Origin of the sequence: Zavarzinia aquatilis, from assembly GCF_003173035.1 — a bacterium.
Classification (GTDB): domain Bacteria; phylum Pseudomonadota; class Alphaproteobacteria; order Zavarziniales; family Zavarziniaceae; genus Zavarzinia; species Zavarzinia aquatilis.
The window spans coordinates 220,217-272,323 of record NZ_QGLE01000006.1 but is presented as its reverse complement, the minus strand read 5'-3'; the positions used below and the strand labels follow the sequence as shown (position 1 = coordinate 272,323).

The 52,107-nt window shown below is 68.9% G+C and carries 51 protein-coding genes (1 of these 51 running past the window's edge); 32 read left to right on the top strand and 19 right to left on the bottom strand.

Going from position 1 to position 52,107, the window contains the following annotated elements; translation table 11 throughout:
* Window positions 1-119: 119 nt before the first annotated feature.
* Genes DKG74_RS12600 through DKG74_RS12585 form a run of 4 tightly spaced genes read right to left on the bottom strand, consistent with a single transcriptional unit; the run spans window position 120 to window position 2,824 of the window.
* Entirely contained in the window at window positions 120-1,304 is a 1,185-nt protein-coding gene (locus tag DKG74_RS12600; RefSeq protein WP_243404116.1) for a CCA tRNA nucleotidyltransferase, read from the bottom strand.
* Window positions 1,301-1,576, bottom strand: a complete 276-nt coding sequence (locus tag DKG74_RS12595) for a DUF6111 family protein (RefSeq protein WP_109906268.1) — start codon at window positions 1,574-1,576, stop codon at window positions 1,301-1,303. Before DKG74_RS12595 ends, DKG74_RS12600 begins: the two co-directional genes overlap by 4 nt.
* Window position 1,577: 1 nt before the next feature.
* Complete coding sequence (locus DKG74_RS12590; RefSeq protein WP_109906266.1) at window positions 1,578-2,207, bottom strand: CoA pyrophosphatase; 630 nt, start codon at window positions 2,205-2,207, stop codon at window positions 1,578-1,580.
* A complete protein-coding gene (locus DKG74_RS12585) occupies window positions 2,204-2,824 on the bottom strand; it encodes a DUF1285 domain-containing protein (RefSeq protein WP_109906264.1) in 621 nt (206 codons plus the stop codon). Before DKG74_RS12585 ends, DKG74_RS12590 begins: the two co-directional genes overlap by 4 nt.
* 96 nt (window positions 2,825-2,920) lie before the next feature.
* On the opposite strand from DKG74_RS12585, the gene DKG74_RS12580 reads away from it, so the two are divergent.
* From DKG74_RS12580 to DKG74_RS12535, 10 genes are all read left to right on the top strand, one after another.
* Window positions 2,921-3,919, top strand: a complete 999-nt coding sequence (locus tag DKG74_RS12580) for an AAA family ATPase (protein ID WP_109906262.1) — start codon at window positions 2,921-2,923, stop codon at window positions 3,917-3,919.
* Window positions 3,920-3,934: 15 nt separating this feature from the next.
* Window positions 3,935-4,804 (top strand): DUF58 domain-containing protein, encoded by an 870-nt coding sequence (locus DKG74_RS12575; protein WP_109906260.1) that lies wholly within the window; start codon window positions 3,935-3,937, stop codon window positions 4,802-4,804.
* A gap of 1 nt (window position 4,805) precedes the next feature.
* Window positions 4,806-7,505: a DUF4159 domain-containing protein gene (locus DKG74_RS12570; protein ID WP_109906258.1), complete on the top strand. Its 2,700-nt coding sequence runs from the start codon at window positions 4,806-4,808 to the stop codon at window positions 7,503-7,505.
* Window positions 7,502-9,562: a hypothetical protein gene (locus DKG74_RS12565; RefSeq protein ID WP_109906256.1), complete on the top strand. Its 2,061-nt coding sequence runs from the start codon at window positions 7,502-7,504 to the stop codon at window positions 9,560-9,562. Before DKG74_RS12570 ends, DKG74_RS12565 begins: the two co-directional genes overlap by 4 nt.
* Before the next feature lie 82 nt (window positions 9,563-9,644).
* On the top strand, window positions 9,645-10,787 hold the full coding sequence (locus DKG74_RS12560; protein ID WP_109906254.1) for an acyl-CoA dehydrogenase family protein: 1,143 nt from the start codon (window positions 9,645-9,647) through the stop codon (window positions 10,785-10,787).
* Between the two features lie 145 nt (window positions 10,788-10,932).
* Window positions 10,933-12,066, top strand: coding sequence for a Fic family protein (locus DKG74_RS12555; RefSeq protein WP_109906252.1), 1,134 nt, complete (start codon window positions 10,933-10,935; stop codon window positions 12,064-12,066).
* A 28-nt stretch (window positions 12,067-12,094) separates the two neighbouring features.
* Window positions 12,095-12,745 (top strand): trimeric intracellular cation channel family protein, encoded by a 651-nt coding sequence (locus DKG74_RS12550; protein WP_109906250.1) that lies wholly within the window; start codon window positions 12,095-12,097, stop codon window positions 12,743-12,745.
* A gap of 80 nt (window positions 12,746-12,825) precedes the next feature.
* Window positions 12,826-13,629 (top strand): hypothetical protein, encoded by an 804-nt coding sequence (locus DKG74_RS12545; protein WP_109906248.1) that lies wholly within the window; start codon window positions 12,826-12,828, stop codon window positions 13,627-13,629.
* A 113-nt stretch (window positions 13,630-13,742) separates the two neighbouring features.
* Window positions 13,743-14,627 carry an SDR family oxidoreductase gene (locus tag DKG74_RS12540; protein WP_109906246.1) on the top strand — a complete coding sequence of 295 codons (885 nt, stop codon included), beginning with the start codon at window positions 13,743-13,745 and terminating at the stop codon, window positions 14,625-14,627.
* A gap of 112 nt (window positions 14,628-14,739) precedes the next feature.
* Window positions 14,740-15,597 (top strand): class I SAM-dependent methyltransferase, encoded by an 858-nt coding sequence (locus DKG74_RS12535; RefSeq protein WP_109906244.1) that lies wholly within the window; start codon window positions 14,740-14,742, stop codon window positions 15,595-15,597.
* On the opposite strand, the gene DKG74_RS12530 is transcribed toward DKG74_RS12535, so the two are convergent.
* Window positions 15,585-17,099, bottom strand: a complete 1,515-nt coding sequence (locus tag DKG74_RS12530; RefSeq protein ID WP_109906242.1) for a malonate--CoA ligase — start codon at window positions 17,097-17,099, stop codon at window positions 15,585-15,587. The two genes, DKG74_RS12535 and DKG74_RS12530, sit on opposite strands and share 13 nt — an antisense overlap.
* Complete coding sequence (locus tag DKG74_RS12525) at window positions 17,099-18,562, bottom strand: malonyl-CoA decarboxylase (RefSeq protein WP_109906240.1); 1,464 nt, start codon at window positions 18,560-18,562, stop codon at window positions 17,099-17,101. The genes DKG74_RS12530 and DKG74_RS12525 overlap by 1 nt, the downstream gene beginning before the upstream one ends.
* A 168-nt stretch (window positions 18,563-18,730) precedes the next feature.
* Here DKG74_RS12525 and DKG74_RS12520 point away from each other — a divergent pair, with 168 nt between their 5' ends.
* The 8 genes from DKG74_RS12520 to DKG74_RS12485 all read left to right on the top strand — a co-directional run bounded on the left by DKG74_RS12520 (window position 18,731) and on the right by DKG74_RS12485 (window position 27,497).
* Window positions 18,731-19,387: a LolA family protein gene (locus DKG74_RS12520; RefSeq protein WP_165837661.1), complete on the top strand. Its 657-nt coding sequence runs from the start codon at window positions 18,731-18,733 to the stop codon at window positions 19,385-19,387.
* Between the two features lie 174 nt (window positions 19,388-19,561).
* The gene (locus tag DKG74_RS12515; RefSeq protein WP_109906236.1) at window positions 19,562-20,347 is read left to right on the top strand and encodes a gamma-glutamyl-gamma-aminobutyrate hydrolase family protein; all 786 of its coding nucleotides are present in this window, start codon (window positions 19,562-19,564) and stop codon (window positions 20,345-20,347) included.
* Window positions 20,334-21,674: a glutamine synthetase family protein gene (locus tag DKG74_RS12510; protein WP_109906234.1), complete on the top strand. Its 1,341-nt coding sequence runs from the start codon at window positions 20,334-20,336 to the stop codon at window positions 21,672-21,674. Before DKG74_RS12515 ends, DKG74_RS12510 begins: the two co-directional genes overlap by 14 nt.
* A 5-nt stretch (window positions 21,675-21,679) precedes the next feature.
* Window positions 21,680-22,402 carry an orotidine-5'-phosphate decarboxylase gene (gene pyrF, locus DKG74_RS12505; RefSeq protein ID WP_109906232.1) on the top strand — a complete coding sequence of 241 codons (723 nt, stop codon included), beginning with the start codon at window positions 21,680-21,682 and terminating at the stop codon, window positions 22,400-22,402.
* Between the two features lie 90 nt (window positions 22,403-22,492).
* The gene (locus DKG74_RS12500) at window positions 22,493-22,708 is read left to right on the top strand and encodes a hypothetical protein (RefSeq protein WP_109906230.1); all 216 of its coding nucleotides are present in this window, start codon (window positions 22,493-22,495) and stop codon (window positions 22,706-22,708) included.
* Window positions 22,709-22,830: 122 nt separating this feature from the next.
* Complete coding sequence (locus tag DKG74_RS12495; protein WP_165837660.1) at window positions 22,831-24,597, top strand: type I secretion system permease/ATPase; 1,767 nt, start codon at window positions 22,831-22,833, stop codon at window positions 24,595-24,597.
* A gap of 1 nt (window position 24,598) precedes the next feature.
* On the top strand, window positions 24,599-25,927 hold the full coding sequence (locus tag DKG74_RS12490; RefSeq protein ID WP_109906225.1) for an HlyD family type I secretion periplasmic adaptor subunit: 1,329 nt from the start codon (window positions 24,599-24,601) through the stop codon (window positions 25,925-25,927).
* A gap of 4 nt (window positions 25,928-25,931) precedes the next feature.
* A complete protein-coding gene (locus DKG74_RS12485) occupies window positions 25,932-27,497 on the top strand; it encodes a TolC family outer membrane protein (RefSeq protein WP_109906223.1) in 1,566 nt (521 codons plus the stop codon).
* A 103-nt stretch (window positions 27,498-27,600) separates the two neighbouring features.
* Here the strand turns inward: DKG74_RS12485 and DKG74_RS12480 are convergent, their stop codons facing one another.
* Together DKG74_RS12480 and DKG74_RS12475 are read right to left on the bottom strand one after the other, a co-directional pair.
* A complete protein-coding gene (locus DKG74_RS12480) occupies window positions 27,601-30,138 on the bottom strand; it encodes an ABC transporter permease (protein WP_109906221.1) in 2,538 nt (845 codons plus the stop codon).
* Window positions 30,138-30,821, bottom strand: coding sequence for an ABC transporter ATP-binding protein (locus DKG74_RS12475; protein ID WP_243404115.1), 684 nt, complete (start codon window positions 30,819-30,821; stop codon window positions 30,138-30,140). The genes DKG74_RS12480 and DKG74_RS12475 overlap by 1 nt, the downstream gene beginning before the upstream one ends.
* Window positions 30,822-30,868: 47 nt before the next feature.
* Between DKG74_RS12475 and DKG74_RS12470 the strand changes: the two genes are divergently transcribed.
* Genes DKG74_RS12470 through dmeF form a run of 7 tightly spaced genes read left to right on the top strand, consistent with a single transcriptional unit; the run spans window position 30,869 to window position 36,192 of the window.
* Window positions 30,869-31,507: an arylesterase gene (locus DKG74_RS12470; protein ID WP_109906219.1), complete on the top strand. Its 639-nt coding sequence runs from the start codon at window positions 30,869-30,871 to the stop codon at window positions 31,505-31,507.
* Window positions 31,504-32,544, top strand: coding sequence for an NADP(H)-dependent aldo-keto reductase (locus DKG74_RS12465; protein WP_109906217.1), 1,041 nt, complete (start codon window positions 31,504-31,506; stop codon window positions 32,542-32,544). Before DKG74_RS12470 ends, DKG74_RS12465 begins: the two co-directional genes overlap by 4 nt.
* Before the next feature lie 21 nt (window positions 32,545-32,565).
* The gene (thpR, locus tag DKG74_RS12460) at window positions 32,566-33,138 is read left to right on the top strand and encodes an RNA 2',3'-cyclic phosphodiesterase (protein ID WP_109906215.1); all 573 of its coding nucleotides are present in this window, start codon (window positions 32,566-32,568) and stop codon (window positions 33,136-33,138) included.
* Window positions 33,129-33,848: an NAD-dependent deacylase gene (locus DKG74_RS12455; protein ID WP_109906213.1), complete on the top strand. Its 720-nt coding sequence runs from the start codon at window positions 33,129-33,131 to the stop codon at window positions 33,846-33,848. Before thpR ends, DKG74_RS12455 begins: the two co-directional genes overlap by 10 nt.
* A 2-nt stretch (window positions 33,849-33,850) precedes the next feature.
* Window positions 33,851-34,273, top strand: coding sequence for a VOC family protein (locus tag DKG74_RS12450; protein ID WP_109906211.1), 423 nt, complete (start codon window positions 33,851-33,853; stop codon window positions 34,271-34,273).
* Window positions 34,274-34,283: 10 nt separating this feature from the next.
* A complete protein-coding gene (locus tag DKG74_RS12445) occupies window positions 34,284-35,201 on the top strand; it encodes a 2-hydroxyacid dehydrogenase (RefSeq protein WP_109906209.1) in 918 nt (305 codons plus the stop codon).
* A gap of 40 nt (window positions 35,202-35,241) precedes the next feature.
* Complete coding sequence (gene dmeF / locus DKG74_RS12440; protein WP_109906207.1) at window positions 35,242-36,192, top strand: CDF family Co(II)/Ni(II) efflux transporter DmeF; 951 nt, start codon at window positions 35,242-35,244, stop codon at window positions 36,190-36,192.
* A 17-nt stretch (window positions 36,193-36,209) separates the two neighbouring features.
* On the opposite strand, the gene DKG74_RS12435 is transcribed toward dmeF, so the two are convergent.
* Both DKG74_RS12435 and DKG74_RS12430 read right to left on the bottom strand, forming a co-directional pair.
* Window positions 36,210-37,997: a hypothetical protein gene (locus DKG74_RS12435; protein WP_133251578.1), complete on the bottom strand. Its 1,788-nt coding sequence runs from the start codon at window positions 37,995-37,997 to the stop codon at window positions 36,210-36,212.
* A 363-nt stretch (window positions 37,998-38,360) separates the two neighbouring features.
* Entirely contained in the window at window positions 38,361-38,762 is a 402-nt protein-coding gene (locus tag DKG74_RS12430; protein WP_109906203.1) for a metallopeptidase family protein, read from the bottom strand.
* 80 nt (window positions 38,763-38,842) lie between these two features.
* Here DKG74_RS12430 and DKG74_RS12425 point away from each other — a divergent pair, with 80 nt between their 5' ends.
* Window positions 38,843-39,151: a 4a-hydroxytetrahydrobiopterin dehydratase gene (locus tag DKG74_RS12425; RefSeq protein ID WP_109906201.1), complete on the top strand. Its 309-nt coding sequence runs from the start codon at window positions 38,843-38,845 to the stop codon at window positions 39,149-39,151.
* On the opposite strand, the gene DKG74_RS12420 is transcribed toward DKG74_RS12425, so the two are convergent.
* Complete coding sequence (locus DKG74_RS12420) at window positions 39,148-40,422, bottom strand: DUF2336 domain-containing protein (RefSeq protein WP_109906199.1); 1,275 nt, start codon at window positions 40,420-40,422, stop codon at window positions 39,148-39,150. The genes DKG74_RS12425 and DKG74_RS12420 overlap by 4 nt on opposite strands.
* Window positions 40,422-42,089, bottom strand: a complete 1,668-nt coding sequence (locus DKG74_RS12415) for a sensor domain-containing diguanylate cyclase (RefSeq protein WP_165837658.1) — start codon at window positions 42,087-42,089, stop codon at window positions 40,422-40,424. The genes DKG74_RS12420 and DKG74_RS12415 overlap by 1 nt, the downstream gene beginning before the upstream one ends.
* Window positions 42,090-42,216: 127 nt before the next feature.
* Here DKG74_RS12415 and DKG74_RS12410 point away from each other — a divergent pair, with 127 nt between their 5' ends.
* The 4 genes from DKG74_RS12410 (at window position 42,217) to DKG74_RS12395 (ending at window position 46,554) form a co-directional block, all read left to right on the top strand.
* A complete protein-coding gene (locus DKG74_RS12410; RefSeq protein WP_109906195.1) occupies window positions 42,217-42,876 on the top strand; it encodes a pyrimidine 5'-nucleotidase in 660 nt (219 codons plus the stop codon).
* A 91-nt stretch (window positions 42,877-42,967) separates the two neighbouring features.
* Complete coding sequence (dapD, locus tag DKG74_RS12405) at window positions 42,968-43,801, top strand: 2,3,4,5-tetrahydropyridine-2,6-dicarboxylate N-succinyltransferase (RefSeq protein ID WP_109906193.1); 834 nt, start codon at window positions 42,968-42,970, stop codon at window positions 43,799-43,801.
* A gap of 5 nt (window positions 43,802-43,806) precedes the next feature.
* Complete coding sequence (gene dapE, locus DKG74_RS12400) at window positions 43,807-44,979, top strand: succinyl-diaminopimelate desuccinylase (RefSeq protein ID WP_109906191.1); 1,173 nt, start codon at window positions 43,807-43,809, stop codon at window positions 44,977-44,979.
* 177 nt (window positions 44,980-45,156) lie between these two features.
* Window positions 45,157-46,554, top strand: coding sequence for a multicopper oxidase family protein (locus DKG74_RS12395; RefSeq protein WP_109906189.1), 1,398 nt, complete (start codon window positions 45,157-45,159; stop codon window positions 46,552-46,554).
* A 149-nt stretch (window positions 46,555-46,703) separates the two neighbouring features.
* Here DKG74_RS12395 and DKG74_RS12390 read toward each other — a convergent pair whose 3' ends face one another.
* The 6 genes from DKG74_RS12390 to def form a co-directional block, all read right to left on the bottom strand.
* Window positions 46,704-47,225, bottom strand: coding sequence for a hypothetical protein (locus DKG74_RS12390; protein WP_109906187.1), 522 nt, complete (start codon window positions 47,223-47,225; stop codon window positions 46,704-46,706).
* A 76-nt stretch (window positions 47,226-47,301) separates the two neighbouring features.
* Window positions 47,302-47,733, bottom strand: coding sequence for a hypothetical protein (locus DKG74_RS12385; RefSeq protein ID WP_109906316.1), 432 nt, complete (start codon window positions 47,731-47,733; stop codon window positions 47,302-47,304).
* 108 nt (window positions 47,734-47,841) lie between these two features.
* Complete coding sequence (locus DKG74_RS12380; RefSeq protein ID WP_165837657.1) at window positions 47,842-48,351, bottom strand: RcnB family protein; 510 nt, start codon at window positions 48,349-48,351, stop codon at window positions 47,842-47,844.
* A 97-nt stretch (window positions 48,352-48,448) separates the two neighbouring features.
* Window positions 48,449-49,198 carry a tRNA pseudouridine(38-40) synthase TruA gene (truA, locus tag DKG74_RS12375; RefSeq protein ID WP_109906183.1) on the bottom strand — a complete coding sequence of 250 codons (750 nt, stop codon included), beginning with the start codon at window positions 49,196-49,198 and terminating at the stop codon, window positions 48,449-48,451.
* Between the two features lie 8 nt (window positions 49,199-49,206).
* Complete coding sequence (gene fmt, locus DKG74_RS12370; protein WP_109906314.1) at window positions 49,207-50,115, bottom strand: methionyl-tRNA formyltransferase; 909 nt, start codon at window positions 50,113-50,115, stop codon at window positions 49,207-49,209.
* A gap of 23 nt (window positions 50,116-50,138) precedes the next feature.
* Window positions 50,139-50,663 (bottom strand): peptide deformylase, encoded by a 525-nt coding sequence (gene def / locus DKG74_RS12365; protein ID WP_109906181.1) that lies wholly within the window; start codon window positions 50,661-50,663, stop codon window positions 50,139-50,141.
* A 185-nt stretch (window positions 50,664-50,848) separates the two neighbouring features.
* Between def and panD the strand changes: the two genes are divergently transcribed.
* Together panD and greB are read left to right on the top strand one after the other, a co-directional pair.
* Window positions 50,849-51,259, top strand: coding sequence for an aspartate 1-decarboxylase (gene panD / locus DKG74_RS12360; protein WP_109906179.1), 411 nt, complete (start codon window positions 50,849-50,851; stop codon window positions 51,257-51,259).
* Between the two features lie 9 nt (window positions 51,260-51,268).
* A complete protein-coding gene (gene greB / locus DKG74_RS12355) occupies window positions 51,269-51,754 on the top strand; it encodes a transcription elongation factor GreB (protein WP_109906177.1) in 486 nt (161 codons plus the stop codon).
* Here greB and DKG74_RS12350 read toward each other — a convergent pair.
* Window positions 51,748-52,107, bottom strand: partial view of a YifB family Mg chelatase-like AAA ATPase gene (locus tag DKG74_RS12350; protein WP_109906175.1) — the 3' end only. The gene runs 1,149 nt beyond the window's last position; the window shows 360 of its 1,509 coding nt (coding positions 1,150-1,509); its start codon lies off the right edge, out of view; the stop codon is at window positions 51,748-51,750. The two genes, greB and DKG74_RS12350, sit on opposite strands and share 7 nt — an antisense overlap.

Below are 52,107 nucleotides of genomic sequence, written 5' to 3'. Positions count from 1 at the left end.
GCTATAATCGACCATTCCTTGTCCGACAGATCGAAGCGGGCCATGAGCGAACTCCCTTGTATCAGGAAGTTTGAATCACGGCTCCGCTTCTTTGGGAATCCCGTTTATGGGTACAGAACCTAGACGCCGAGCCGGCGCCTCGCCTCCAACAGGCAGGCCTCGCGAAGGGGCGGCGGGTCCTGCGCCAGCCACCAGTCCAGCAGCACCTTCATCAGGGCGCTGACCGCGGGGCCGGGCGCCAGCCCGAGCGCGAGCAGATCGCCGCCCTTCAGGGGGAAGTCCGGCACGTCGAGGGCAGCGATCCGCGCCGCCAGCACAGGGTCGCCCGCCAGCAGGGCCCGGTCCTCCGCCGCCTGCCGGCCGTGCAGGGCGATCAGCCGGCGAAGACCCGCCGCATCGTCCGGCAGGGCCTCCGCCACCAGCGCCGCCGACAGCCGCGCTTTCTGCGCGTTGGACAGGCGCAACCGGCCGGCGACCTCGGCCCCGACCAGTGGCAAGCCGGGCAGCAGCGCGGCAAGGCGGAGCAAGGGGTCGCCCGACAGGGGCAGCAACCGGGCCAGCCGGGCGCCATCCGCCGCCTCGGGCAGCAGCACCGCGAGCACGCCGCAGTCCGCCATCAGGCCGACAGCCTCCGCCGCCCGGGGCAGGGCCAGGGTCTTCAGCAGCTCCGCCGCCACCCGTTCGGCCGACAGGCGGGTCAGTTCGGCCCGCGCCGCGGCGATGGCACCGAGCGCGGCGGCATCGGCCGGACATTGCGCGAAACGGGCATGGAAGCGGAAGAAGCGCAGTGCCCGCAGATAATCCTCGGCGAGGCGCGCCTTCGCGTCGCCAATGAAGCGCACCCGCCCGGCGGCCAGATCGGCGAGTCCGCCGACGGGATCGAACAGCGCGCCGTCCGGATCGGCATAAAGCGCGTTGATGGTGAAATCGCGCCGCGCCGCGTCCTCGCGCCAGTCACCGGTATAGGCGACGGTCGCGTGGCGGCCGTCGGTCTCGACATCGCGGCGCAGGGTCGTCACCTCGACCGGGACATGGTCCGCGATCACCGTGACCGTCCCGTGGTCGATGCCGGTCGGCACCGCCTTGAGGCCGGCGGCCCGTGCCCGGGCCATGACCGCCTTCGGCTCGAGCGGGGTGGCGATGTCGATATCCGCCGGCACCTCGCCCAGCAGCGCGTCGCGCACGCAGCCGCCGACGAAACGACAGCACGCGCCCCCGGCCGAGAGCGCGGCGACGACCGCGGCGACCGGAGCCGACTGGCGCCAGCCGCCGGGGGGCAGCCGCGCGGGCAGCGCCCTCGTCACGGGGGGCCGGCCTCGATCCGGCCGGGAACCAGCTTTCCGTCCTGCATATGGGCTGGAATATACCGGCCGCCCGCCGGCTCCCCGCCGAGGAAGGCAAGGCCAAGGGTGACCATGATGGCGAGCATCAGCGCGATGGCGACCAGCGGCACCCAGGGCAGCGGCCGTTTCTCGGGCGGCAGGCGCTCGCGCCAGCGCTCGAACCGCAGCCACATGAGGTAGGAGACGAAGGGCAGGGCGAAGGCCGCCAGATAAAGCAGGATGATGCGGCCCATGTCAGACCTTCCCCAGGCGGGTTGCCAGATTGACCAGCATCCCCGCGGTCGCGCCCCAGATGTAATGTTCGCCATAGGGCATGGCATAGAAATAGCGTTGCACGCCGTTGTATTCCCGGCTCTGCCGCTGGCGGTTGGCCGGATCCATCAGGAAGTCCAGCGGCACCTCGAAGATCTGCGCCACCTCGCCCGGATCGGGCCTCAGGCTGAAGCCGGGGGTGAGGAAGCCCACCACCGGCGTGACATGAAACCCGGTCGAGGTCTCATAGGCATCGAGAAACCCGGCGACCGAGACGTAATCCGGGCCGAGGCCAATTTCCTCGGTGGCCTCGCGCAGGGCGGCGGCGACCGGGTCGCGGTCGCCCGGCTCGATCCGGCCGCCGGGAAAGCTGATCTGGCCGGCATGGTTCTTCAGGTGATCGGTCCGCCGGGTCAGCAGGACGGTCAGGCCGGAAGGGTGCTCGACCAGCGGCACCAGGACGGCGGCCGGGCGCAGGATGCGGCCCGCCGGCACGATTGTGCGCATATCAGGATTGAGGTCGAAATCGCCGATCCGCGGCACCGACACCGGGCCGTAGTCGGCGGGATCGAGCTGATGGCGCAGGCGCGCCGCGATATCGACCGGGGTCATGCCGCGTCCCCCGCCGCCGTGCCGTCCAGCCGGCCCAGCGACCAGAAGCGCCCCGCCGACCAGACGCCGAGTTCGCCCACCGCCCCCTCGACCGCGGCATTGACCAGTTCGTAGAACACCGCCCGGTTGATCAGCGCGTCCAGCCGGTCGCGCACCCGGACATAAGGGGAAGGCTCGCCGGTGACAGGGTCGATCTCGACCCGCAGGGGGTGATCGGCGTCGAGGGTGAATTCATCCTCGACATTGGTGCGGAAACGAATCACCTGCGCCTCGCCCTCCCCCTCGATCTCGGCCGCGACGACGAGGAAGGGGGCGTCGACCACCCGGATTCGCACCTTCTCGACCGGGGTCACCAGGTAATAATCATCATCCGCGTCGCGCAGCAGGATGGTCGAGAACAGCCGCACGAGGGGCGCCCGGCCGATGGGCGATTTCATGTAGTGCCAGCTGCCGTCGCGCCGGATTTCGATGTCCATGTCGCCGCAAAACGGCGGATTCCACAGGTGAATGGGCGGCAGGCCGCGCTTGCCGCCCCCGGCCTCGCCGACGGCGGCCCGCGCCGCCGCGGCCAGCCCCTGGGCGTCCGGTAGTCTTCCCCTGTCGTCGCTCGCTGCCATGAGCCCCTGTTCCTGACACAATCATGCGGCCATCTGGTGGCGCTGCCCGTTTTCGGGTTAGCCTCGTTCCGGTCCTTCCTCAATATAGTGGGCACAATGGCGAACGTCAGCGATGGCCGCGAGGCTCTGGTTCAGGAAATCGACCGCCTGGGGGCGCGACTCGGCAGCCTGAGGAGCGCCATCGGCGAAATGGTCTTCGGTCAGGAGATCGTGATCGAACAGGCGCTGGTCACCCTGCTGGCGGGCGGCCACGGCCTGCTGGTCGGCGTGCCCGGCCTCGCCAAGACCCGCCTCGTCGAGACGCTGGGCACCGTGCTTGGCCTCGAAGAGCGGCGGGTGCAGTTCACCCCCGACCTGATGCCGGCCGACATCCTCGGCTCCGAAGTCCTGGAAGAGGGCGAGGACGGCCGCCGCGGCTTTCGCTTCGTGCGCGGCCCCGTGTTCTGCCAGCTGCTGATGGCGGACGAAATCAATCGCGCCAGCCCGCGCACCCAGTCCGCCCTTCTCCAGGCGATGCAGGAGGGCGAGGTTTCGATCGCCGGCCAGCGCCATCCGCTGCCCCGGCCGTTCCACGTCCTCGCCACCCAGAACCCGCTGGAGCAGGAGGGGACCTATCCCCTGCCGGAAGCCCAGCTCGACCGTTTCCTTCTCGAAATCAACGTCGACTATCCCGATCGCGCCGCTGAGCGGCAGATGCTGATCGCGACCACCGGGGCCGGCGGCGCCACCGCCCGCCGCGTGCTCGAGCCGGGGGAACTCGCGCAGGCGCAGGGTCTCGTGCGGCGGCTGCCGGTCGGCGAATCGGTGGTCGACGGCATTCTCGACCTCGTCCGCTCGGCCCGGCCGGGCGGCGAGGGGCGGGCCGACCTGACCCGGCTGATCGCCTGGGGCCCGGGCCCCCGCGCGGCGCAGGCGCTGATGCTGGCCTGCCGGGCGCGGGCGCTGATCGACGGCCGCTTCGCCCCCTCGAAAGACGATGTCGTCGCCCTGGCGGCGCCCATCCTGCGCCACCGCATGGCCCTGACCTTCGCGGCGCGCGCCGAGGGCGTCACCGTCGGCCATGTCATCGAGCGGCTGGTCGAGCCGCTGCGCTAGGGAGCATTCCGCAAGGTGCCCGTTTCCGCGCTTTCCGGCGAAGCCCTCGGGGCCAGCCTGCCGCCGCTCCTCGTCGAGGCGCAGCGGGTGGCGGCGACCGTCGAACAGGGTGTGCATGGCCGCCGCCGGGTCGGCATGGGCGACAGTTTCTGGCAGTTCCGCCCCTACCGCGCCGGCGACGAAATCCGCGACATCGACTGGCGCCAGTCGGCGCGCGGCGACCGCACCTTCGTCCGCGAGCGGGAATGGGAGGCGGCGCAGACCGTCTTCCTGTGGATCGACCGCTCGCCCTCGATGGATTTTTCCAGCGCCAAGGGCCTGCCGACCAAGGCCGACCGCGCCGCCCTGCTTGGCCTTGCCCTCGCCTCGCTGCTGCTGCGCGGCGGCGAGCGGGTCGGCCTGATCGGCCGGGGCAGCGCGGGCCATGCCGGGCGGCCCTGGCTGCTGAACCTCGCCGAAATCCTGTCCCGGCCCGAGCCGTCACCCGCCAGCCTGCCCCCTCTCGCCGATCTGCCGCGCGATTGCCGGGTGGTGATCATTGGCGACCTGCTGCGCCCCGAGGCCGAGGTCGAGGCCCTGATCGAGGGATTCGCCGCGCGCGGCGCCCGGGGCCATCTGGTACAGATCCTCGATCCGGCCGAAGCGGAATTCCCTTTCGCCGGGCGCAATCGCTTCATCGGCACCGAGGGCGAGGGCCAATTGCTGGTCGGCCGGGCCGAAACGTTGGCGGAGGCCTATCGCCGCCGCCTCGCCGCCCATTACGACGCCATCGAAAATACAGCGCGGCGCATCGGCTGGGGCGTGATGCGCCATCGGGTCGACCAGCCGCCGGCGGCGACCCTGCTCGCCCTCTTCCTCGCCCTCGCCGATCTCGGGCGGCGCTGACATGGCTGGTCTCGGCGCCCTCGGCTTTTCCGCCCCCTGGCTGCTGCTCGGTCTCGCCGCGCTGCCGGTCATCTGGTGGCTGGTGCGCCTCACCCCGCCCGCGCCGCGCCAGACCCGTTTTCCCGCCCTCGCCCTGCTGCTCGATCTGCCCCAGCGTCAGGAAACGCCGGAGCGGACGCCCTGGTGGCTGATCCTGCTGCGCCTCCTGCTCGCCGGGCTCGTCATCATCGGCCTCGCCGGGCCGGTGCTCGACCCATCGCGCGCCGCGGGTGGCAGCGGCCCCCTGCTGATCGTGATCGACGACGGCTGGGCCGCCGCCTCCCACTGGCGGGAGCGGATCGCCGCGCTGGAGCCGCGCATCCTGGCCGCCGAAAGCGCCGGGCGCCCGGTCCGCCTGCTGACCACCGCACCCGATGCCGCCGGCCCCCGCCCGGCCCCGGCCCTGACCTCTTACGCCGAGCTGAAGGGTGCCGTCGCCGCCCTGTCGCCCAAGCCCTGGCCGGTCGACCGCGCGGCGGCAGCGAGGACGCTGGAGACCCTGCCCGACGATGCCGTCGGCGAAAGCCTGTGGCTGGACGACGGCCTCGAGGACGGCCACGCCGAGACGCTGGCCGGGGCGCTTCGCCGTTTCGGCCCGGTCACCCGCCTGTCCCTCGGCCCCGGCCACGCCGCCTTCGCCCTCGATGCGCCGCGCCTCGTGGCGGAGGGACTGGCGGTCGACGTCGCCCGGGCGGAGGCCGACGGCCCGCGCCGCCTGACCCTGGTCGCGCGGAGCGACAGCGGTCAGGTGCTCGGCCGCGAGGTGACCGAGATCGGACCGGACGAAGCCGGCCACAGCGTGACCATCGACCTGCCGCCCGAGCTGCGCAACAAGGCCGTCCGCATCGACATCCCCGAGGAAGCCTCGGCCGCCGCCACCCGCCTGATGGACGGGCGCTGGCGCCGCCGCATCGTCGGTCTCGCCTTCGAGGGCGGGGACGAGGCCCTGCGCCCCCTGGTCTCGGAAGCCTATTTCCTCGAACGCGCGCTCTCGCCCTTCGCCGACGTGCGCCGGGCACCGCTGGCCCGCCTGCTCGAGGCGCCGCCCTCGGTGATCGTGCTGCCGGACATCGGTCATGTCCCGGCCGCCCAGCGCCCGGCGCTCGAAGCCTTTATCGACAAGGGCGGCGTGGTGCTGCGTTTCGCCGGGGCGCGTTTCGCCGCCTCGGCCGACGATCTGCTGCCGGTCGCGATCCGCTCCGGCGACCGGGCGCTGGGCGGCGCCCTGTCGTGGACCGAGCCTGCCAGCATCGCCCCCTTCGCCGCCGACAGTCCCTTTGCCGGCCTCGTGCCCAGCCCGGAGGTCAAGGTCTTCCGTCAGGTCCTGGCCGAGCCGTCGCTGGAGCTGGATGCCCGCACCTGGGCCCGGCTGACCGACGGCACGCCCCTGATCACCGGGGCGCGGCGGGGCGCCGGCCTCCTTGTCCTCGTCCATACCTCGGCCAATTCCGACTGGTCGAGCCTCGCCCTCTCTGGTCTCTTCGTCGACCTGCTGCGCCGGATCACCAGCCTCGCCGAGGGTGAGGGCGGCGCCATCGAGGGCAACCGCGCCCTGCCGCCCCTCGCCAGTCTCGACGGCTTTGGCCAACTGGGCGCCGTGGCGCAGGGGGCCGGCCCTGTCGCCGCCAACCGGATCGCCGAAACCCCGGCGGGACCGCAGAGCCCGCCCGGCTTCTACGGCGACCCCGCCGCCCGTCAGGCCCTGAACCTGTCGCCCGATCTCGACAGTCTCGCGCCGCTGCCCGACATGGCCGGCGTCACCGTTGCCCTGCCCGAGGTCGCGGCGGCCGTCGCTCTCGGCCCCTGGCTGATCCTCGCCGCTCTCGCCCTGCTCGCCTTCGACATTCTCGTCGCGCTGCGCCTGACGGGACGGCTGGTGCCCACCGCCCTCGGCGCCCTCGCCCTCGTGCTCGCCCAGCCGGTCGAACGGGCCCGGGCGATGGAGGCGGCGGAGGCGGCGGCGGACATCCACCTCGCCTATGTCGTCACCGGTGATGCCGCGACCGACGAGATGAGCGAGGCGGGCCTGCGCGGCCTGTCCGCCGCGCTGAAGGAACGGACCTCGGTCGAACCGGGGGCGCCGGTCGGCCTCGACCTCGGCACGGACGAACTCGCGCTCTATCCCCTGCTCTACTGGCCGATGGTGGCGGGCTTCGATCCGGGGCCGGAGGCGATCGCGCGGCTCGACGGTTTCATCAAGGCGGGCGGCGTCGTGCTGTTCGATACCCGCGACATCGCGCAAGGCACGGGCACCCTGCCCGGCGGCGCCGGCTCGGCCGGGGACGAGACCCTGCGCCTCGTCCTGTCGCGCCTGGACGTTCCGCCGCTGGTGCCCGTGCCGGCCGACCATGTGCTGACCAAATCCTTCTACCTGCTGCAGAATTTCCCCGGCCGCTACGAAGGCGGGCAGGTCTGGGTCGAGGCCAATGCCTCCCCCGCCAATGACGGGGTCTCGGGCTATGTCATCGGGCCGAACGACTGGGCCGCCGCCTGGGCCGCCGACGAGCAGGGCCGCCCCCTCGCCGCGCTGGAGCCGGGCGGCAGCCGCCAGCGCGAGATGGCGCTGCGCTTCGGCATCAACCTCGTGCTCTATGCCCTGACCGGCAATTACAAGGCCGATCAGGTCCATGTCCCCGCGCTTCTGGAAAGGCTGGGGCAATGAGCATCGGCATCGACGCTTCCCCCCTCGTGCCCCTGTGGCTGATCGCGGCCGCGGCCCTGCTGCTTGCCGTGCCGACGGGGCTGGCGCTGTGGCGGCGCGGGCGGGGCGCCTTCCTGCGCCTGTTGCTCGGCCTTGCCCTGCTCGCCGTGCTGGTCAACCCGATCGCCAGCGAGGAGAAGCGCCGCCCCCTCGACGATATCCTGCTGCTCGCCGTCGACCGCTCGCCCAGCCAGCAGATCGGCACCCGCCCGGCCGAGACCGAGGCCGCCCTGACCGCCCTGCGCCAGAAACTCGCCCGCCTGCAGGGCATCGAGCTGCGGGAGGTGAGCGTGGGCGCCGATCCCGTCGGCACCTTGCTGATGGGGGCGGTCGGCCAGGCGCTGGCCGATATTCCGCGCGACCGGCTGGCCGGGGTGATCGCCCTGTCCGACGGCCGCGCCACCGACGCCGAAAGCCCGCCGCCCGGCCTCGCCGCGCCCTTCCACCTGCTCGCGACCGGAAAGCCGGGGGAGCGCGACCGCAGGGTCACCATCCTGGAAGCGCCGTCCTATGCCGTCATCGACAAGGAAGTCTCCATTCGCCTGCGCGTCGACGATGCCGAAGCCGGCGAGCGCATCGCCGGCATTCCGGCCCGCGTCACCATCGCCGCCGACGGCCGCCCGCCGGTGACGCGCGAGGTGCCGGTGGGCACGCCGGTGACGATCGGGGTGACGCCGAAGAAGCGCGGCCCCAACATCTTCGAGATTGCCGTCGCCCCCGGCCCGGCCGAGCTGACGCCGGCCAACAACACCGCCATCGTCTCGATCAACGGCATCCGCGACCGCTTGCGCGTCCTGCTCGTCTCGGGCGAGCCGCATATGGGCGAGCGGGCCTGGCGCAACATCCTGAAGTCCGACCCGTCCGTCGACCTCGTCCATTTCACCATCCTGCGTCCGCCCCAGAAGCAGGATGCGACCCCGGTGAACGAACTCTCGCTGATCGCCTTCCCGACCCGCGAATTGTTCGAGGAGAAAATCTCGGATTTCGACCTCGTCATCTTCGACCGCTATCGCCAGCGCGGCATCCTGCCGTCCAACTATCTCGGCAATGTCGTCGATTATGTCCGCAACGGCGGCGCCCTGATGATCGCGGCGAGCCCCGACGCGGACGAACCCCTGAGCCTCTTCGCCGGCATCCTGTCCGACGTGCTGCCGGCCCGGCCGCGCGGCCCGGATATCGACGCCGCGTTCCGTCCCGCCCTGACCGCCGCCGGCCGCCGCCATCCGGTAACCGCCGATCTGCCCGGCGCGGGGCCGCCGGGCGGGGAGCCGGCCTGGGGCCGCTGGCTGCGCATGTCGGACCTCGAGGCGAGATCGGGCACCACGGTCATGACCGGGGCCGGCGACCGCCCCCTGCTGATCCTCGACCGGGTGGGCCGGGGCCGGGTCGCCCTGCTCGCCTCGGACGAGGCCTGGCTGTGGCAGCGCGGTTTCGAGGGCGGCGGGCCGCAGGCCGAATTGCTGCGCCGGATCGCCCATTGGTCGATGCAGGAACCCGACCTCGAGGAAGAAGACCTGCGGGCCCATGTCGCGGGCGACACCATCACGATCGAGCGGCGCAGCCTGACGCCGCAACCGCCCCCGGTCGATGTCGAGGCCCCGTCGGGCCGCAGCCGCAACATCCGCCTGACCGATCACGACGACGGCATCGCGACCGCCAGCGTCGCCGCCGACGAGGCCGGCCTGTGGCACATCTCGGACGGCACGCGGGTGGTCAGCGTCGCGGTCGGCGATACCGGCGGGCGCGAGATGGCGGATGTCCGCGCCACCATCGACACCCTCGCCCCCCTCGCCCGGGCGAGTGGCGGCAGCACCCGTTTCCTGTCGGAAGACGGCGTGCCCGAGCTGCGCCGGGTCGATCCCGACCGCCCCGCCGCTGGCGGTGGCTGGATCGGCCTGCGCCGCAACGGCGCCTATGAGGTGACGGCGGTGACGCAAGTCTCCCTCTTGCCGGCCGCCCTCGCGCTGCTGCTCGCCCTCGGGTTGCTGCTCGGCGCCTGGTGGCGCGAGGGGCGCTGACGGCCCCCGCATTCCAACTGGCCCGCCATTTCGGAAAGTGCTTCACTCCCCCGCCGACAAAAATGACACCGGAGGGGAAGGCATGGCGATCGACCGCGAGACGCGCGCCCAATTCATCGAAACCCTGGGCCGCTTCGTGCGCGAGCGCCTGCGCCCCAATGAAGCCCGGGTTTCCGACGATGACGCCGTGCCGGCCGACATTCTGGCCGAGATGCGCGACCTCGGCCTCTACGGTCTCTCGATTCCCGAGGAATACGGCGGCCTCGGCCTCGCCATGGCCGACGAGATCGAGGTCATGTTCACCTTCTGCCAGACCTCGCCCGCCTTCCGCTCCGCCTTCGGCACCAATGTCGGCATCGGCGCGCAAGGGTTGATCATCGACGGCACGGCGGCGCAGAAGGCGAAATATCTGCCGAAACTGGCCAGCGGCGAACTCACCTCGTCCTTCTGCCTGACCGAGCCCGACGCCGGCTCCGACGCCGCCTCGCTGAAGACCAGCGCCAGGCGCGACGGCGACAGTTACATCCTGAACGGCACCAAGCGTTACATCACCAATGCGCCCAGCGCCGGCCTGTTCACGGTGATGGCGCGCACCGATGCCGCGATCAAGGGCGCGGGCGGCATTTCCGCCTTCGTCGTCGAGGCGGGCACGCCCGGCATCCGCATCGGCAAGCCCGAGAAGAAGATGGGCCAGCAGGGCGCCAAGATCGCCGACGTGATCTTCGAGGATGCCCGCGTGCCGGCGGAAAACCTGATCGGCGGCGTCGAGGGCAAGGGCTTCAAGACCGCGATGAAAGTGCTCGACCGCGGCCGGCTGCACATTTCCTCGGTCTGTATCGGCGTCGCGTTGCGCCTGCTCGACGACAGCATCGCCTATGCGAGCGAGCGGAAACAATTCGGCCAGCGCATCGCCGATTTCCAGCTGGTGCAGGCCATGCTGGCCGACTGCAAGACCGAGATTTATGCCGCGCAATGCATGGTGCGCGACGCCGCCAGCCGCTTCGACGCGGGCGAGAGCGTCTCGACCGAAGCCGCCTGCTGCAAATATTTCGCCTCGGAAATGGTCGGCCGCGTCGCCGACCGCGCGGTGCAGATCTTCGGCGGCGCCGGCTATGTCGCCGATTACGGCATCGAGCGCTTCTACCGCGACGTCCGCATCTTCCGCATCTATGAAGGCACCAGCCAGATCCAGCAGATGGTCATCGCCCGCAGCCTGACGAAGTGAGCACCGGACGAACAGCCAAGGCTTGATGACAACACGCCGACATCAACGAATTTTGACAACAGAATGATCCACTATTTTGTCGTCAACATTCGTTGATGCGATTACGGTAGCATCAAGACAAGTTGATAACGGGATCGGCCCGGATATGGTCATCAAACCCTATGATTTTTCCGGGGCCGTGAACTACCACACCGGGGCCTTTCCCCCGGCCACGCTGGATTACGGGGCCCTCCTCGGCCCGCTCGAGGAAGCGGCGGCCTCCCTCGCGCGCTATGACACGCGAATGTCGGCCATGCCGAACGGCGACCTGCTGCTGGCCCCGCTGCGCCGTCAGGACGCGGTGAGTTCGTCGAGGATGGAAGGAACGATCTCGACCATCGAAGAACTCTATCGCCTTGAAGCGGAGGAAGATTCCGGCCACGCGGACCCTTACCGCGAAGCGCGCAACGATGCTGTCGAGACCTATCTCTACGCCCGCGCCCTGAGCATCGCGCAGCAATCCCTCGCCGACGGGATGCCGCTGGGCGAGCATCTGATCCGGATGGCGCATCAGCGTCTTCTGTCCTTCGGGCGCGGCGCGGGCCGCAGTCCCGGCAGCTATAAGGTCGAACAGAACTACGTCGGCGACGACCGCCGCGGGGAAATCTACTATGTGCCCATCGCGCCGGACCGATTGCCCCCGGCCATGGCCGAGCTGTTCCGCTTCATCAATGAGAGCCCCATGCCCTCGCTGATCCGAACGGCGATCGCCCATGTCGAATTCGAGGCGCTCCATCCATTCGAGGATGGCAACGGCCGCATCGGGCGGATGTTGATCACCCTGATGCTGTGGAAGCTGAACATCCTGTGCCAGCCGAATTTCTTCGTCTCGGGCTATTTCGAGACCCACAAGGACGAATACATCGAGCGGATGCGCGCGGTATCCGCCACCTCGGACTGGACCGGCTGGATCGTGTTCTTTCTGCGCGCCCTACACGAGCAGGCCGCCGCCAACATGCGGACGGCGGATGCCATCCTCGCGCTCTACACCTCGATGCGGGAGCGTTTCCGCGCCGTTCTGAACTCCCAGTTCCACGATCAGGCGCTCGATTTCGTCTTCGCCAGTCCGATTTTCCGCAACGACCGCTTCGTCAAGAAATCCGGCATCCCGGCGACCTCGGCCCGGGCCCTGTCGCGCCGGCTCGCCGACGCGGGCATCCTGCGGACGATGGTGCCAGCCTCGGGACGGCGTGCCGCCCTCTACGCCTTCGATCCGCTGCTCGACCTGCTGAAAGTCTGACCGACATGAGCCGAGGGAGGGACTGACCATGCACGCCCTGCCGCCGCTCGATCAGCCCGTGCAATGGCTGATCCTCGCCCTCGACGGGATCGGCATCTTCGTCTTCGCGATCAGCGGCGCCGCCCTTGCGCTGCGGGAGCGGCTGGATCTGTTCGGTGTCCTTCTGATGGCCTTTGTCACCGCGCTGTTCGGCGGCATCCTGCGCGACATCCTTTTGGGCGCGACCCCGCCCGAGACCCTGACGAGCTGGCACAATGCCGCCATCGCCCTGTCGGGCGGCGTCTTCACCATCGCCGCCGGGGGCTGGATCGGCCGGCTGGACAAGCCGGTGCGCCTGTTCGATGCCATCGGCCTTGGCCTGTTCACCGCGGCGGGGGCGGCCAAGGCGCTCGATTTCGGGGTTCATCCCCTGATGGCGCCCGCCGTCGGCATGGTGGTCGGCATCGGCGGCGGCATCCTGCGCGACATGCTGGTGACGCGGACACCCCTCGTCCTGCAGGCGGAAATCTATGCCGTCGCGGCCCTGGCCGGCGGTTTCGCCGTGGTCGGCTGCGATGTTCTCGGCCTGCCGGCCCAGCCCTCCATGCTCGCGGGCGCCCTGCTGTGCCTCACCTTGCGGCTGCTCGCGCTCTATCGTGGCTGGACCCTGTGGCACCCGCCGCGCCCGCCGGGATTGTGAGACGACGCGCCGATGTTGCGCGGACGAATACCACTCAGGATATAATTGGGCGTGTTTTTACAGCTTTGGGAGAAACCCCCATGCCCCTGTCCGTCACCTTGCCGTCCCGTCCGCTCAGGGTTCGCCCGCCGGGCCTTGGCCTGCGCAACATCGTTACATCGCTGTTCAGGGCGCTGCTGATATCCGGCCTCTTCCTCTTCGCCATCCACATGCTGGGCGCCGACCTGGTCGGCGACGCGCGGGTGCTCGATCGGGCGGTGCCGGCGCGGGAGGGCCGGCTGGTCGACGGGTCGTGCCGGAACAAGGCCGTCCTCATCAGCTGTTCGGCCCGGCTGTCGGCCCGGGCGCCGGACGGTACGTCCCTGACCCGGGAAGCCTCCTTCGTCTTCATCGCCTGGCCCCGGGACAGCTACCCGCTGACCGTGGTCGCGGATTCAGCGCAACCGTCCTATCTGACCACGGATCTGGCACTCGACAGGTTCGGCAACCGCGCGGTCACGCTCGCCGTCGCGCTGTCCGGGCTGTTGTTGCTCCTGTCCCGCGCCCTCGTCCGGTCTCTGACGACGTGGAGCAACGCACGAAGGTTGAAATCCGCCCTCGACGGCCGCCGCCTGATCGCCACTCCCCTGGAGTTGCAAAAGCGCGGCTCGCGGCAATGGCGGATCGTCAGCGGCGGCCTCGCCACTGGCCTCCGGCGCAGCATCTGGACCGTGCCGGCCGGCAGCCAGCCGCTGTACCTCGACCGGGGACGGGACCTGATCCTCGGCGTTTCGGCCGGCGGACCCGAGGTGATGCCGGTCGACGCGGAAGGCCGCTGGCTCGGCCTGACCGGGGCGGAGCGCGACGCCCTGCTGGCCAGCCTGCCGCCCCAGTTGCGCCGCTAGGCGCCGCCGGCTTGCCGCGGGGCACAATGCGCGCTTGACCTTCCGTCCGCCGTTCGCGATAGAACCCCCCGGGCCTGTATCTGCTTGCGAGACACAAAAAAGGGAGAGTTCGCATGTCCATTCGCTTTGACAATCGCGTCGCCATCGTCACCGGCGCCGGCGGCGGCCTTGGCCGCAGCCATGCGCTGGCCCTTGCCGCGCGCGGCGCCAAGGTCGTCGTCAACGATCTGGGCGGTGCCGTCGATGGCTCCGGCTCCTCGGCCGGCGCGGCGCAGCGCGTCGTCGACGAGATCAAGGCGCTGGGCGGCGAAGCCGTCGCCGACACCAATTCCGTCTCGACCCCCGAGACCGCCGAAGCCCTGGTGAAGACCGCCATCGACACCTACGGCAAGCTCGACATCGTCATCAACAACGCGGGCATCCTGCGCGACAAGAGCTTCTCCAAGGTCGAACTGGCCGACTTCAAGCTGGTCATCGAAGTGCACCTGATGGGCTCGGTCTATGTCACCAAGGCCGCCTGGCCGCACCTGCAGGCCAACAACTACGGCCGCGTGGTCATGACCTCCTCGGCCTCGGGCCTCTATGGCAACTTCGGTCAGGCCAACTACGGCTCGGCCAAGCTCGGCCTGGTCGGCCTGATGAACACGATCAAGCTGGAAGGCCAGAAGAACGACATCCGCGTGAACACGATCGCGCCGGTCGCCGCCACCCGCATGACCGAGAACCTGCTGCCGCCCGCCATCCTCGAGAGCCTGAAGCCGGAACTCGTCACCGCCGGTGTCCTGCACCTCGTGCAGGAAAACAGCCCGAACGGCGTCATCCTCGAGGCGGGCGCCGGCTACTACTCGCTCGTGCAGATCGTCGAGGGCGCGGGCGTGAAGCTGGGCGCCGAGGCGAGCGTCGATGACGTCGCCGCCGCCTGGGACAAGATCGCCGACATGAGCAAGGCGACCCCCGCCTTCTCGTCGAACGAAAAGCTCGCCACGATCTTTTCGTGATCTGACATCGGGCCTGAGAACGCGGCGGCGTTACCGCCGCGTTCTCCTGTCGCTCCCCCCCCCCTGAAATGTCCTGTAGTGCCGGCGCCGGCCCCTCGTTCGGAAAACACAAATGAAGGGTGCAACCCAGACACTGGACCCCATCCGCTACTACGCCTTCCTGCTGGATGCATTCGCCCGCTACCCCCGCGAGGGGATCGCGATTCATCCCTATTGGTGGCGATGGCGGCGCAGCGATCGCAAGCCCGCCAAACCGCTCCTGCGCCGGGCCGCCAGAATGCTGCGGAACGCGTCGCCGGGCGATGTGCTCGAATTTGGCGTGTGGAAGGGCAATACCATCAATCTCCTCGCCGGGCTGCTACCCGAGCGCGAACTTTACGGCTTCGACAGTTTCAGCGGCTTTCCGCCGGATGGCCGGAGTGACTGGAAGCTGGATTTCGCGCTGCCGCGGTTGCCTGCAGTAAAATCCAATGTCCGGCTGATTGCTGGCTATTTCGAGGACACCCTGCCGGATTTCGTGAAGCAGCGACCCCATGACCGTCGGGTCGGCCTGCTTCATGTCGATTGCGACATCTATTCGTCGGCGAACACAGTCTTCCGGCATATCGGTCCCTACCTCGATACCGAGACAGTCATCGTCTTCGACGAGCTGATCAACTACGCCTCGTTCGTCGAAAATGAATTTCTCGCCCTCTACGAATTCCTGGATGCACGCGATCTGGATTTCCGCTGGGCCATTAAGGTTGGGTCGGTGATCGACTTCGCCCACTTCTGCAGCACGCGTGACTGGGATAAGGGATTTGCCTGGTTCCGCCGGCAGGGCATCTATCAGAACGCCGCGATCCGCTTGGCCGTCGACCGCGGCCGTGAGGCCCGTATCGACCGCTACAGGGCCAAGGCGGAAAAGCTGCTCACGCTCAGGCCCATGGCCGTTCCCGGCGGCCAGCCCACGGACATTCAACCGGCATAGAGACCCTTGTAGGTCTCGCGCAGGATATTCTTCTGCACCTTGCCCATCGTGTTGCGCGGCAGATCGTCGACGAAGATCACCGCCTTGGGCTGCTTGAATTTCGCCAGCCGCTCGGCGAGGGCATCGAGCACCGCCGCCTCCGTCACATCCGCGCCCTTGCGCCGGACGACGACCGCCGTCACGCCTTCGCCGAAATCGGCATGGGGCAGGCCGATCACCGCGCTTTCGATCACGCCGGGCAGAGCGTCGATCTCGCCTTCGACTTCCTTCGGGTAGACATTGAAGCCGCCCGAAATCACCAGGTCCTTGCCCCGTCCGACAATGTGGACATAGCCCCGCTCGTCCACCCTTCCAAGATCGCCGGTGATGAAGAAGCCGTCCGGCCGGAATTCCGCCGCCGTCTTCTCGGGCATCTGCCAGTACCCCTTGAAGACATTGGGGCCCTTCACCTCGATCATGCCGATCGCGCCCGGCGCCATCGCCGCGCCACTCTCGGGATCGGCGATGCGCAAGGCGACACCCGGCAACGGAAAGCCGACGGTGCCCGGCACCCGTTCCCGGTCATAGGGGTTCGAGGTGTTCATGTTGGTCTCGGTCATGCCGTAACGCTCGAGGATGGCGTGACCGGTCCTGGCCGCGAAATCCCGGTGCGTCTCGGCCAGCAGCGGGGCGGAGCCGGAGATGAACAGGCGCATCCCCGAAACCGCCGCCCGGTCGAGGCCGGGATGATCGACGAGGCGGGTATAGAAGGTTGGCACCCCCATCAGGCAGGTCGCCCGGGGCATCAGCGACAGGACTTCGCCCGCGTCGAACCTCGCGAGGAAGATCATGGACGCCCCGGCGAGCAGGATCACATTGGTCGCGACGAAGAGCCCGTGGGTGTGGAAGATCGGCAGGGCGTGGATCAGCACGTCGCCGGCCGTGAAGCGCCAGTAATCGACCAGGGTTTCCGCGTTGGACGCCAGATTGGCGTGGGACAGCATCGCCCCCTTCGACCGCCCGGTGGTGCCCGAGGTATAGAGGATGGCGGCGAGGTCTTCGGCGCCCCGGGGCACGGTGGCGAAATCGTCCGGCGCCGCCTCGGCCGCGACCTGCAGGCTGCCGGTGCCCGCCGGGTCCAGCGTCTCGACCCGCGCGCCGTGGCGGGCCGCGATGTCCCGCGCCGCTGCCGCGCCACCGCTGCCGGTGACCAGCAGGCGGGGCCTCGCGTCGCCGACGAAATAATCGACCTCGGCCGGGGTATAGCCGGTGTTGAGCGGCAGGAACACCGCCCCCGCCCGCACGCAGGCGAGATAGAGCACGAGGGCATCGACCGATTTGTCGACCTGGACCGCGACCCGGTCGCCGGGCAGGACGCCGAGCCCGGCGAGAACATGGGCCAGACGCCCCGTGGCCCGCCGCAAGGCCCCGTAATCGAGCCCGGGGCCCGGCCCCGGCTGGATGAAGGGACGGTCCGGCGGCACCGCCGGCGAGAGCAGGCGGTCGAAGAGATAATTCGCCATTATTCCTCCGCGGCGACTTTCCGGCGGCGCGACAGGCGACGCAGGCGCTCGCCGACACTGCCGCCCGACAGCTCTTCCGAAGACGACGCCGGGGCCAGCAGGAGCTGAACCGCCGGGGCGGCGACGACTTCACCCCGCGTCACCAGGGCTTCGTGGTTGGCCTCGATGTCCTCGAGGCGGTAGAGGTAATTGACCATCAGGCCATGGGACTGGCGCATCCCGTTCATCGAACGGTCGCCCAGCGCGTTGACCCGCTCCAGCCGGGCGCCATTGCCGAGGTGGAAGCGCGCGACGGGGTCGATCACCCGCCCATCGGCGGTGCGGGCCTTCAGGAAGTAATGCGCGGCGCCCCGCAGCAGGACGGCATTCACCGCGATGGCGGTTTCATGCGACAGGGTCCAGTCCGGCCGGTCGAGGGCCTGCAGGACATCCCGCTCCGCCGCGGTCGGGAAGGCCGCCGGATCGACCGCGGCGCCGTCCTGCCCCCGCTCGCCGTCGCCGGCATGACGGCGCGCGTCCAGCCAGCGGGCGAAGCCCGGAATGGGCGAGAGGGTGACGAAAGTGTCGATCTGCGGCAGGTCGTGACGCAATTCCTCGACCACCTGCTTGATCAGGAAATTGCCGAAGGAAATCCCCTTCAGCCCTTCCTGACAGTTGGAGATGGAATAGAACACCGCCGTCGTCGCCCGGGCGGGGTCGATCGGCTCGCGCTTCTCGGCGAGGACGTCCTGGATGGTGCCCGGGATCGCCGGCTCCAGCGCCACCTCGACGAAGATCAGCGGATCGTCCACCAGCTGCGGATGGAAGAAGGCATAGAGCCGGCGGTCGGGCGGGGCAAGGCGGCGGCGCAATTCGTCCCAGCCATGGATCTGATGCACCGCCTCGTAGCGGATGATGCGCTCGAGCACATTGGCCGGGGTCGACCAGTCGATCTTCTTGAGGACGAGGAAGCCGCGGTTGAACCAGCTCGAGAACAGATGGATGAAATCCTCGTCGAGGGCAGGCAGCGTCGGATCCTGCGCCCGGATCGTCAGCAGGAAGCGGCGCATCTCGACCAGGCAGGAAATCCCCCCGGGCGCGAGGTTGAGGCGGCGCAGCACTTCCTGCCGGCGGGGTTCGGCCGCGCGCGACAGGGCGCTGATGGTCGAGGGGCCGGGATTGGCCTGATAGGCGTCGATGGCGGCATCGAGCCGGTCCAGTCGCGGGCCATAGACCCGGGCGAGCAGCAGCAGGAAATCGCGCTTACCGTCGTCGCTGGCGGCGGTCCACAGCTCGAGAATGCGCCGCGCGCGGGCCACGCCCGAGGCTTCGCCCCGGCCGGACAACAGTGCCTCCACCAGCGGGCCGAAATCGGGCCGGCCATTCGGGCCGAGGCCGGCCGGCCCCTTGCCGCGCTCGAACAGGGCGCGCCCCCGGTTGGAAATCGTGTCGAGCAGGCCGGAAATGAAACCCGATGTGCCCATGGATCGCTGGTCTCCCGCGCGCCGTCGGCGGCGCCCGGCCAGAATGCCGGCCCCGGCGCCGGGCTTCAAGGCCGGGCTTTCGGCGGAACACGCCCCGTTTGCCCGTGTTGATCTGCCATGCGCCTTCGGGCCTTGCTTTGGTCAAATTGCTGGATCACCTTCCCCGCCATGTCGACGATGTTCCTTTCCCCGAACCGCCGGGGTGTGCTTGGCCTCGCCCTCGGGCTTGTCGCGGCACCTTTGTTCGGCTCGGCGCGCGCCGCCGGCCTGTCCGACAAGGACAAGGGCGACGTCGCCCGGGTCGAAGGCCTGTTCAACAGCTTCCGCCGCCTCGAGGCGCGCTTTACCCAGGTCGATTCCAACGGCGGCATGGCCGAGGGCAAGCTGTACATGAGCCGCCCGGGCCGCCTGCGCTTCGAATATGATCCGCCGGTGCCCCTGCTGATCGTCGCCGACGGCACCTGGCTCGTCGTCTACGACAAGGAAATCAAGCAGGTCGACCGCTATCCGCTCGGCCGGACACCCATCGGCGTCCTCGTGCGCGAGAAGGTCGCGTTCGACGACGGGCTGGAAGTGACCGACGTCGTGCGCGATTCCCAGGCCTTCGGCGTCTCGATCATCTCGCCGGCCAACAAGGACGACGGCCGCCTGACCCTGATCTTCACCGAGAACCCCTTCGAGTTCCGCCAGTGGCAGGTTCTCGACTCCCAGGGCATCAACACCGTCGTCACCCTCGACGACGTGAAGCGCGACGGGGATTTCGATCCCAAGCTCTTCGTCTTCAACGACCCGCCCGGCGTCACCACCTCGCGCCACGACCGCTAGGGCCTTCCACTCTCGCCATCCCGGCCTGTGCCGGGGGCCTTCAGACCTTGCCCGGCAAAGGCCGGGCGTCTCGGACATTGCCCGGCAAAGGCCGGGCGTCTTCAGACATTGCCCGGCAAAGGCCGGGCGTCTCGGACGTTGCCCGGCAAAGGCCGGGCGTGGTAGCCCTAGGTCATGTACGATCCGTTGTTTCCCGTCATCGGCATTCCGGCCTGCACGCGGGCCATCGAAGGCCATCCGTTCAATATCGTCGGCGAGAAATATATCGCCGCGGTGGCCGAGGCGGCGCGCTGCCTGCCGCTGCTGATCCCCAGCCTCGACCCGCCGCTGCCGGTCGACGCCGTGCTGGGCACGCTCGACGGCCTGCTGTTCACCGGCAGCCCGTCCAACGTCCATCCCGCCCGCTATCAGGGCGAGGCCAGCCGCCCGGGCACGCTGCACGACGAACAGCGCGACGCCACCACCCTGCCGCTGATCGCCGCCGCCATCGCGCGGGGAATGCCGGTCTTCGCCATCTGCCGCGGCCATCAGGAACTGAACGTCGCGTTGGGCGGCAGCCTCTTCCAGCATGTCCAGGAACTGCCTGGCCGCCTCGATCACCGGGCGCCGGACGACCAGCCGATCGAGGTGAAATACGGCCCGGCCCACGAGGTCGCCGTCACCCCCGGCGGCTTGTTCGAGCGCCTGACCGGCGAGCGGGGCTTCACCGTCAATTCCCTGCACGGCCAGGCCATCGACCGGCTCGCGCCGACGCTGCGCATCGAGGCGATGGCACCCGACGGCACCGTCGAGGCCGTGACCGCGCCCGACGCGCCCGGCCTTGTCATATCGGTGCAGTGGCATCCAGAATGGAAGGCCTTGGACAATCCGGTGTCCATGCGCCTGTTCGAGGCCTTCGGGGCCGCCGCCCGCCAGTATGCGGCACAACGCAAAGGGAATGGGGCCCATGTCGCAGCTTGATACCTGGCTTCACGAAAGACACATCACCGAGGTCGAATGCCTCGTCCCCGATATCTCGGGCGTCGCGCGCGGCAAGATCCTGCCGACCTCGAAATTCCTGAAGAGCCAGACCGATTCCTCGCTCCGCCTGCCCGAGTCGATCTTCTCGCAGACGGTGACCGGCGAATTCATCGACTCGGAAGTGACCGACCCGACCGAGCCGGACGTCGTCCTGCGCCCGGACCCGGACACTTTGTCGCTGGTGCCCTGGTACGAGGATCCGACGGCGCAGGTGATCAACGACTGCGTCTATCGCGACGGAAGGCCGGTGCCCATCGCGCCCCGTCAGGTGCTGCGCCGGGTGATCGACCTTTACGCCGCCAAGGGCTGGAAGGCCATCGTCGCGCCCGAGCTGGAATTCTACCTCTGCGCCAAGAACGTCGACCCCGACTATCCGCTGCAGCCGCCGGTCGGCCGCTCCGGCCGGGCCGAGACCGGCAGCCAGTCCTATGGCATCGACGCGGTCAATGAATTCGATCCGATCTTCGAGGACGTCTATCAGTATTGCGAGGCGCAGGAACTCGACGTCGACACGCTGATCCACGAGGCCGGCCGCGCCCAGTGCGAGATCAACTTCAATCACGCCGATCCGATGTCGATGGCCGACCAGGCCTTCATGTTCAAGCGCACCGTGCGCCAGGCGGCGATGCGCCACGGCGTTTATGCGACCTTCATGGCCAAGCCCTATTCCGAGGAACCGGGCAGCGCCATGCACATCCACCAGTCGGTCGTGGACATCAAGACCGGGCGCAACCTGTTCTCGGACGCGGAAAGCAACGACACGCCGCTGTTCCGGTCCCATATCGCCGGCCTGCAGAAGTACCTGCCGGCGGCCATGCCGCTGATCGCGCCCAACGTGAATTCCTATCGCCGGCTGACCCGCTTCATGTCGGCGCCGATCAACCTGCACTGGGCGCGGGAAAACCGCACCGCCGGCCTTCGCGTGCCGGAATCGGGGCCGGAAGCCCGCCGGGTCGAGAACCGGGTGCCCGGCGCCGACGCGAATCCTTATCTTGTCATCGCAGCTTCTCTGGCCTGCGGCTACCTTGGCATGATAAATGAACTGGAGCCGACCGATCCGATCAGCGGCAGTGCGTACAGCCGGAAATTCGCGCTTCCCCGTTACCTCCCCGATGCCCTCAACAAACTGAAGGGCGCGAGCGAGCTGGGCGAGGTGCTGGGGGAAGAATTCGTCACGCTGCTCATGGAAGTGAAGCAGGCAGAACATGACGCCTATCAACAGGTGATCTCGGCATGGGAACGCGAACATCTACTGCTGAACGTCTGAGCCCGATGACCGCGTCGCGTCTCGACATGTCGCTGCGCGAGCGGCTGATCGTCGCCCTCGACGTACCCAACGTCATTCAGGCGCGCAACATCGTCGCGGCGCTGGGCGACACCGTCAGTTTCTACAAGCTGGGCCTGCAGCAGGTCTTCGGCGGCGGCCTCGGTCTCGCCGACGAATTGTTCCGGCTGGGCAAGAAGGTCTTCCTCGACGCCAAGCTGACCGACATTGCCGCGACCGTCGGCAATGCGACGACGAACATCGCCCGCACCGGCACCGAATTCCTGACCGTGACCGGCGATGCCCCCATCGTCCGCGCCGCGGTCGAGGCGAGGGCGAAGGCCGGCGCGCGCAAGCCGCTGATCCTCGCCGTCACCGTGCTGACCTCGCTCGACCAGAAGGATCTCGAGGACATGGGCTATACCATGCCGCTCGACGAACTCGTGGTGCACCGGGCGCTGAAGGCCAAGGAAGCGGGTGCCGACGGCGTCATCGCCTCGGGCTTCGAGGCGGCCAAGCTGCGCGCCCTGCTCGGCCCCGAAATGCGCATCGTCACCCCGGGCATCCGTTCGGCCGACAGCCCGAAGGACGACCAGAAGCGGGTGATGACCGCGGGCGAAGCCATCGCCGCCGGCGCCGACCATGTCGTCGTCGGCCGCGACATCCTGCGCGCCAGCGACCCGGCGGCCAAGGCCCGCGCCATCCTCGACGATATCGCCGCCGCTCTCTAGATCGGCGGCGCTCCCGCGCATAAGGGGTGAAATCCGGCGGCGGCATCCCCATATGACGACCATGTCCAGTCGTTACCGCCGGAGCTTGCCATGAACGACGCCCTGACCGGCCTGCTGCGGGCGATCGTCGCTGCCGCCGTGCTGTTCCTCATCCTCACCCTCGCCGCCGGGGTGCTCAGTGCTCTCGCCGTCATCATTCCGGTGCTGCTGGTGCTCGGCTTCATTTTTGGCCGGCCGGTGCTGCGTCGGCGCCGTCATCACATTGTCATCATCGACCACGAGCCCGATCCGCGTTTCCACCGCTGACGCACCGCCCGGATTCCGGCCCGAAAAGGGCGGTTTGCCTCTTCCCTCGGCGCGGGGGCCATGCTTATTAACAGCGGTGGGGACACCCTGGGGTGGGGTGTTTGCGCGTATCGGGGGAATATGTGAAAGCGCCGGGTAACTTTGCACTGGTCTGGCTCGTCGCGCGCCACGCGCCCGGGGCGACGGCGGCTGTCGTCTTTGCCAGCCTGTTCATCAATGTCCTGACCCTGGTCAGCCCGATGTACATGCTGCAGGTCTATGACCGCGTCCTGCCGGGCCGCAGCGAAGGCACCCTGCTGATGCTGACCATCGCCGTCTGCGGGTTGCTCGGCATCATGAGCCTGCTCGACCGGGCGCGCTCGCGCATCCTGAACGCGGTCGCCCTTCGGGTCACGGTCGAGATGTCGCGCCAGGGTTTCGACGCCGCCTTCCGCCGCAACCTGCGCAAGGCGACCAACAATGCCTCGACCCGGCTTTCCGGCGATGTCGAGCAGGTCCGGCAGTTCCTGTCGGGGCCGGGTGTGCCCGCCTTCATCGACCTGCCCTGGTCGCCGATCTTCGTCTTCGCCGCCTATCTGATGGCGCCGCTCATTGGCCATCTGACCCTGGGCGCCTGCATCGTCCTGCTGATCCTGACCGCGCTGTCCGAGCTCGCCTCGCGCAAGCCTTCGCAGGCCGGCTCCCAGTTCGGCGCCAAGGCGGCGAATTTCGCTGAAACCAGCCTGTCCAACGCCCAGACCATTTCGGCCATGGGCATGTTGCCGGCGATCCGCGCCCGCTGGTGGGATGCGTTCGAGACTGCCCTTGCCTATCAGATGCAGGCCGCCGGCCGGGCCGCCACCCTCAGCACCCTGTCGCGCTACATCCGCATCACGGTGCAAAGCCTGGTGCTGGGTGCCGGTGCCTATCTCGCCATCGAACAGCTGATCACCCCGGGTTCGATGATCGCCGGGTCCATCATCCTCGGCCGCGGCCTCGCCCCCATCGAACAGGTGGTCGGGGCCTGGCGCGGCTTCGTCAGCGCGCGCGGGGCCTATGGCCGGGTCGCCGCCCTGATCGCCGAGAATCCGCCGCCCAAGACCGACGGCGTCGCCCTGCCGGCACCGCGCGGCGCCATCGCCCTGAGCGGCGTGATGGCGGCGGCGCCCGACGACGGCCGCATCATCGTGAAGATCGGCGACCTGAACATTCCCGCCGGCACTTCGGTCGGCATCGTCGGCCCCAGTGGCGCCGGCAAATCCACCCTCGCGCGGCTGCTGGTCGGCGCCGTGCCCGCCGATCGCGGCACCGTGCGCATCGACGGCGCCGCCATGACCGACTGGCCGTCGGAAGTGCTGGGCGCCCGCATCGGCTATCTGCCGCAGGAAGTGGAACTGTTCGACGGCACGGTCGCGGAAAATATCGCCCGCTTCGGCACCCTCGATTCCGACAAGATCGTGAAGGCGGCCCAGCTCGCCGGGGTACACGACCTGATCCTGAAGCTGCCCCACGGCTACGAAACGCTGATCGGCAACGCCGGTCGCGCCCTGTCCGGCGGCCAGCGCCAGCGCATCGCCCTCGCCCGGGCGCTCTATGACGATCCGGTGCTGATCGTCCTCGACGAACCCAATGCCAATCTCGACACCGAGGGCGAGAATGCACTGATCCAGGCCCTGCGCGCGCTGCGCCAGCGCCGGGCGACCATCGTGCTGATCAGCCACCGGGTGTCCATGGTCGCCCTGATGGAGCAGATGATCGTCATGCGCGGCGGCAGCGTCGAAGCCCAGGGCCCGAGCGAGGACGTCATCGCCAAACTGCAGGGCCGCCCCGCCCCCGCCCCTGCCCCCGCGCAGGCGCAGGCATCGGCGGCCTTGCCCGCCCGTCCCGCCAGCGCCGCCGCGGGAGAGTGACATGAGCCAGACCACCGCGCCTGTGCCGGCCGCGCGACCGCCCCTGCACGGCAGTCTTCGCGGTCCCGTGCTGTCGATCTATCTCATCGTGGGCCTCGGCCTCGGCGGTTTCACCCTCTGGGCGGCCTCGGCCCCCCTGTCGGGCGGCGCCAGTATGCCCGGGCGCGTCGCCGTCGAATCCAACCGCCAGACCGTGCAGCATCTCGAAGGCGGTATCGTCAGCGAAATTCTGGTGAAGGACGGCGATGCCGTCGCCGCCGGACAGGTTCTGCTGCGCCTTAGCGATGTTCGCGTGCGCGCCAACCTCCAGGTGCTCAGCGACCGGCTCTACGCCTCGCTGGCCCAGCGCGCCCGCCTCGTCGCCGAACGCGACAACGCGACAGAGGTCACGTTCCCCGACCGGTTGCTGGCCGCCGCGGACAGTCCGGTGGTCGCCGAGCAGATCCGCGCCCAGCAGATTTCCTTCCGCAGCCGGCGCGACACCAAGCAAGGCCAGGTGGTGATCCTGCGCCAGCGTATCGAGCAGCTGAGCCGGCAGAAGGAAGGCCTGCTGGCCCAGCTTGAAGCGACCAGGATCCAGATCGGCACCATCGACCGCGAATTGGGTGGCCTGCGCCGGCTCTTCGCCGAAGGCCTCGCGCCCAAGACGCGCATTCTCGCCCTTGAGCGCAGCGCCGCCGATCTGAACGGCCGTCAGGGCCAGCTGTTGTCGGACATCGCCCGCAGCGAGGTCGCGGCCGGCGAAGCCCAGCTGCAGATCGAACAGGTCGACAACACTTTCCACAGCGATGTCGTCCAGGAACTCGAGAAGGTCGAGCGCGAGATCGCCGAACTGGAAGAACAGCGCACGGCGGCCCAGGACCAGATGGAACGCACCGAGATCCGCGCGCCCGTCGCCGGCATCGTCGTCGGCCTCGCCGCCCATACGGTGAACGGGGTCCTCGCGCCGGGCGCCCGCATTCTCGACCTCGTGCCGCAGGACCAGCCGCTGATCGTCGAAGCCTATGTCCGGCCCGAGGATATCGACAAGGTGCTGCCGGGCGAGACCGCCGAAGTGCGCTTCTCGGCCTTCAGCACGCGCACCACGCCCTCGGTCGATGGCCGCATCGACGTTGTCTCGGCCGACGTGCTGACCGACCCGCAGGGCAAGCAATCCTATTACCTCGCCCGGGTGGTGGTGGCGGACGACCAGATCGCGCGCCTCGGCAGCGCCCGCCTGGTGCCGGGAATGCCGGCCGAAGTCATCGTCAACACCGGCCATCGCACCGCGCTCGAATATCTCTTCAAGCCGGTGGTCGACATGTTCGCCCGGTCCTTCAAGGAAGACTGAGACCATGTCGCGTCCCGTCCGGCCGCTGCTGGCCGGCCTGCTGATGGCGGCCATCGCCGGGGTGCCGGCCAGCGCCGAGACCCTGACCGAGGCCCTCGTCTCGGCCTATGGCACCAATCCCCAGTTGGCCAGCGCGCGGGCGGCCCTCCGCGTGACCGACGAAGACCTCGCCCTCGCCCTCTCGGGCCTGCGCCTGCAGGTCGAGGCATCGGGCAGCATCGGCCGCGACAGCACCGAGTTTTCACGCCAGAACAACCGCTGGGGCAACCAGACCACCGGCCAGCTGCAGGTGATCCAGCCGGTGCTGCCCCTCGCCGCGCTGACCGCGCTCAACACGGCCGATGCCAGGGTGGAGCAGGGCCAGGCCCAACTCGCCGCGACCGAGCAGCAGGTGCTGCTGAACACGGTGCAGGCCTATGTCGACGTGCTGCGCGACCAGCAGGTTCTGGCGGTCACCGGGGAAATCGTCGCCAGCCTGACCCGCGAACTCGCCAGCAACCAGCGCCGGATGGATGAAGGCGACCTGTCGCGCACCGACATCGCCCTGACCCGCGCCCGCCTGACCCAGGTCCAGGCCGACCAGGTCACGGCCGAGGCGGCGCTGCGCCGGGCCCTCGCCGCCTATCAGGAGGTGGTCGGCCATCCGGCCATGGACCTCTCGGCGCCCGGTCTGCCGCCCGGCCTGCCCGACACGCTGGAGGCGGCGACCGATGCCGCCATGGCCGGCAATCCATCCCTGATGTTCGCGCGCAAGGCAGAAGAAGTCGCGCGGGCCGAGATCGCCCAGGCGGATGCCGGGCTGTTCCCGTCGCTCAACGTCGTCGGCTCCTCGTCCTACAGCGAGAACAGCGCGCTGTTCTCGGATATCGAGGAACAATATTCGCTGCAGCTCCAGCTGCGCATCCCGCTCTATGAGGGCGGCGCGACCCAGGCCCGCATCCGCAAGGCCAAAGAACAGTGGAGCCAGCGCCGGACCGAGATTCTGTCGTCGGAACGCTCGGTGGTGCGTCAGGTCAGCGATACGTTCGTCGGCCTGCGCAGCGCCCGCGCGGTGATCGAATACGCGCAGGAGGGGGTCGATGCCGCCGCCCTCGCCCTCGACGGCGTGCGCAAGGAAGCCTTGCAGGGCTTCCGCACCACGACCGACGTGCTGCAGAGCGAACAGAACCTGCTCGACGCCCGCCGCCGGCTGATCTCGGCCCAGCGCGACGAGATTCTGGCTGGCTGGCAGCTGCTCGCCGCCATGGGCGCCTTCGCCGCCGACAAGCTGGCCTTGCCGACCACGCCCTATGATCCGAAAGCCCACGCCGACGACGTGCGCGACGCCTGGTTCAGCACCTCGCCGGTGCCGGGCGATCCGGTCCCCGTGCCGACGCCGACCCTGACCCGGCAGCCCGCGGCGGCGGTCCCCGAAGCGGTAGCCGAGCCGACCCCCGTGGCCGTCACCGGAGAGGAAGCGCCAACGCCGGCAGCGAACCCGGAATCGCCGGACGACATCGACCTGTGGTCGGAACTCTTCGGCATCGACGACACCGACATCGCCGCCCCGACCACGCGCGACCGGCGCTAGGGCATCGGTGGCATGAGTGCCCTTCCGCCGATGCTCTAACCATTTGATTCGGCGCCTCCTCGGACGGCGGACCGGATTCCGCTCTGCCTGAAGATGCTTGTCTTTAGCCGGCCGCGAGATCGCGCAGCACCGGGGCGGGGCGGCTGATCAGCGCGCCCCAGGTCCCGGCGAGGCCGAGCAGCACGGCAAGGCCAACGCCGGCCGCCGCCGCCAGCAGGGCAACGGGCGCGTCGAAGACGAAATCTGCGTGCAGGATGCCGGTGACGAAGCCATAGGCCGCCAGCGTGCCGGCGCCAAGGGCGACCAGCGCCGTCGCCCCGCCCAAGATCGCGTATTCGAGGGCGAAGGCGCCCAGCACCTGCCGGCGCGAGGCGCCCAGGGTCTTCAGGATCACGGCATCGTAGAGCCGCTGGCGATGCCCGGCGGCCAGCGCCCCGGCGAGGACGAGCAACCCGGCGACCAGCGTGACCGAGGCGGTTACCGTGACTGCGAGGGAAAGCTGGCGCAGCAGGCCGTCCGCCGTCTCCAGCGCCTCCTTCACCCGGATAACCGAGATATTGGGGAAGCGGTCGGTGACGGCGCGGAACACGGCGGGTTCCGCCTCCGGGGTTGCCCGCACGGTGGCGAGATAGCCGTGGGGCGCGGCTTCGAGCAGCCCGGGCGAATAGACCATGGCGAAATTGATGCTCAGGGTCGTGTAGTCGATCTCGCGCAGGTTGGCGATCCGCGCCTCGAAATCGCGGCCGAGCAGGTTCACCGTCAGATTGTCGCCGACCTTGAGGTCCATCGCCTCGGCGAGGCGGGCATCGAAGGACAGGAGGGGCGGCCCCCGGTAATCCGCCGGCCACCACTCGCCCGCGACGATCCGGCTGCCCTCGGGCGGGGTCGCGGCATAGGTGACGCCCCGATCGCCGCGCAGGGCCCAGCGCCCGTCTGGCTTCACCGGATAATCGTCGGCCGGCACGCCCTTGATTTTCGAGATGCGCCCGCGCATCGACGGCACTTCGAGCAGGTCGGCGGTGCCGGCCTGCGCCGAGACGAGGCGGGTGAAATCGGCGATCTGGTCCTTCTGGATATCGACGAAGAAGAAGGAGGGCGCGGACGTCGGCAGGCGCCGCGCCACCTGATCCTCCATGTTGCGCTGGACGAGCGCGACGCCGACCAGCAGCGTGAGACCAAGGCCGAGCGACAGGACGACGGAAGCGGTGGCCGAACCCGGCCGGTGCAGATTGGCAAGGGCGAGGCGGGCACCCGGCGAGGCGGGCCGGGGCAGCCGGGCGGCGAGCGCGGCGACGCCTCGCCCCGCAAGGCGCAGCACGCCGAAGACGATCAGCGTGCCAAGGATGAACCACAGGCCGAAGCTGACCTCGGCCGAGGACAGCAGCGCAAGACCGACGAGGCCGGCGATCAGCAGCCCGCTCGCGATCAGATAGCGTTTGCGCAGCCGCACCCGGTCGGGCGCGATCTGGTCGCGGAACAGATGGGCCGCCGGAACCTCCTGCGCCCGGGCCAGCGGCCAGAGCGCGAAGAGTGTCGCCGTGATCAGCCCGAAACCGGCCGCGAACAGCAGCGGCAGCGGATAGAGACCGAGGCTGGCCGGCACCGGCAATTGCTCGGCCAGCAGGCCGCCCAGCGCGACCGGCACGCACAGACCGATGCCAAGACCGATGGCGATGCCCAGGGCCGCGATGGCCAGCACCTGGAACAGGAACATGCGGAAGATGAGCCCGGCGGGCGCGCCCAGCGATTTCAGGATGGCGATGGTCCGGGTGCGCGTCGCCATATGCGCGCGCACCGCGCTGCCGATGCCGACCCCGCCGACGACCAGCGTGGTCAGACCGATCAGGGTCAGGAACTGGCCCAGGCGGTCGACGAACTGGCGGATGCCCGGCGCCGCGTTGTCACGGTAGCGGATGCGCCAGCCGGCATCGGGAAATTCGGCCTCCAGCGCCTTGCCGATCTCGCGCGGCGAGCCCCCTGGGGCGACATTCAGGCGATAGGCGGTATTGACCAGGCTGCCCTGTTGCAGGAGGCCGGTCGAGGCCAGGGCATCGAGACCGATCATCACCCGGGGGCCGAGGGAGAAGGCTTCGGCCGCCCGGTCCGGCTCGTCAGCGATGACGGCGCGAAGGATGAAACGGGCATCGCCAACGGCGATCACGTCGCCGACCTTCGCCCCGATCCGCGTCAGCAGGGTCTCGTCCGCCGCCGCCCCCGGCAGCCCGTCGCGGATGGCGAAGGCGTCGGCCGGGGCTTGCGGCGGTTGCAGGCCGAGCCGACCGACCAGCGGATAAGCACCATCGACCGCCTTCAGCTCGACCAGGGTGCGGCCTTCCGCGCCACTGGTCAGCCGCGCCATGGCCCGCATCTGGCGGACGGTGGACAGCGTGCCGAGGTCACGCAGCCGGGCAAGCTCGGCGTCCCCCGCCTCACGCTGGACGAGACGGAGTTCCATGTCGCCGCCCAGCAGGGCGCGGCCGTTTTCCGCGAGGCCCTGTTCGATCGCCGCCGACAGGGTGCCGATGCCGGCGATGGCGGCAACACCGAGCACGAGGCAGGCGAGAAAGATGCGAAAACCCTTCAGGCCCGCGCGCAGCTCGCGCCGGGCAAGGCGGAGGGCGAGCGCGTTGCCGCCCGCCATCACGGGCGCTCGTCGGCGATGATGCGCCCGTCGGCGAGGCGCAGGCGCCGGTCGCAGCGCGCGGCCAGCGCCGGATCATGGGTGACGAGGACGAGGGTGGCGCCGGCGTCGCGGCCAAGGCCGAACAGCAGCTCGACGATGGTCTCGCCGGTATGGCTGTCGAGATTGCCCGTCGGCTCGTCGGCGAAGAGGATGCGCGGCCCGGCGATCACCGCCCGGGCGAGGGCGACGCGCTGCTGCTCCCCGCCCGAGAGCTGGGCTGGATAATGATCGAGCCGGTGAGCAAGGCCGACCCGGCCGAGTTCCGCCGCCGCCTTGTCCCGCGCCCCCGCGTCGCCTGCGAGTTCGAGCGGGATCGCGACGTTTTCCAGCGCGGTCATGGTCGGGATCAGGTGGAAAGACTGGAACACGATCCCCACATTGTCCCGGCGGAAGCGCGCCAGCCGGTCCTCGTCGAGGGTGTGAAGCGGCTGGCCGGCGACCGTGACCGTGCCCGAGGTCGGCTTCTCAAGTCCGGCCATGACCGCGAGCAGGGTCGATTTGCCAGAGCCTGAGGGGCCGATCAGCCCGATGCTCTGCCCCGCCTCGACGGACAGGTCGATGCCGCGCAGGATGTCGACCGGGCCGGCGGCGCTGCCGAGGCGAAGGGTCACGGCAGCGAGTTCGATGACGGGAGCAGCCAAGAATGACATCCGCGAGAACAGGAAAGGGTCTTCGGTCATATGGACCGATGGCCCTGGTTTTCAACCTCGTCCTGCTGATCGGCCTCGCCTTTTCGCCCGCGGCGGGATGGGCGGCCGGGGCGCGTATCCTCGCCTTCGGCGATTCCCTCACCCATGGCTATGGCCTCGACGGGCCGGATGTCTTTCCGGTCCGGCTGCAGAAGGCGCTGGCCGCCGCCGGCATCGCGGCCGAGGTGCAGAATGCCGGGGTCTCGGGCGATACCACGGCGGGGGGCCTTGCCCGGCTGGACTGGGCGCTGGGCGATCCCGCCGGCCTGCCCGATCTCGTCATCCTTGAGCTGGGCGCCAACGATGCCCTGCGCGGCACCGACCCTGCCGAGACCGAGGCCAATCTCGACGCCATCCTGAGCCGCCTCGGGGAACGCGGCGTCAAGGTGCTGCTGGTGGGGATGCGGGCGCCGCCCAATCTCGGCGGCGAATACGGGACCCGCTTCGACGGCATGTTTCCCCGGCTTGCGGAAAAGCATCGGGTGGCGTTCTATCCCTTCTTCCTCGACGGCGTCGCGGCCGATCCCGCCCTCAACCAGGCGGACGGGATGCATCCCAATCCCGCCGGTGTCGCGATCATCGTCGAGCGGATCACCCCTTTCGTGATCCGCGCCCTCGAGCAAAGGAATCCTGCATGAAGTACCGTCGTCTCGGCCGGACCGATCTCGATGTCAGCGTCATCTGCCTCGGCACCATGACCTGGGGCGAACAGAATACGGAAGCGGAAGCGCACGAACAGCTCGACTACGCCCTCGCGCAGGGGGTGAATTTCCTCGACGCGGCCGAAATGTATCCGGTGCCGCCCAAGCCCGAGACGCAAGGAAGGACCGAGGCCTATATCGGCAGCTGGCTGAAGGCGCGCAAGAACCGCGACAAGGTCATCATCGCGACCAAGGTCTCGGGCCGCGACGGCCCCGGCGCCCATATCCGGAAACCCACCACCCGCCTGAACAAGGCCCAGATCAACGAGGCGATCGACGGCAGCCTGAAGCGCCTCGGCACCGATTACGTCGACCTCTATCAGGTCCACTGGCCGGAGCGCATCACCAATGCCTTCGGCGTCGCCGACTACAAGCATTTCGAGCAGGACGACCTCATCCCCATCGAGGAGACGCTCGACGCCCTCGCCGGCCTCGTGAAGGCGGGCAAGGTCCGCCACCTCGGGGTGTCCAACGAAAGCCCCTGGGGCGTGATGCGTTACCTCGCCGCGGCCGACCGTCTGGGCCTGCCGCATATCGTCTCGATCCAGAACGCCTATAGTCTCCTGAACCGCCTGTTCGAGATCGGCCTCGCCGAGATCGCGCACCGCGAGGGCGTCGAGCTGCTGGCCTATTCGCCGCTCGCCATGGGGCTGCTGTCCGGCAAATATTATGGCGGGGTCAGGCCGGCCAATGCCCGGCTCACCCTGTTCTCGCGCTTCGTCCGCTATTCGACCCCGGGCGCCCAGCCGGCGGCGGATGCCTATGTCGACATCGCGCGTCGCCACGGGCTGGACCCGGCGCAGATGGCGCTGTCCTTCGTCAATACCCGGCCCTTCCTCGGCGCCAACATCATCGGCGCGACCACGATGGAGCAGCTGAAGGCCGATATCGGCTCGATCGACCTCGAATTGTCGGAAGAGGTCATGAAGGAAATCGAGGCGGTGCACCGCGCCAATCCCAACCCCTGCGCGTGACCTTCCGGCGGGGCGCGTGACATGATCCGTCTCTTCGTCGCCCTGCCGCTGCCGCCCCTCTTGCGCCAGACCCTGGCGCTGGCGGGCGGCGGCATTCCGGGCGCGCGCTGGAGCCCGGCCGACAACCTGCACATCACCCTGAAATTCATCGGCGAGGTCGACGAGCGGGTGGCGGACGATATCGTCTCCGCCCTCGACGGCGTCCATGCCCCGGCCTTCGAGGTGGCGCTCCGCGGCGTCGGCCTGTTCGAGAGCGGCAAGGGGCCGCGCCTCCTTTATGCCGCCGTCGTGCCCTCGCCCGCCCTCATCGACCTCGAGAAACGGGTGGAGGCGGCGCTCGCCCGGGTTCCCGGGCTCGATATCGACGACCGGCGCTTCGTGCCCCATGTCACCCTCGCCCGGCTGAAGGCGCCCGATGCCGGAAGGCTGCGCGCCTTCGTCGAAGGCAATGGCGGGTTGGCGCCGCCGCCCTGGCGGGCCGACCGCTTCGCGCTTTATTCCAGCGTGACCGGGGGCGAGCACCCGGTCTATACCCCGGAAGAATGGTTCGATCTCGAAGAGCAGGACGGGGGCGAGGACGGGGCATGGGTGTGAAGACCTATCGGCGGATCGTGATCCTGACCGGCGCCGGCATTTCGGCGGAATCGGGCCTCGGCACCTTCCGGGACAAGGACGGCCTGTGGACGAAATACGACCTGCGGGACGTGGCGACGCCCGAGGGCTTTGAGCGCAACCCCGCCTTCGTCCATGAATTCTACAACGCCCGCCGCCGCGGCCTTCTGACCGCGCAGCCCAATGCCGCCCACCATGCCCTCGCCCGGCTGGAAGCGGAACACGCGGGCGAGGTGCTGATTGTCACCCAGAATGTCGACGACCTGCACGAGCGGGCGGGCAGCCGCAACCTCATCCACATGCATGGCGAACTCGCCCGCATCCGCTGCGGCCGGTGCGAGACCGTGACCGAGCACCGGGGCGACATCGACACGGCGACGGTCTGCGGCCATTGCGGCCGGGCGGGCGCGATGCGGCCCCATGTCGTCTGGTTCGGCGAGATGCCCCTGCTGATGGACGAAATTCACGAGGCGCTGGAGGCCTGCGATCTCTTCGTCTCCATCGGCACTTCAGGCACGGTCTATCCGGCGGCGGGTTTCGTCGCCCAGGTGCGGCGCGGCCGGCGGGCGCTGACGGTCGAGCTGAACCTCGACCCGTCCGACGGCCATTCGCTGTTCGCCCAGCATCGCTATGGCAATGCCAGCGAGATCGTGCCCGTCTTCGTCGACGAACTGCTGCGTGGGGAGCCCTGATCATGCGCCCGTTCCATCTCGCCTTTCCGGTCAACGACCTTGCCGCCGCGCGTGCCTTCTACATCGGCACCCTCGGCTGCGCGGCGGGGCGCAGCGCGCCGACCTGGGTCGATTTCGAGCTGTTCGGCCATCAGCTCTCGGCCCATCTGCGCGCGGACTGGCAGGGCGCCGGCCGCGCCTGCGCCGGCGGGGTCGACGGCGACGCCGTGCCCATTCCCCATTTCGGCGTCGTGCTGACCATGGACCAGTGGCAGGCGCTGCGGGCACGGCTGGAAGCGGCGGAAGGCATCGACTGGGTGCTGAAGCCCAAGGTCCGCTTCGTGGGCCAGCCGGGGGAACAGGCGACGCTCTTCGTGCTCGACCCGTCGGGCAACGCCCTGGAATTCAAGGGCTTCGCCTCGGACGACAGCCTGTTCGCGAGCTGAGGAGAGTATCTTGAGCATCGTCTATCTCTGCCGCTATTCGGCTTCGATCGCCCGGCATTGGCGGGACCTGCTGGAGAGGGCGCTCGGCGAGACGGTACTGCTCGGCCCGCCGCATGGCACCTTGAGCGACGACGATCTCGCGGCGGTCGATGTCGCGGTCGTCGCCAATCCGGCGCCGGGGCTGCTGGCCCGAATGCCGAACCTTCGTTTCGTGCAGAGCCTGTGGGCCGGGGTCGACGGCTTGCTGGCCGATGGTTCGGTGCCCGAACACCTGCCCCTTGCCCGGCTGGTCGATCCCAACCTCGCGACCGCCATGGCCGAGGCGGTGGCGACCCATGTCCTCGCCCTGCATCGCCAGCTGCCGGCCTATCGCGAGCAGCAGGCAGCTGTATGGTGGAAGCCGCACCACCAGCCGCTGGCGGCCGAATGCCCGGTCGGCATCCTCGGCATGGGGGAAATGGGCAAGGCTTCGGCGGCCATGCTGCGGGCGCTCGGCTTTCCGGTGCTGGGCTGGAGCCGCTCGGCCGGCCCGGCGGCGCTGGACGAGGTGCTGGCGCGGGCCCATGTCCTCGTCAATCTGCTGCCCCTGACGGCAGAGACGCGGCACATCCTGGCCGCGCCCCTGTTCGCCCGGATGCTGCCCGGCGCCAGCCTGATCAACTTCGGCCGGGGCGGACATCAGGTGGTGCCCGACATCATCGCCGCGCTCGATTCCGGACAGCTGTCCCATGCCGTGCTCGATGTCTTCGAGACCGAGCCACTGCCCGCCGAAAGCCCCCTGTGGCGCCACCCCGGCGTCACCGTAACGCCCCATGTCGCGGCCGAGACCGACAGCCGCACCGCGGCCCATTGCGCCGCCGACAATATCAGGGCCTTCCGCGCCGGGCGCGCCGTCACCGGCCTCGTGGACCGGGCGCGGGGCTATTGATATCCTGACGACCGGCCGTAACCCCGGGGGAGACGATGCCATGAGCACCAGCGCCGTCCACGACCATGTCTTCCTCGGCGAGGCCCATGCCCGCAACGAGCGCCGGACCTGGGCGGTGATCGCCCTGACCGCGCTGACCATGGTGGTCGAGATCGTGGCCGGCACGCTGTTCGGTTCGATGGCGCTGACGGCGGATGGCTGGCACATGTCGACCCATGCCGCCGCGCTGGTGATTTCCGCCCTCGCCTACCGCTATGCCCGGCGCCTCGCGGGCGATGGCCGCTTTTCCTTCGGCACGGGCAAGTTCGGCGATCTCGCCGGTTTCGCCAGTGCCATCGTGCTCGGCCTCGTCGCCCTGCTGATCGCGGGGGAAAGCCTGTGGCGCCTCGCCCATCCGGTCGCCATCGACTATGGCGAGGCGATCGCGGTCGCGGTGGTCGGGCTCCTGGTCAATCTCGTCTCGGCCGTGCTGCTGCACCAGGGCCACGGCCATCATCACGATCACGACGATCACGACCATCACCACGATCACGACCATCACCACGATCACGACCATCATCATCATCACGCCGACAATAATCTGCGCGCGGCCTATCTCCATGTCCTCGCCGATGCGCTGACCTCCGTCCTCGCCATCGCGGCGTTGACGGCGGGAAGCGTCTTCGGCGCGGTCTGGCTGGACCCGGTCATCGGGGTGGTTGGCGCCCTCGTCATCGCGCGCTGGTCGGTCGGGCTGCTGCGCGATTCAGGCCGCGTGCTGCTCGATACCGTGCCCGGCGGCGACGATATCGGCACCGAGATCCGTCGCCGGCTGGAGGCCGAGGGCGAGCGGGTGACCGACCTTCACATCTGGACCCTGGGGCCGGGCCACCTTGGCGTCATCGCCGCCGTCACCGCGCCGCGGCCGCTGTCGCCCGCGGCCTATCGGGACAGGCTGGCCGGCCTGCCCCGCCTGTCCCATGTCACCATCGAGGTGAGCGGCCCCCACTGATCGGGTGCTGAACCGGCTCAGAAACTGAGCAGGTGGTTCACGCCATCCAGCGTCGGATCGAGGGCGCCGTTGTTGGCGCCGACCAGCGTGTCGACCACTTCCGTGACCGCGCCGAGGCCGCCGGTCTGGACATTGGTCAGGTCGTTCAGCGGATCGGTCAGCGCGGCGAGCGCGCCGGTCTGCGGATCGACCAGCGTGTTCACCAGGCCCGCCACCGGTGACAGGATGGTGCCGCCCAGCAGGTTGTTCACCGTGCCCTGTACCGTGTCGATCAGGCCGCCCGTGTTGGTCGATTCGGTCTGGCCCGACAGGAGGTGATTGAGCCCGTCCAGCGTCGGGTCGAGGGCGCCCTTCTCGTCGCCGACCAGGGCATCGACCACTTCCGTGACCGCGCCGAGACCGCCGGTCTGGATATCGGTCAGATCGTTCAGCGGTCCGGTCAGCGCGGCGAGGGCGCCGGTCTGCGGATCGACCAGCGTGTCGACCAGATTGCCGACGAAGGCGAGCGGCGTATTGTCGAGCAGGCTGCCGACCGTGCCCTGCACCACGTCGATCAGGCCGCCCGTCGTGGTGGAGCGGGTATCGCCGGTCAGCAGGTCGTTGACGCCATCGAGCACCGGATCGAGCACGCCATTCTTCGGCCCGGCCAGCGCGTCGACGACATTGGTCAGGCCACCGAGGGCGCCGGTCGCCGTGTCGGTCACCGCCTCGAGCGCGCCGGTCAGCGGGCTGAGCACGCCGGTCTGCGGATCGACCAGGGCATTGACGAGGTCGCTCACACCCTGCAGCGGCGTATTGCCCAACAGGTTCTCGACCGTGTTCTGCACCAGGGAGATCAGGCCGTTGCTGGTCTGGCCGCCGCCGCCGTTGCCGCCGCCACCATTGCCACCGCCGCCGTTACCGCCGCCGCCGTTACCGCCATTGCCGCCATTACCCCCGCCGCCGGACGAGGGCGGCAGCACGCCGCCACCCGCGAGACTGGCCTGACGCAGGCCGAACATGCTGCCATAGCCGGTCAGGAAGTTGGGCCGCTGATAGCGCCGGTCGATATCCATCAGGGTGACTTCGCCGGCCGACTTGGTCCGGGTCAACTCCGCCGCCGCGGTATAGAGACGGACCCCGGCGAGGGCGAGCGCGCCCTTCTCGTCGACCGAGCCATTGGCGAACAGCGCGAGGCCGGGCACGTCGCTGAGCAGCGCCTCGATCTGCAGGTCACCCGAGATTTCGGTGTCCTCGGCATAGCCGATGCCGGCACCGATCTTGAAGTTCGGATTCACATAGAGCGTGGCGCCCGCCCGCGCGTAATAGGAATCATGGACGATATCGCCCCACTGATAGCCGGCCAGCAATTCGAGGGTGACCGACGACAGGTAATATTCGCCGATGGCCGCGACGGCATATTGCTTGTCGTCCTCGACGATATAGCCGCCACCGGCGATGCCGACCGTCATCACCTGCGGATCGCGATAGAACAGCTGGCCCGCGCCGCCGGCAAAGCCGGCCTCGTCGGCGACGAAGCCCGCCATGCCGTCGAACTGCACGCCGAAGTTATCGCCCAGCGGCACCGCGAGGCTGGGCGCGCCACCGAACAGGCCGCCGTTCTCGTCACCGCCGCCGAAGACGTCGAGACGCAGGTTGGTTTCCGCCACCGCCATCGTATCGGCGCCGAACTGCAGGGGCGAGACTGCGATCGCATCCTGCGCCCCGGCCGGGGCCGCCGTCGCCAGCAGGGCGGACAGCGCCGTCGCCGTCGTCAGGGCCGAGCATCGGGCGCCGCGCTTGGTGATCTTCAACATTTCAGCCACTTGAACCCCCAGAAATCGTTGCCCCGCCTTCGCGCGACGGGCGCGGGCGACAACGATCCGGACGGTCGGGGCCCACATGTTCGCGCCACGCCTGCAGGGGCGGGTAAACCGATTTTTAAGGATAGTTTTCGGGCCAAACAATCTCCAAAACGGAGAAATTAAACCGCGTTCCGGAGGTTCTTTCAGAATGGGTGCATCGCACAACGATGGCAGCCCGGCGCTGAACCGCTAGCGGAAACCCGTGTACCTGCAAGGGGTTCTTATTCACGATGGTGTTTTCGCGGCGAGTGCCGAGGATTCCGCTGCGGAAATCACGACCCCGGAACGGCAGAGAAATACCGCCATTCACGGCTGAACGAATCGTCAGTCGATGGCGTCCATATCATTGTCGGAGAAACCGAAATGATGGCCGATCTCGTGGATCAGCACCTCGCGCACCAGGTCGCCCAGCGATACGCCGGTCTCGCACCATTCATCGAGGATGGGCCGGCGATAGAGGAAGATCATGTCGGGCAGGCTGCCCGAATCGCTGACCGACTTGTCCTTCAGCGGCACACCGCGATAGAGCCCGGTGAGGGTGAAGGGATCGTCGATGCCCATGGCCTCGAGGGTGCCGTCGTCGGCGAATTCCTCGACCCGGATCACGACGTCGCGCACCTTGTCGCGCAGGGCCGGCGGGATTTCCGCCAGGGCCTGGGCGGCCAGGGCCTCGATGTCTTCGAGACGGGGGGCCAGAAGCCGGTCGAGAAACTTAGCGTGGGTCATCGGCCGAGACGTTAGCGCCTTGTGGCGCGCTGTCCAGTCTCGTACCACTTCGGACTGGATCGAAAATCGCCAAAGAGGGGATGGCCATGGCCGAAAAGCTGACGGGCGCCGCCAGGGACGCGGCCCTCGCCCGACTGCCGCACTGGCGCGCGGCGAAGGAGCGGGACGCCATCGAACGCCGTCTGGTGTTCCGCGATTTCAGCCAGGCCTTCGCCTTCATGACCCGGGTCGCGCTGGCGGCCGAGGCGGCGGACCACCACCCGGAATGGTTCAACGTCTACAAGATCGTGGACATCGTGCTGACCACCCATGACGCCGACGGCCTGTCGCAGCGCGATATCGACCTCGCCCACAAGATCGACGCCTTCGCCGCCGACTTCGGAATCTAGCGCCGGGGCTCGTCCAGCGAGAAGAATTCGAGATGCCAGGACATTTCCTCCGGCGTCAGCGGATAATTGGTGCCGCCCCGGGCGTGGATCAGGCCGCTCTGCGGAATAAGGGCGATCTGGCGCTGGACTTTCACCGCGAGGCGCATGGACAGGCCGGACCGCCACACGAGGGCGCAGACCGGCTTGGCCAGCCGACACCCCAGCACCTGTCGCACCGCCGCCGGCCGCATCCCCGAACGGACGCAGAAGGCAGCGATCACGAAATCGCGCCGGCCGCCGTCGATGGCTTTTTCGATTTCCGCCTCGTCGAGGTGGCCCGCGCGCTCCATGGCGGCGACTTCGGCCAGCAATTCGTCGAACGCCCGGCGCGGCAACTCGTGCTCGCCCGCAGCGACGCGCTCGCGCACCCGGCGCGCCAGGGTCGCCGCCGTTTCCTCGTCGAGATCGTTACGGGTCATCAGCTGGTCGACCAGTGACGAGGCGACGAAACCGGCGATGCGGCGGATCGCCCGCATCGACAATTCGGTGCGCAGGACGAGAGGCTGATGCCAGACGTCGATCGAGCCGGCGGCGTCGATGATCTGGTCGAGCACATCCTCGCGCAGGCGGGCGGAAGGGTTGTTCAGCAGGGCGGCGACGGCGGGAATGTCGAGCGTCGCGACAATGGCTTCCGAAACGCTTTGCGGCAGATCGGCGCGGCGCGCGATGGCCGCCATGGCGCCCTCGACCTGACAGGAGGCGATGATTTCCAGGAGGTCGTCATCGCCCAGCAGGGGTGAATATTCCAGGATCGGCGCCGAAACGATCAGGTCGAGATCGCGGGCCAGGCGGTCGACGATCGGCTTCGGCACGTTGCGCGACGACTTCAGCTCTTCCGACAGAACCCGGCGCACCGCCGCCAGCTGATCGGTGGCCAGAATTTCGATCAGTTCGATCGTCCGCTCGCGCAGCCGATCCTGTTCGTGATGGGTCAGGGTCGGCAGCAGGCGGGCGACCTTGCGCGCCAGCTCGCGCCGGACGTCGTCCGAGGCGTCGCGGGTCAAATTGCGGTCTGCCTGGTGCGGCGTGCCCGGGTTGCCGGCCACGGCGCTGCGCACACCGGCATCCTCGTCCTCCGCGAGGTAATAAAGGATTTCGGGCCTTGTATCGCCCTGCGCCGCCAGATACCGCCGGGCGTCGAGACTGCCGTCCTCGAGCCGCTGGCGTTGTTCCTCGTAGCTGAGCGGGCTGGTGGACCCGCTGCGCAATCGGCGCATGAAGCGTTTAAGCATTACCCTGCTCCAGACGACGGGGCCATTTCCGCGCGATCCCGGCCCGCGGCCTTGGCCCGATAGAGGGCGGCATCCGCCCGTTTGGTCAAGGCGTCGATGGATTCCCGGCTGCCGGGTTCGTAAAGCGCGATTCCCATGGAAAAGCCGAGGTTGGCACCCGGCAGGTCCAGCCGCCGGTCGAACTCTTCGAGCATCTCGAACAGGTTCCCCGCCTTGGCAAAGGCGCCGGCACTGTCAGCCCCATCGAGCCAGAAGGCGAACTCGTCGCCGCCGAGACGCGACACGAGATCGCCGGCCCGCAGCCTTTCCCGGAACATGGTGCCGAGCAGGGTCAGCGCCTTGTCGCCGCCGGCATGGCCAAAGCGGTCGTTCAGCGGCTTGAAGGCGTCGAGGTCGATCAGCAACAGCGCGCCGCTGCGGCGCAGGCGGTCCGCCTGCCGCAGTTTCACCGGCAGGTCGTCCTGGAAGGCGCGGCGGTTCATGATCCCGGTCAGGGCATCGACCCGCGACTGTTCCTCGAGACGGGCCACCCGCTCGCGAATGCCAAGGGCAAGCCCGAGCTGGTCGGCGACCGCGCCAAGAATGCCGGCCTGGGCGCCATGCCAATGCTGCCGGCTGCCCCGGATGAGCACAAGGGCGCCGACCGCGGTGCTGCCTTCGGCCGCGATGGCGATGAGGGCGGTCTGCTCGCCCACGGCGCGGGCTTCCACCCGCCCCACCACCTGGCCCTTGGCGGCGATGCGCTCGACTTCGGCGGCCAGCGTCTCGTCCATTCCCGCTTCGATGGCGCCGATCCCGATGACGGGAACCATGCGGCCCATGCCATCACGCCCGACCACCAGCGCGCCCTTGGCGTGCAGCGTCGCCATCGAGGCTTCGGCGGCGACCCGGATCGCCCGTTCGGGCCCGCCGTCGCCGCGCATGGCGTCGATGACGGCGCCGCGCAGGCGTTCGCGGTCGAGGGCCTGCATCAGGGCGGTTTCCCGGCTCTGCGCCGCGGTCACGTCGCGGGCGATGCCGCGCAGGCCGACCCGGCGCCCCATGTCGTCACGGACCGGCCGGGCGGAGACGAGGCAGCGCAGCGAGGTGCCGTCCGCCGCCAGCAGCCACACTTCCCGGTCGGTCAGCAGGACATCGCTGGAAAAGGGATCGCTGCGGCCGGACAGCCAGTCGGCGTCGATGATTTCCGTCGCGAAACGGCCGACAAGCTCGCGCGCGGCATAGCCAAAAATGCGTTCCGGCGCGCAGAAGGTGAAACGGCCGTCCATGTCGGTTTCAAAGGAAAAGTCCGGCAGGCAATCGACGATGTCGGTCAGGCGTTCGATCTGGTCGGTCAGCTGGCCGCGCCGCAAATAATCTTCGGTGCCATCGCGCGCCATGACGAGAACGGCGGCGCCGAACGGCATCGCCGAGACCTCGAACACCCGGCGGCGGTCGATCACCACGTCGATCTTGCGACCTTCGGTGCCATGCCGGGTACGCTCGATCAGGTCGATCAGCGCGTCATGACCGTCGCGAAGGGCCAGCACCAGCGGGCGGGCCGCCTCGTTGGCCTCGACCACCCGAATCCCTTGCCCGACGATGAAGGCGGGACCGGGATAGTTTTCCACCAGGCGGTCGAGAACCGCCGCGGCGGTGGGCCGGCGTTCGGGGGTTTTGTCGCTCATGGCCTCGCGCATAATCACGCCGTTACAATCCCCTGGCGGAGTGGAGTTCGCCAACCCTAGGACCTGAACGTCAAGAATTGGTTGACGCCCCTTGCCAGAAGCATCGTCGCTCCCCAATCTCCCCGTCATGGCCCTTCCCCTGCGCACCGCCACCGAAACCTGGGTGTTCGACCTCGACAACACCCTCTATCCCGCGTCATGCCGGCTGTTCGATCAGATCGAGGCGAAGATGCGGGACTATATCCGCCAGCACCTCGGAATCGACGACGAGGCGGCGTCCGCGCTGAAGACCCGGCTGTTCCAGCGCCATGGCACGACCATGAAAGGATTGATGCAGGATCACGGCGTTGATCCCCATCAATTCCTCCGCTTCGTGCATGATATCGACCTCGCGCCGCTCGACGCCGCGCCCGACCTCGGTGCCGCGCTGGCCGGATTGCCGGGGCGGAAGGTGATCTTCACCAACGGCTCGGTCGAACACGCGGAGCGGGTTCTGGCGCGCCTCGGCATCGCCGGCCATTTCGACGGCATCTTCGACATCGTCGCCGCCGGCTATGTGCCCAAGCCCGAAATCGGCCCCTACCATGCCATGGCCGCGGCCCTGAAGGTCGATCCCCGCCGCGCGGTCATGGTCGAGGACATGGCGCGCAACCTGAAGCCGGCGGCGGAACTCGGCATGACCACGGTCTGGGTGCCGGGCGGCACCGACTGGGGCGCCGAGGGTCAGGGCGATCACATCCACCACGTCGTCGACGATCTCGCCGCCTTCCTGCACGGCCTCGACTGAGCCTTGCCGGGCCCCGCCCCGGGGCCGGCGGTTGACAGGGGGCGGCAGCCCCCTATTGTCCGGAAAATTTCCGATCTGGAGTTGGAGCATCATGGCCGCAACGGAACTCGCCCCCATCGTCGAAGCCGCCTGGGAGGCACGGGACGGGATCACCTCCGCCACCCGGGGCGAGGTGCGCGAGGCGGTCGAGGCGGCGCTTGAGGCGCTCGATGCCGGCGAGGCCCGGGTGGCCGAGCCGACCGCGTCCGGCTGGGTGGTGAACCAGTGGCTGAAGAAGGCGGTGCTGCTGTCGTTCCGCCTCAACGATTCGGTCGCCGTGCCCGGCGGCCCCGGCATGGCCGGCGCCTGGTTCGACAAGGTGCCGAGCAAGTTCGACGGCTGGGGCGAGAATCGCTTCAAGGCCGCCGGCTTCCGCGCCGTGCCCGGCTGCTTCGTGCGCAAGTCCGCCTATATCGCCCCCGGCGTCGTCCTCATGCCCAGCTTCGTCAATGTCGGCGCCTATGTCGGCAAGGGCACCATGGTCGATACCTGGGCGACCGTCGGCTCCTGCGCGCAGATCGGCGCCAACTGCCACATCTCGGGCGGCGCCGGCATCGGCGGCGTCCTTGAGCCGCTGCAGGCCGGACCTGTCGTGATCGAGGACAATTGCTTCATCGGCGCCCGTTCGGAAGTCGCTGAGGGTGTCGTCGTCGAGACCGGCGCGGTCCTCTCCATGGGCGTCTATATCGGTGCCTCGACCAAGATCGTCGACCGGGCGACGGGCGAAGTGTTCCGCGGCCGGGTGCCGGCCTATTCGGTCGTCGTGCCGGGCACGATCCCGGGCAAGACCCCGAACGAGCCCGGCCTCTACGCCGCCGTGATCGTGAAGCGGGTCGATGCCCAGACCCGCTCCAAGACCTCGATCAACGAGCTGCTGCGCGACTGACCGCCATGAAACTGCCCCCCCTCGACGCCCTGCCGCTGGCGATCGAACTGATCCGCTGCCCCAGTGTGACGCCGGCCGATGCCGGCGCGCTGGATACGCTGGGCGCGGTGTTGAAGGGGCTGGGCTTTTCGGTCGAACGCCTGCCCTTCGCCGACGCCGGCACGCCCGACATCGACAATCTCTATGCCAGGATCGGCGATGGCAGCGGGGCCGGCCCCCATTTCTGCTTCGCCGGCCATACGGATGTCGTGCCCGTTGGCGATGCCTCGCGCTGGACCGTCGATCCTTTCGCGGCAACGCTCGACCAGGGCTGGCTGCTGGGCCGGGGCGCGGCCGACATGAAGGCGGCGATCGCCTGTTTCGTCGCCGCCGTCAGCCGCTTCCTCGGCGAATGCAACGGCCGGGTGCCGCGGGGCGGCGCCATCTCGCTGCTGATCACCGGCGACGAGGAAGGCCCGGCCGTCAACGGCACGGTAAAGATGCTGGAGACGCTGTCGGCGCGGGGCGAGGTCTGGCACGGCTGCATCGTCGGCGAGCCGACCAATCCGCATCGCCTCGGCGACATGGCCAAGATCGGCCGGCGCGGCTCGATCAACGGCACGATCACCGTGACCGGGGTGGAAGGCCATGTCGCCTATCCCCATCTGGCCGACAACCCCATTCCGAAGCTGCTGCGCCTGATGTCCGCGCTCGATGCCCTGTCGCTCGACGCGGGCACCGATCATTTCCAGCCCTCCAACCTCGAATTCACCACGGTCGATGTCGGCAATCCGGCGACCAACGTGATCCCCCGGGTGGCGAGCGCGCGTTTCAACATCCGCTTCAACGACCGCCACACCGGGGCCTCGCTCGACGCCCTGCTGCGCGCGACGCTGGACGCGACCGGCATCGCCTATGCTCTGGACACCCGCACCTCGGGCGAGGCCTTTCTGACCGAACCGGGCCCGCTGTCCGAGATGATCAGCGCCGCGGTCGAGGCGGAAACGGGCGCGCGGCCCGAGCTGTCGACCAGCGGCGGCACGTCGGACGCACGCTTCATCGCCCGCTACTGCCCGGTGATCGAATTCGGCCTCGTCGGCGAGACCATGCACAAGGCGGACGAAAAGGTCAGGGTCGAGGATCTGGAGCGCCTGACCCGCATCTATCACGACCTGCTGCGGCGCTTCTTCCGCCTCTGAGCTTTTTCGCCGCACCACCTGTTAATGCGAGTCGATCTCAAGTAACCTGCCCTTGAGCAATTTGCCGATTCATGGAATCGGCAAATTGCTCAGATGTCTTGAAATCGCGCGGTTTCCAGCGGCAAACCGGCATCCGTTTTGCCGCAAACCACACGGGCGTTCAGGGAAGGATGATCCATGCCGCAGTCCAGGCGCCAGTTCCTGGCGACGGGTGCCGCCGCCATCGCCGCCACCGCGCTGCCCCGCGCCGCCGGGGCCGCCACCGTCGATTTCGTCCTTGAGGCGAAGGAGCGACCGATCCAGCTGCCCGGCTGCAGCGGCCCGACCCAGGCCTGGACCTATGGCGAGACCTGGCCCCTTGCCCTCCGGGTGAAGCGGCATCAGCCGCTGACCATCGAATTCCGCAATGGCCTGAAGGAACACAGCACGATCCACTGGCATGGCCTCCGCATTCCCCATGCCATGGACGGCGTGCCCTGGATCACCCAGGACCCGGTGAAGCCGGGCGGCAACTTCATCTATGCCTTCGCGCCGCCGGACCCGGGCCTGTTCTTCTTCCATCCCCATTGCGACGACGTCACGGCTTTGAGCCGGGGCCTCGCCGGGGTGATCATCGTCGAGGACCCGCGCGAGGAAGGCCTGTTCGACCGGGAAGAGTTGCTCGTCCTGATGGACTGGCGGGTCAAGGAAGACGGCAGCTACGACACGATCACCACCGACAAGACGGCGGCCCGCGCCGGCACCTTCGGCCGGCTGCGCACCACCAACGGCAAGCTCTCGCCAGTCTATCAGGTGCGGCCGGGGACGCGCCTGCGCCTGCGCTGCATCAATGTCGATTCCAGCCGCATCCCCCTCCTCGACCTCGCCGGGGCGACGGGACAGGTGATCGCGACCGACGGCAATGCCTGCGAGCCCTTCCCGCTTGCCGCCTGGCCGCTCGGCCCGGCCATGCGCGCCGATATCGCCCTGATGGTGCCGGACCAGCCCGGCGCCAGCTTCGAGCTGCACGACGTCTGGCAATCGACACCTGTCGTGCTGGCCCGCTTCGAGGTCGCTGGCGAGCCCATGCCCATGGCGGGCCGCGATCGGCCGCTGGCCCTGCCGCCGGCCGAGTTGCCGGAACCGGACCTTGCCAACGCGGTGAAGGTCGAACTCGACCTGGGCGCCGGGCTGCCCGATCCCGCCGTGCTGGAATTCCAGAAACTGTTCGGCGCCGACGAAATCTGCACCACCCAGCGGGTGTTCTGGTCGCTGAACACCAAGGCCTGGCCCGGCATGTCGGCAACCGGCAAACCCGAGCCACTGGGCCTGATGCAGAGCGGCACGACCTATGTCGTCGAGATGTTCAACGGCACGCCGCACCGCCACCCGATGCACCTGCACGGCCATACCTTCAAGGTCATCGGCTCGAGCAAGGGCGAACAGCCGGTGCGCTGGGGCGACACCGTGCTGGTCGAGCCGAAGGAGCGGTTGCAGATCGCCTTCGTCGGCGGCGAGCCGGGCGAGTGGATGGTCCACTGCCACATCATCGAACACCAGGAAACCGGGATGATGGGCTATTACCGGGTGGCCTGAACCACCCGGCGCGGACCCCGCCTGGAATTGCCAATATTCTGGTCGCTCCGGCGAAGGCCGGAGCCTTGGGACAAGAAGGCGCCCTCACCGGCACGAGATCCCGGCCTGCGCCGGGATGACGGGAAAGGATCGCCCCGGCTCAAGCGCCCCTAGCGGCCGCCGAGGATCACGTCGAGGATGAGGCCGGTGGCGACGGCGGCGATCACGATGTCGCTGCCGACCGCGTAATAGCCGTAGCCCGGAGGCAGCGGGCGCATGTCGCGCACCACGACCGGCGGCAGGACATAGTAGCCGCGCGGCAGATAGGCGCCCCGCACCGGCGGCCTGTGGTAATAGCCCGGAGGCAGCGGGCGATAATAGGTCGGATAGCGCTGCCACCAGCCGCGCATCCGCTCGCGGTCGCGGTCGGCGAAGCGGGCGCCATCGTCGTAACCCCGGTCGTACCCACGATCATAGCCACGACCATAACCGCGGCTGTAGTCGCGATCGCGGTCGTCGCGCCAGTCGCGGCGGCCATAGTCGCGCCCGTCACGGTCATGGTGGTCGTTCCAGTCGCGGCCGTATTCATTGCCGCGGTGATCGTCGTCCCGGCCGCGGGCGAAGGCGGACGCGGCCGGTGCCATCAGGGCCGCCACCAGGGCAGCTGCGATGAGAGGTTTGGCGAAGCGCATGACGTTCTTCCGTCGCAAGGTTGACACCCTATAAATGCGCGGCCGGGGGCCGGGTTCCGATGAAACCTTCCAGGTCTCAGCGGACGACGTCGCGGATGATGTCGACGATGAGGCCGGTCGCGATCTGCACCAGCAGCACGTCCGGGCCGACGATCATGCGATCGTAACCCGCGGGCAAGGGCGAGAGCTGGCCCGAGAGACCGGCCGGCAGAACCTTCTTGGCGATGCCCGGCGGCAGGCGCCCCCGCGTGACCAGCTGCTTGCGGATGCCCGGCGGCAGATCGGCGAGATAGCCGTTGTTCCGCAGGAAATAATTGGAGATCACCTGGCGGTCGCCGGTCGGGAACAGGATCGAGGCGATGGCGGGCGCCAGACTTTCCTCGACCGGAACATCGCCGCCGCCATGCCCATTGCCATTGCCGTTGCCACGACCGTTGCCGTTGTTCTTGCCCTCGGCCGCGCCGGTCAGGGCGAGACCGAGCCCGGTGAACAGGACCGCCAGCGTCATTTTCGCATTCGGTTTGCGCGAAGGCATTCGAAACTCTCCCCGATGGGTGCTGGTGGGGGGAATGTCCGCGCACCGCGCCGGTTCCCCCCACCGTGCAGAAATCCCGAATCAGGGCGCGCTGAGCACGATCTGGGCGATAACGCCGGTGGCGATCACCGCGAGCACGACATCGGTGCCCACGGTGAAATAGGCATGACCCGCCGGCGGGCGCGGCAGAAGGTCGACGATGACCGTCGGCGGGCGCTGGTAATGGCCCGACGGCAGATGCCCGCCAACCGCGACGCCGCCGCGCAGATCGGAGGGCAGCGGCTTCGACCAGCCGGGATGGCCGTCGAACCATTGCCGGGCGCGACTGCGGTGGTCGTCGTTCACGGTGACGCTGTGGTGGCGGCTGGCGGACGCGGGCTTGCCGGCATGGTCGCCGCCGCGCTTGGCGTCGTCGCGGTGCTGGCCGCCCTGCTGCTGGCCGCCCTGCCGCTGGCCATCATCGTGACCGCCCTGCCGGTCCTGAGCCATGGGCGGCTGGCCCGGGCCGCCCTGCGGCGCCTGCGCCTGCGCGGCGAGCGGCGCCGACAGGGCAAGGGCAAGGGCGAGGATGGAAATCGTCTTCTTCGGCACGACCGATACTCCTGCGTGATCCATGCCTGATAAATGGCGACGGCGGGGGCGCCGTTCCGCGCAGCCCCCGTAAGGAAAACGTCAGGAAAGTGAAAATTCAGCCGGCAGGATAGTCGACGCCGGTCAGCGTCAGCCCTTCGGCGGGCGCGGTCGGGCCGGCGGCGGCCCTTTTGCGGGCATCGAGCGCGGCGATGATATCCGCCGGAGTCCACTTGCCCTCGCCGGCCAGGCGCAGGGTGCCGACCATGATCCGCACCTGATGATGCAGGAAGGACCGCGCGCTGGCCTCGACATGAATTTCCTCGCCGGCCGCGAAGACCTCCAGCCGGTCGAGGGTCTTCACCGGCGATTTCGCCTGACATTCGGTCGCGCGGAAACTGGTGAAATCATGGGTGCCGAGCAGCACCGCCGCCCCTGCCCGCATCGCCTCGATGTCGAGGGCGCGGGTGACATGCCAGACCCGGCCGACGGTATAGGCCGGGGGCGGGCGGCGGGCGAGAATACGATAGCGGTAGTGCCGGCCGATGGCCTGGAAACGGGCATGGAATTCGGGCGGCGCGATGCTGACCTCGGTGATCGCGACCGGCATCGGCTTCATGTGGAAATTCAGCGCGTCGCGCACGGCGAGGGCCGAATAGTCCTTCTCGAGGTCGAAATGGGCGACTTGGCCCGTGGCATGGACCCCGGCATCGGTGCGGCCGGCGGCATGAAGCACGGCGCGGACACCGCCGTTCAGCCGCGCCGCGGCCGCCTCGATGGTGCCCTGCACCGTCGGCGCGCCATCCTGCGCCTGCCAGCCCTGAAAGGCCGAGCCGTCATATTCAACGGTCAGGCGATAGCGCGGCACGGCGAGGCTCAGCCGGCGCGCGTGCCGGCGGGAACGGCAAAGCCGCGCAGGAAATCCCCCACCGGCACCGGGCCCTTGCCCGCGCGCTGCACGACGAGGGGCCGGATCGCGCCGACACCGCAGGCGATCGTCAGCCGCTCGTCCAGCGTGGTGCCGGGCGCGGCGTCATGCCCGGTTTCGGGCAGGACCTCGGCCTTCAGGATCTTGCAGCGCTCGCCCAGAATCTCGGTGAAGGCGCCGGGGCTGGGCGCCAGGGCACGGATCTGGCAGTCGACCGCCTCGGCCGGGGCGGCGAAGTCGATGCGCGCGTCGTCCTTGGCGATCTTCTTCGCGTAGGTGACCCCTTCCGCCGGTTGCGGCCGGGGCACGACTCTGCCTGAGGCGACGAGGGCGAGACCATCGACCATCAGCGGCCCGCCGAGGGCGGACAGGCGGTCGTGCAGGCTGCCGGCGGTATCGTCGGGGCCGATCTCGACCCGCTCCTCGAGCACGATGGGGCCTTCGTCGAGCCCTTCCGACATGGCCATGACGGCGACGCCGGTTTCCTCGTCCCCTGCCCAGATCGCGCGCTGGATGGGCGCGGCGCCGCGCCAGCGCGGCAGCAGCGAGGCATGAAGATTGAAGCAGCCAAGGCGCGGCGCCCACAGCACCGGCGCCGGCAGGATCAGGCCATAGGCGACGACGACCGCGGCATCGAGGCCGAGGGCGGCGAAATCTTCCTGTTCGGCGGACCCTTTGAGGGATCTGGGCGTGCGCACCGGAATGCCCGCCGCCTCCGCCGCCAGATGGACCGGCGACGGGGTCAGCCTGTGACCCCGATTGGCCGGGCGCGGCGGCTGGCTGTAGACGGCGGCGACCTCATGCCCCGCCGCGATCAGCGCCTGAAGCGTGGGCACGGCGAACGCGGGCGTGCCCATGAAGGCGAGGCGCAGCTTCAGGCTCACCCCTTGGCCCTGGCCAGCTTCTGGGCCTTCGCCACCTTGCGCAGCAGGAGGCTGCGCCGGGCTAGCGAGAGGTGATCGACGAAGAGCACGCCTTCGAGGTGATCCATCTCGTGCTGGATGCAGGTGGCGGCGAGGCCGTCCATCTCTTCCTCGTGGCTTTCGCCTTTGGCGTCGAGGAAGCGGACGCGGACCCGCGCCGGACGCTCGACCTCGGCATATTGCTCGGGTACCGAAAGGCAGCCTTCCTCATAGGTCGACAGGTCGTCCGCGGACGTCCAGACGATCTCGGGATTGATGAAGACGCGGGGTGCCTTCTCCTCCCCCTCGCGGGCGAGGTCGATGACCAGCAGGCGCGCGGGCACGCCGACCTGGATCGCCGCAAGGCCGATGCCCGGGGCGTCATACATGGTCTCGAACATGTCGTCGATCAGGCGCTGAAGCTCGGCGTCGAACACCGTGACCGGGGTCGACTTCTGTTTCAGGCGCGGATCGGGCGCGATGAGGATGGGACGGATAGCCATGACGCATGAGGTATGATGTCCGCCCGCCGCCGTCAAGGCCGGCCATGGTCGGCCCCTGCCCGCCGCGGCTTGTGCGCGGGCGGGGCGGATGCTAGGACGGCGGCCATTCCGCCCCCCGCTCTCCCGGCGGGCGGACAGGGAAGGCACACAAGGGCCCCAAGGCCCGCGACATCGAGGAAAGCGCCATGCGTCGCACCATGCTGCAGGCCAAGCTGCACCGCGTCTCCGTCACCCATTGCGAGCTGGACTACGAAGGCTCCTGCGCCATTGACGACGATCTGCTCGAAGCTTCGGGCCTTTTGCCGCTGCAGAAGATCGACATCTACAATGTGAACAATGGCGCCCGCTTCTCGACCTATGTCATCCGCGCCGAGAAGGGCTCGGGCGTCATCTCGCTGAACGGCGCCGCCGCCCGCATGGCGCAGAAGAACGACATCCTGATCATCGCCGCCTATGTCGAGGTCGAGGAAGCGGAACTGCCGGGCTTCGCCGCGAAACTGGTCTATGTCGACGGCGCCAACCGGATCAGCCGGACGGCGAGCGAGATCGCGGTGCAGCCGGCCGCCGGCTGGCCTCGCGAACAGGCGGCGGAGTAAGGACAGGCCGTGAGCACGCCCGACGGCCCGAAGAATTACATCACGCCCGAGGGTTACGCCCGCCTCGCCGAGGAACTGCGCCACCTGACCCGGGTGGAGCGGCCGAAGGTGGTCGAGGTCGTGTCCTGGGCGGCGGGCAACGGCGACCGCTCGGAAAACGGCGACTATCTCTATGGCAAGAAGCGCCTGCGCGAGATCGACCGCCGGCTGCGTTTCCTGACCAAGCGGCTGGAGGGCGCAAGCGTGGTCGATCCCGCCCTGCAGAAGGTGAAGACCCGGGTCTTCTTCGGCGCCCATGTCACCTATGTCGGCGACGACGACGTGGAAAAGACCATCCGCATCGTCGGCACCGACGAGGCCCGCTCGGAACTCGGCGAGATCAGCTGGATTTCGCCCGTCGCCCGCGCCCTGCTGAAGGCCGAGGTCGGCGATGTCGTCGAGGTGCGCACGCCGCAGGGCGGCGAAAGCCTGGAAGTGGTCGCGATCCGCTACTGAACCGGGGCCCGGCGCCGGAGTGACAGGGCTTCGGCGACATGGATGCGCCCGACCCCGCCGCCCCCGGCAAGATCGGCGATGGTCCGCGCGACCTTCAGCACCCGGTGATAGCCGCGCGCCGACAGGCGCAGGCGATCCGCCGCCTCGAGCATCAGTTTCCGCCCCGCCTCGTCGGGCGATGCGTGGCGGTCGAGGGCTTCGCCCTCCAGCTCGGCATTGGTGGATAGCCCCGTGCCGGTGAAACGCCGGGCCTGGATCGCCCGCGCGGCGGCGACCCTGGCCGCCACCTCGCGGCTGCCCTCCGCCGGGGCCGGCAGGGCGAGATCGGCGACCGAAACAGCAGGCACGTCGAC

Coding starts and splice junctions, on each gene's coding strand:
- DKG74_RS12595 (WP_109906268.1), bottom strand. CDS start 1,576: ATGGGCCGCATCATCCTGCTTTATCTGGCGGCCTTCGCCCTGCCCTTC.
- DKG74_RS12590 (WP_109906266.1), bottom strand. CDS start 2,207: ATGACCCCGGTCGATATCGCGGCGCGCCTGCGCCATCAGCTCGATCCC.
- DKG74_RS12585 (WP_109906264.1), bottom strand. CDS start 2,824: ATGGCAGCGAGCGACGACAGGGGAAGACTACCGGACGCCCAGGGGCTG.
- DKG74_RS12580 (WP_109906262.1), top strand. CDS start 2,921: ATGGCGAACGTCAGCGATGGCCGCGAGGCTCTGGTTCAGGAAATCGAC.
- DKG74_RS12570 (WP_109906258.1), top strand. CDS start 4,806: ATGGCTGGTCTCGGCGCCCTCGGCTTTTCCGCCCCCTGGCTGCTGCTC.
- DKG74_RS12565 (WP_109906256.1), top strand. CDS start 7,502: ATGAGCATCGGCATCGACGCTTCCCCCCTCGTGCCCCTGTGGCTGATC.
- DKG74_RS12560 (WP_109906254.1), top strand. CDS start 9,645: ATGGCGATCGACCGCGAGACGCGCGCCCAATTCATCGAAACCCTGGGC.
- DKG74_RS12555 (WP_109906252.1), top strand. CDS start 10,933: ATGGTCATCAAACCCTATGATTTTTCCGGGGCCGTGAACTACCACACC.
- DKG74_RS12550 (WP_109906250.1), top strand. CDS start 12,095: ATGCACGCCCTGCCGCCGCTCGATCAGCCCGTGCAATGGCTGATCCTC.
- DKG74_RS12545 (WP_109906248.1), top strand. CDS start 12,826: ATGCCCCTGTCCGTCACCTTGCCGTCCCGTCCGCTCAGGGTTCGCCCG.
- DKG74_RS12540 (WP_109906246.1), top strand. CDS start 13,743: ATGTCCATTCGCTTTGACAATCGCGTCGCCATCGTCACCGGCGCCGGC.
- DKG74_RS12535 (WP_109906244.1), top strand. CDS start 14,740: ATGAAGGGTGCAACCCAGACACTGGACCCCATCCGCTACTACGCCTTC.
- DKG74_RS12530 (WP_109906242.1), bottom strand. CDS start 17,099: ATGGCGAATTATCTCTTCGACCGCCTGCTCTCGCCGGCGGTGCCGCCG.
- DKG74_RS12525 (WP_109906240.1), bottom strand. CDS start 18,562: ATGGGCACATCGGGTTTCATTTCCGGCCTGCTCGACACGATTTCCAAC.
- DKG74_RS12520 (WP_165837661.1), top strand. CDS start 18,731: ATGTCGACGATGTTCCTTTCCCCGAACCGCCGGGGTGTGCTTGGCCTC.
- DKG74_RS12515 (WP_109906236.1), top strand. CDS start 19,562: ATGTACGATCCGTTGTTTCCCGTCATCGGCATTCCGGCCTGCACGCGG.
- DKG74_RS12510 (WP_109906234.1), top strand. CDS start 20,334: ATGTCGCAGCTTGATACCTGGCTTCACGAAAGACACATCACCGAGGTC.
- pyrF (WP_109906232.1), top strand. CDS start 21,680: ATGACCGCGTCGCGTCTCGACATGTCGCTGCGCGAGCGGCTGATCGTC.
- DKG74_RS12500 (WP_109906230.1), top strand. CDS start 22,493: ATGAACGACGCCCTGACCGGCCTGCTGCGGGCGATCGTCGCTGCCGCC.
- DKG74_RS12490 (WP_109906225.1), top strand. CDS start 24,599: ATGAGCCAGACCACCGCGCCTGTGCCGGCCGCGCGACCGCCCCTGCAC.
- DKG74_RS12485 (WP_109906223.1), top strand. CDS start 25,932: ATGTCGCGTCCCGTCCGGCCGCTGCTGGCCGGCCTGCTGATGGCGGCC.
- DKG74_RS12480 (WP_109906221.1), bottom strand. CDS start 30,138: ATGGCGGGCGGCAACGCGCTCGCCCTCCGCCTTGCCCGGCGCGAGCTG.
- DKG74_RS12470 (WP_109906219.1), top strand. CDS start 30,869: ATGGCCCTGGTTTTCAACCTCGTCCTGCTGATCGGCCTCGCCTTTTCG.
- DKG74_RS12465 (WP_109906217.1), top strand. CDS start 31,504: ATGAAGTACCGTCGTCTCGGCCGGACCGATCTCGATGTCAGCGTCATC.
- thpR (WP_109906215.1), top strand. CDS start 32,566: ATGATCCGTCTCTTCGTCGCCCTGCCGCTGCCGCCCCTCTTGCGCCAG.
- DKG74_RS12455 (WP_109906213.1), top strand. CDS start 33,129: ATGGGTGTGAAGACCTATCGGCGGATCGTGATCCTGACCGGCGCCGGC.
- DKG74_RS12450 (WP_109906211.1), top strand. CDS start 33,851: ATGCGCCCGTTCCATCTCGCCTTTCCGGTCAACGACCTTGCCGCCGCG.
- dmeF (WP_109906207.1), top strand. CDS start 35,242: ATGAGCACCAGCGCCGTCCACGACCATGTCTTCCTCGGCGAGGCCCAT.
- DKG74_RS12430 (WP_109906203.1), bottom strand. CDS start 38,762: ATGACCCACGCTAAGTTTCTCGACCGGCTTCTGGCCCCCCGTCTCGAA.
- DKG74_RS12425 (WP_109906201.1), top strand. CDS start 38,843: ATGGCCATGGCCGAAAAGCTGACGGGCGCCGCCAGGGACGCGGCCCTC.
- DKG74_RS12420 (WP_109906199.1), bottom strand. CDS start 40,422: ATGCTTAAACGCTTCATGCGCCGATTGCGCAGCGGGTCCACCAGCCCG.
- DKG74_RS12415 (WP_165837658.1), bottom strand. CDS start 42,089: ATGAGCGACAAAACCCCCGAACGCCGGCCCACCGCCGCGGCGGTTCTC.
- DKG74_RS12410 (WP_109906195.1), top strand. CDS start 42,217: ATGGCCCTTCCCCTGCGCACCGCCACCGAAACCTGGGTGTTCGACCTC.
- dapD (WP_109906193.1), top strand. CDS start 42,968: ATGGCCGCAACGGAACTCGCCCCCATCGTCGAAGCCGCCTGGGAGGCA.
- dapE (WP_109906191.1), top strand. CDS start 43,807: ATGAAACTGCCCCCCCTCGACGCCCTGCCGCTGGCGATCGAACTGATC.
- DKG74_RS12395 (WP_109906189.1), top strand. CDS start 45,157: ATGCCGCAGTCCAGGCGCCAGTTCCTGGCGACGGGTGCCGCCGCCATC.
- DKG74_RS12390 (WP_109906187.1), bottom strand. CDS start 47,225: ATGCGCTTCGCCAAACCTCTCATCGCAGCTGCCCTGGTGGCGGCCCTG.
- DKG74_RS12385 (WP_109906316.1), bottom strand. CDS start 47,733: ATGACGCTGGCGGTCCTGTTCACCGGGCTCGGTCTCGCCCTGACCGGC.
- fmt (WP_109906314.1), bottom strand. CDS start 50,115: ATGGGCACGCCCGCGTTCGCCGTGCCCACGCTTCAGGCGCTGATCGCG.
- def (WP_109906181.1), bottom strand. CDS start 50,663: ATGGCTATCCGTCCCATCCTCATCGCGCCCGATCCGCGCCTGAAACAG.
- panD (WP_109906179.1), top strand. CDS start 50,849: ATGCGTCGCACCATGCTGCAGGCCAAGCTGCACCGCGTCTCCGTCACC.